The following is a 57671-nucleotide window of genomic DNA, read 5'->3' on the forward strand; positions in this document are numbered from 1 at the left end:
AACACTTTACGATGCCGGACGCTACCCGACGAGCGGGTGTCAACAACCGACCCCGACCAGGCTGAACCTGGCCGCGCCTGTGGAAGGGGTCTACAGGCCCGGCTTCACGACGTCACCCCAGCCCTCGACGTCCTCCGGGCGACGGGGGCTCGGGCCGGTGTAGATCGCGGCCGGGCGGACCAGCTTGCCGAGGCGCTTCTGCTCGAGGATGTGCGCACACCAGCCGGCGGTCCGGCCGCAGGTGAACATCGCCGGCATCATGTGCGTCGGCACCTCGGCGAAGTCGAGGATGACCGCCGCCCAGAACTCGACGTTGGTCTCGATGGCGCGGTCGGGGCGTCGTTCCCGGAGTTCGGTGAGCGCGGCCTGCTCGAGTGCGGCGGCGATCTCGAAGCGGGGGACGCCCAATTCCTGGGCGGTGCGGCGGAGCACGCGGGCACGCGGGTCCTCGGCGCGGTAGACGCGATGCCCGAAGCCCATGAGCTTCTCCTTGCGGTCGAGGATCCCCTTCACGAGTCCCCGTGCGTCGCCGGTGTTCTCGACCTCTTCGATCATCGGCAGCACGCGTGCGGGGGCGCCGCCGTGGAGGGGGCCGGACATGGCGCCGATCGCACCCGACAGCGAGGCCGCGACATCGGCTCCGGTGGAGGCGATCACCCGTGCGGTGAACGTCGACGCGTTCATGCCGTGCTCGGCGGCGCTGACCCAGTAGGCGTCGATCGCGGCGATGTGCCGGGGATCGGGGTCGCCCTTCCAGCGGGTCATGAAACGTGCGGTGACGGTGTCGCATTCGTCGATGACGTGCTGGGGGACCGCGGGCTGGTGGATGCCGCGCGCGGACTGCGCCACGTACGACAACGCCATCACCGACGCGCGGGCGAGGTTGTCGCGGGCGGTTTCGTCGTCGATGTCGAGCAGCGGCTGGTAGCCCCAGATCGGGGCGAGCATGGCGAGCGCGGCCTGGACGTCGACGCGCACGTCACCGGTGTGGATCGGCAGCGGGAACGGTTCGGCCGGCGGCAGGCCGTCGCCGAACTTGCCGTCGACCAGGAGGGCCCACACGTCGGCGAAGGTCACCTTGTTCTCGACCAGGTCCTCGATGTCGACGCCGCGGTAGCGGAGGTTGCCGCCGTTCTTGTCCGGTTCGGCGATGTCGGTCGTGAAGGCCACCACGCCCTCGAGTCCGGCGACGAAATCCTCGGGAACAGTGTTGGCCATGGCAACCCACCTCACTCGACGTCAGTGTCGTGCATCCACGAGGATGCAATCCACGACGAACTGTAGATCAGCACGACGCCCCGCGTGTACCCCGGAGTAACGAGCACGGTCGGAGTAGCGTCAGGAAAGTGCTGGACGAGTCGCGCGACCCCATCGACCTGCCGAACATGCGCGTCGGATACGGCGGCGGCATCCCACCGAACATCGGCGAGGGCGACCGCGCCGCCGGTGCCGACGGCATCCGCGAGAACCTCGACCCGAGCTGGCTGCGGGGCGACCCGCCGTGGCTCGACCTCTTCCACGTCTGGCTCCGCGAAGCCGTCGACGCTCGGATCGCCGAGCCCAACGCGATGGTCCTCGGCACCGCCGACGCCGAGGGCAGGCCGTCGACCCGCACCGTCCTGTGCAAGGGGGTCGACGCGAACGGCGTTGTCTTCTTCACCGGGTACGACTCCGACAAAGGCCGACACCTGGCCGCGAATCCGTATGCCTCGGTGACGTTTCCCTGGATCGCGCTGGAACGGCAGGTGCACTTCCGCGGACCGGTCGAACACGTCAGCGCCCTGGAGATCCAGGCGTACTGGGAGCTTCGACCCCGCGGGTCGCAGCTCTCGGCGGCCGCGTCCGAGCAATCACGGCCCATCGGCAGCCGCGTCGAACTCGAGCAGAAGGCCGCCGAACTCGCCGAGGCCTACGGCGGGTTCGACGAGGGTGCCGAGGTCCCGGTCCCGTCCGATTGGGGTGGGTACCGCATCGTCCCGGTCGAGGTCGAGTTCTGGCAGGGGCGAGCGAACCGCCTGCACAACCGGGTTCGGCTGACCCACGTCGATCACTCCTGGCGGGCCGAACGGCTGCAGCCCTGAGCGTCGACACCCGTTCTGCGGGCCGTCAGCGGTAGTCGAGGCGGTTCGGGTCGAGTCTGGCGATACCGCACTGCGCCTGGGCGAAGATCGGTGCCCGGTACACATGGTGCGCGACGCGTACGCCGTTCACCCAGATCGTGCAGCGGGCATAACCGCCCCACGACGTGATGTTCGCGGCTGTCTGCTGTCGCTGCTTGTGCGAGGTGAAAGTGGTTGTGGTCGACCACAACCGGGTCTTCGGATCGTAGTCGCGCAGGCTCATGCCCACGCGGCCCCCGCGAGGTGACATCCGGTTGTGACCGCCGACCCACCAGAAGCCGTACGCGCTCTGCTGATCCGACGCGACCTGCACCGTGATGCGATCGCCGGCCGTCGGATACCGCGGACCGGCCTGTGCCGTCCCCGGAACCGCGAGGCCGAGTACGACGGCCACCGCGACCGTCACCACCGTCATCCAGCGTCGAACACCCATGTGCATCCCCTTTTCCGAGCCCCGACCAAGGTGCAAGGTGCGCCTCGGGCGGAATGACCATAGCGGAGGGCAGCGACCACGCGACGGCACTGTCCACAGGCGGCCTTGTGGAGTGCCTGCGTGGCCGGACGTCGGCGGGCGGTCCTAGCATCATGGAAATGCCCCGCCTCCTCGCCGACACCGCGCCGCTGCGCAACCAGTACTTCCGGCGACTGTGGCTGGCGAACATCGTCACCGTCATCGGCGCGCAGTTGAGTGTGGTCGCGGTGCCGGCCCAGATCTACGAGGTCACCGGTAGCTCTGCCTACGTCGGACTGACCGGTGTCTTCGGCCTGGTGCCGCTCGTCGTGTTCGGGCTCTGGGGTGGGGCGCTGGCCGACGTCGTCGACCGCCGGACCCTGCTCATCATCACGACCGTCGGCCTCATCGTCTGCAGCGCCCTGTTCTGGGCGCAGGCCGCGGCGGGTGGGCAGAACGTGTGGATCGTGTTGGTGCTCTTCGCCGTTCAGCAGGCGTTCTTCGCCGTGAACCAGCCGACGCGGACGGCGGTGCTACCGCGGCTGCTCGACGCCAAGGACCTGCCCGCCGCGCTGTCGCTGAACATGACGGTCATGCAGGCCGGCGCCATCGCCGGGCCACTCGTCGGCGGCGCCCTGATCCCCGTCCTCGGCTATTCGCTGTTGTATTTCGTGGACACGATCTTCCTGCTGCCGACGCTCATCGCCGTCGCGATGCTGCCGTCGCTGCGGCCGGAGAGCGATGCCGCGCCCAAGGTGGCCGGCCTGCGTTCGGTCCTCGAAGGGCTGCGGTATCTCGCCGGGCACAAGATCCTCCTGGCGTCGTTCCTGGTCGACCTGATCGCCATGATCTTCGGCATGCCGCGGGCGCTCTTCCCGCAGATGGCCCACGAGAACTTCGGCGGCCCCGAGGGCGGCGGCATCGCCTTCGCCCTGCTGTTCACGGCGATCTCCGCGGGAGCCGTCGTCGGTGGGATCTTCTCGGGCTGGGTCGCCCGCGTGCAGCGCCAGGGCCTGGCGGTCATCGTGTGCATCATCATCTGGGGTCTGGCGATCACCGGAACCGGGATCGCGGTGTCGTTCGCCGACGGCACAGCCATGCCGATGCTCCTCGTCGCGGTGGTGTTGCTGATGATCGGCGGTGCGGCCGACATGGCGTCGGCGGCGTTCCGGCAGTCGATCCTGCTCACCGCCGCGACCGACGAGGTCCGCGGCCGACTCCAGGGCGTGTTCATCGTCGTGGTCGCCGGCGGGCCCCGGATCGCCGACGTCGCCCACGGCGCCGCGGCCGCCTCGATCGGGGTCGCCGCCGCGACCGCGTTCGGCGGTATCGCGGTCGTCGTCGCGACCATCATCGCGGCGTTGCTGATCCCCGCCTTCGTGCACTACCGCGCCGGTCAGCGCACCTGAGAACGGGTTCCGCCGACCAGCGCGGTCTCGCGATCGGTGCCACCATGGACGCCATGACCGCCGCCGCCACCGGATTCGACGTACCGCTCATCGACATCTCGCCGTACACGCGGAACGGTGACCCGGCCGATCGGGCCGTGGTGGCGGCCAGGTTCGACGACGCGGCGAGTTCGGTCGGCTTCATCCAGGTCGTCGGACACGAGATCCCCGCCGCCGTCATCGACGAGTTCACCGCCGCCATGGACGTCTTCTTCGCGCTGCCACTGGAGCTGAAGAAGACCTACCGCACGCCGCCGGAGATCAATCGGGGATACGCGCCCCCGAAGTCGGAATCCCTGTCGTTGTCGCTGGGGGTCGAGTCCGCGGCACGCATGAACGACTTCTTCGAGGCCTTCAACGTCGGCGTGGAGGCGACGCAGTACCCGGAACTCGATCTACCCGCCGACCACTACGCGACGAACACGTGGCCGGCCGTCGAGCATTTCCAGGCGGCGGTGTCGGCATACTTCAACGAGGCACGACGCGTCGCCCACACGCTCACCAGGATCTTCGCCGATGCCCTCGACCTACCCGCCGACTTCTTCGAGGGATTCACCGACCATTCGCTCGACGTGCTCCGGATGAACAACTATGCGCTGCCGCCCGGTGAGATCGAGCTGGACGGCGACCTCACCGGCATGGGGGAGCACACCGACTACGGCATCGTGACCGTGTTGTGGGCCGACCAGGTCAAGGGTCTGCAAGTTCTCGACCAGCACGGTGACTGGCACGACGTGAGTCCCGCCGACGGTGCGTTGCTGATCAACCTGGGCGATCTGATGGCGCGCTGGACCAACGAGCGGTGGATGTCCACCCTGCACCGGGTGAAGCCGCCCGTCGTCGACGGAACGGTGGAGCGGCGTCGTTCGGCTGCCTATTTCCACGACGGCAACCTCGACGCGATGATCTCGACCCTGCCGTCGTGCGTGGGGGCGGGCAGCCGCTATTCGCCGATCACCGTGGGCGAACACATCGGTGCGAAGCTCGCCGGCTCCCGAGCGGGCCGTCCGAACCCGCACGCCCCTCGGGAGGCCGGACGTGTCCGGCAGGCGATGCGCCGAAGCCAGGGGCAGCAGTAGTCGTTCGGGCGTATGTCAGTCCGCGGTGAGCACACCCGGGTACGACGCCCGCCGTGCCGCGGTCACCGGGCAATAGTGCATCGGGTTGCCGCGCTCGCTCTGCGGCGGGAGATTGCGCGTCGGCGTGTGCACGATCGGTGCATCCACGGCGACCTTGCCGTGCACGCGATCCCACGCATCGCGCGGTCGGGGGTGGCGCAGCGCCCGCTTGGGTAGGAGCTTGTGCATCACGAGGTTGATGCCCTGACCCACCAGACGGAATAGACGTTCGTCCTTGTCGGTCCACTCGAGCCCGAGGATCTCGCGGATCGGCTCGTCGTAGAACCCGGTGGTCAGCCACATGAACAGTTTCTGGTTCTGCGGCACCAGGTACCGGTCCCACAGCCACGTCGGGATGAAGCTCAGGAACGGCGGGGGCGGCAGCTGGGTGATGTCGAGGACCGTGCGGACCGATACGTGATCACGAAGCACGTTGCGGCACATCTGGTCCCAATACTCCAGGAAGTCCTCGTAGGTCTCCGGGACGGGACGCATCGAGACGCCGTACTGGGCGTACCAGGCTTTGGACTCCTCGAAGAGCTGCCGCTTCTGGTCCTCGGTGAGGAAGGGTCCGAAGCGTTCGCACAGTCGGACGTTGCCGTACCAGAACGTGGCGTGGGCCCAGTAGAAGACGTCGGGATCCAATGCGTGATAGCGGGACCCGTCCTCCATGGTGCCCTTGACGGCGAGGTGGTAGTCGCGCACCTCTTCCCCCGTCCGGGCACCCGGGATGACGGAATCGAAGACGACGCCGCTGATCGGATACAGGGAGCGCATCAGGCGCTGCCACCGTTCGCCGAAGAAGTCCGAATGGTCCCACACCGCCGCACCCAGCTTGGGATGCATGTTCTGGATCGACCCGGCCCACAAGCCCTGGAACATCCCCGTCCAGGTCCCCCAGATCTGCCAGGTCAGCGAATCCGGGCCAAGGGGTTCGTACCCGTGTGTCGCCGACGACGCCGCGCCGGCCGGGCAGGTGGCCTCGGCCGACGCGGCGTCGACGGGACAGGTGTCCTGGGAAGCGTGCAGAACCTCGGCCATGAGACGAAACGATAGGTTCGTCTCACTCGGGTGTCAACCGAGGTCTACCGAGAGTCACTCCGGATTCTCGTGGGTCACCGCCCGGTACCCGCGCGCTCCGGCGCGGTCGACGGCGGCGCGAACGAGACCGAACACGAGTCCTTGCAGCGCGGCGGCCACGAGAACCTCTGTGTTGCTGCGCTCGAGATCCTTGGGATCGGGCGCCGACTCGTCGTCGGAGATCCGCTTCCAGATCTGCCCGAACACCGCGCCCGCGGCGATACCGCCGAGCACGCTGGTCGCGAGGGACATCGGTTTGTACATCGCCTTCGATACGGCACTCATGACAGCTCCTTGCTCTTGGCTCGACTACAACCGCCCGACGGCGGCCTCTCAGCGACGACGGCCGGTCAGCGACGACGGCGGCGGATCACGATGAACGCGCCCAGCGCCACCACCGCGGCGACGGCCGCACCGATCAACACGGTCTGGTTCTCCTGGGCCTTCACCTGCGCGGTATGCGCGGTTTTCGACGCCGCCTCGTTCACCCGTGCCGGGACATCCAGCTTGGCCGCGAGAGCGTCGACCGTCTCGGCCAGCTCCTCCCGCTGTTGTTCGATCGGCGGCGGATCGTCGGTCGGATTCTGGTCGGGATGTGTCTCACTCATCTACAGGTGCTCCTTCACAGTCGCCACGTCACGCTGGACACTCTCGACGGTTCGCTCCGGTGCCGGGGGCACAGCGGATTTGGCGCGCTTGGCGCCGATCGCCGCGGCGGCCCCGCCGATGACCAGCAGCACGACGCCGACGATCACCGCTGCCAGCCACGCCGGCACGGCGTTCGCCAGTCCGAGCACGGCCGCCGCGACCAGCGTGCCGAGGCCGAACAACACCAGCAGTGTGCCCGCGCCGGAAATCCCCGCACCCACCCCGATGCGGGTGCCCTTACCCTTCATCTCCGCGACGGCGTGCTGCAGTTCGGTCTTCACCAGGGTCGTCGTCTGCTGTTGCAGACGTTCGACGAGTTGCACGGTCGACAAGTCGTTCACAGACGGATCACTCACGCTCGTACCTCCTATCGGGACGCTCGTATGCGTTCCCGCGGCGGTCGAAGGCGAAACATCGTGTCCGCGCGATCAGCCCCGACGAAGTCGGATCTCCGATCAGCACTGACGAAATCGGATCTCCGATCCGGGTACAAGCTGCGCGGCCAGGTCCACCGCGCCCGCGGCGAGGACCGCCACCACGGGGTAGCCGCCGGTGACCGGGTGATCGGCGAGGAAGATCACCGGACGGCCGCTGGGCGGGACCTGGACCGACCCGTGGGCGATCCCCTCCGAGCGGAGCTCGGCGGCGCCGGCGCGATGGGCGAGGAGCGGCTGCGCCGACCCCTCCGCGCGGTCGATCCGCACCCCGACCCGGTTGCTGTCGGACCCGACCAGCCACGTTCCGACGAACAGATCGGACGGCGACTCGAGATGCCCGGCCCGCGGACCCTCGTGGCACTCCAGCACGACGACACGAGGGTGGTCGCGGTCTGCGGGGGCGGACAACGCGGTGGGCCAATCGCTCGCCGCATGGCCCACGGGCAGACGGTCGTCCGTGCCGAGAGGTGGCGGTCCGAGCCCGGACAGCGTATCGGTCGCCCGGGAACCCAGTACGGGCTCGACGTCGATCCCACCCCGCACGGCGATGTAGTTGCGCAACCCCCAACCGGGGGTGTCGAGGGCCAGCTCGTCACCGGCGCGCAGCACCAGTGCCGCGGCGAGCCCCGCGGGGACCCCGTTGTGGCGCACCACGGTATCCGCCCCGGTGACCGCGACCAGGGCGTCGGCGTCGACGCGTGCCCGGAACCCGCCCAGCGTCGTCTCGACGACTGCCGCCCACTCCGCGTTGCCCACAAGGCGATTGGCCAGCGCGAGGGCCCCACGATCAGCACCGCCGGAACCGGGGACACCGAGATCGGCGTAGCCCGGTCGGCCGTGGTCCTGAACAGTCGCGAGGGGTCCCGTCGCGAGAACAGTCAGCGCGGTCATGTGCCGTCGCGTCCGGCGTCGACGAAGCGGACCACCCGGCCCGCAGCGAGCCGGGCGGGGGGATCGGCACCGGCATCCCACAGCCGAACATCGGTGCGGCCCAGCAACTGCCAACCGCCGGGACTCGACCTCGGGTACACCGCGCTGTACCCGGCGGCAATCGCGACCGACCCCTCCGGAACATTCGTGCGGGCCTCCCGGCGTCGGCCGACGGCGTCGAACGGATGCGCTGCCTCGTCGTCGGCGACGAGATACCCGAAACCCGGTGCGAAGCCCATGAACTGGACGCGCCATCGGGTGCGACAGTGCAGCCCGATCACCTCGTCGGTCGTCATCTCCAGTGCCGCAGCGACATCCGGGAGGTCGGCACCGTCGTAGACGACCGGGATGACGATCTCGTCGGTGCTGTGGATGTCGGGATCGCCCGCGCGCTTCCGACGCCGGAGCGCCCGGCGGACACCGAGTTCGTCCAGCCCGCGGCCGGGACGGGCCTGGACCAGGACGGTGTGCGCGCTGGGCACGAGGTCGGTGACCTCGGGGAGTTCACCACCCCGGATCGCTTCGCGGAGCGCCGCGACCGCGCTGAGTACCGCGGCCGACGGTGAGTCGTCGGCCGAGAAGTCGAGGACCACCGCGTCGGGGCCCGCCGGCAGCTCGTGCATCCAACGAACTTACCCCGCGCGACACGGTGTCCCACCGATTGAACTCGGGCGGAGGGGCCTGCGTCCGGTGGCAGACTCAGAGAGGACGGGCGCGGGATGGCCGACGCGGAACGTGAGGAGAGACAGTGAGAGAGATCGTCGTCTGCGGTGAGGCGCTCGTCGATGTCGTACAGCAGGGCGGTGGCCGGCACGACACGACCGCCGGCGGTCTGGCGCCGTTGCAGCCCGCCCTCGGTGGTGGCCCGTTCAATGTGGCAATCACGCTGGGACGGTTGGGGAGTGCGGTCTCACTGCTGTCCGCGGTGTCCACCGACACCTACGGCGATGCGGTCCTCGACGCACTCCGGGCCGCCGGCGTGGGAACCGCGTTGGTCCAGCGTCGTGACGAGCCCACCTCGTTGGCCCTGGCGACCATCGCCGACGACGGTTCGGCGCACTACTCCTTCTACGTGGAGGGCACGGCAGATCGTGCGATCGACGATCCCGGCGCACTGCCGCCGACCGTCGCGGCGGTGACCTTCGGGACCCTCTCGCTGGTCCTGGAACCCGGTGCCACGGTGTACGAGAACCTGATGCGCAGATGCCGGGCCGAGGGCCGAGTCGTGGTGTTGGACCCGAACATCCGGCCCGCGGTCATCGCCGACCCCGAGGCCTATCGACGGCGCTTCCGGAGCTGGATGTCGTCGGTGGACGTGGTCAAACTGTCCGACGAGGACGCGGCCTGGCTCAACAAGGGGTCCGCGGGGAGTTCGACGACAGACTGGCTGGCCGACGGCGTCGCCGCGGTGGTCACCACGGCGGGAGCCGCGGGCATCACCGTTCGCACCGCGGCCGGTGAGGTGACCGCACCGGCTCCGGCCGTCGATGTCGTCGACACGATCGGCGCCGGGGACAGCGTGCTCGGGGGCCTCGTCAATCACCTGGACCGGCGTGGTCGACTCACGCCCGGAGCAGTGCGTTCCCTGACCCTCCAGCAGTGGCGGGAAGCGGCTGAATTCGCAGCTCACGTGGCTGCGGTGACGGTCTCGAGGCCCGGCGCCGACCCTCCGTGGGCGGGCGAGCTGAGAAGCGACTAGGTTGTACCTGTGTGTCCTACCCGGTCACTGTAAAAATCTCTGATCTGAATAAGGGGTTCGTGTGTCTGCTGAAACAGTCCCAGCCGACCAGGCGTCCGACACGGCCTCAGCGACCTTCACCTACCCCGGTGGACAGCTGGAGCTCCCGATCCTGAAGGCCACCGAGGGCACCGACTCGGTCGCGCTCGGCAAATTCCTGGCCGAGACCAATCTGACCACCTTCGACGGTGGCTTCGTGAACACCGCGTCGACCAAGTCGGCCATCACCTACATCGACGGTGACGCCGGCATCCTGCGCTACCGCGGAATCCCGATCGACCAGCTGGCCGAGAAGTCGACCTTCATCGAGGTGAGCTACCTGCTCATCTACGGGGAGCTCCCGACTCCGTCGCAGCTCGAGGACTTCACCACCAAGATCCAGCGCCACACCCTCCTGCACGAGGATCTCAAGCGCTTCTTCGACGGATTCCCCCGCAACGCGCACCCGATGCCGGTGCTGTCGAGTGCGGTCAACGCGCTGTCGGCCTACTACCAGGACTCGCTCGATCCCAAGGACGACGAGCAGGTCGAGCTGTCGACGATCCGCCTCCTCGCGAAGCTGCCGACCATCGCGGCGTACGCGTACAAGAAGTCGGCGGGACAGCCGTTCCTGTATCCCGACAACTCGCTGAGCCTCGTCGAGAACTTCCTGCGGATGACCTTCGGCTTCCCCGCGGAGCCCTACGAGGTCAACCCCGAGGTCGCCAAGGCCCTCGACATGCTGTTCATCCTGCATGCCGATCACGAGCAGAACTGTTCCACCTCGACCGTCCGCCTGGTGGGCTCGTCGCAGGCCAACCTGTTCACGTCGATCTCCGGCGGCATCAACGCGCTCTGGGGCCCGCTGCACGGCGGCGCCAACCAGGCCGTGCTCGAGATGCTCGACGACATCCGGGCCGACGGTGGCGACACCAAGGACTTCATGAAGCGGGTGAAGAACAAGGAGGCCGGCGTCAAGCTGATGGGCTTCGGTCACCGCGTCTACAAGAACTACGACCCGCGCGCCGCCATCGTGAAGAAGACCGCCGACACGATCCTGGAATCGCTTGGCGTGCAGGACGACCTGCTCGACATCGCCAAGGGTCTCGAAGAGGTCGCCCTCAACGACGACTACTTCATCGAGCGCAAGCTGTACCCGAACGTGGATTTCTACACCGGTGTCATCTACCGTGCGATGGGCTTCCCGACGCGCATGTTCACCGTGCTGTTCGCGCTGGGACGCCTGCCGGGGTGGATCGCGCACTGGCGCGAGATGCACGAGGACCCGACCACCAAGATCGGCCGTCCGCGTCAGCTCTACACCGGCTACACCGAACGCGACTACGTGCAGATGGGCGATCGCTGAGCGACCGTTCCGACGCACCGCCTGACCGCCGAACACCCGACTCAAAGGAGAGTCCAGTGACCAGCACCGAGAAGCCAGTGGTCGAGTTCCAGGCGGGACCCCCGCCGGCCGACCTCACCATCTCCGACCTCATCGTCGGCGAGGGCGAGGAAGCCGCTCGCGGCGGCATCGTCGACGTCCACTACGTCGGGGTCGACTACGAGACGGGCGAAGAGTTCGATTCGTCGTGGGATCGCGGCCAGTTGGCCAACTTCCCGCTGGACCGGTTGATCCCGGGCTGGCAGGAAGGCATCCCCGGGATGAAGGTCGGCGGACGCCGCCAGCTGACGGTTCCGCCCGAGCTGGCCTACGGCTCGGCCGGTGCCGGACACCGTCTCTCGGGACGGACCCTCGTGTTCGTCATCGACCTGCTCGGAGTGGGCTGACGTCCGCCACCGAACTGGTCTGGCTCAGGCGCGATCTACGCCTGAGTGACCTCCCGCCGCTCGCCGCGGCCGCCTCGAGGACCGATTCGTCGGTCCTCGTGTGCTTCGTGGTGGACCCGCGGCTGGAGAAGTCCGCGGGCGAGCGGCGGCTCGCGTTCCTGTTCGACTCCCTGCGGGAACTGGACGACAAGCTCGACGGCAAGCTGCTCGTCGTGCGGGGCCGACCCGAGGTCGAGATCCCGAAGCTGGCCCGGGCGGTCGACGCCGAACGGGTGCACATCTCCGAGGACTTCGCCCCGTTCGGCCGCCGACGCGACGAGGCCGTCGCCGACGCGCTCGGCGACATCGAGCTCGTGGCCACCGGGTCGCCGTACCTCGTCTCACCCGGTCGTGTCACCAAAGACGACGGCGAGCCGTACAAGGTCTTCACCCCGTACTTCAAGCGGTGGCGTGACCACGGCTGGCGTGCGCCCGCCGACTCGTCGGTGCCTGCGAAGAAGATCGTCGATCCGTCCGAGCTGACGAAGACCGGGCGCATCAAGATACCGAAGTCGCCGACCGGGTTGTCGTTGCCCGCCGGTGAGGACGCGGCGCTCGAGCGGTGGGCCGAGTACGTCGACGACGGTCTCGCCGACTACGACTCCGGCCGCAACGATCCCGCGGGTGACAGCACCAGCCGGATGTCGGCGTATCTCAAGTACGGCAACATCCATCCCCGCACGATGGCCGCCGATCTCGGCAAGGGCAAGGGGCCGCAAGCGTATCTACGCGAACTCGCCTTCCGCGACTTCTACGCCGACGTGCTGTTCCACTGGCCACATAGCTTGTGGCACAACTGGAATCGACAGTTCGACGGCATCGACCTCGACACCGACAAGAAGGCCTACGAGCGTTTCGACGCATGGAAGGCAGGGCGTACCGGTTTTCCGCTCGTCGACGCCGGGATGCGTCAGCTCGCGGAGACCGGGTACATGCACAATCGGGTGCGCATGGTGACCGCGTCCTTCCTCGTCAAGGACCTGCACCTGCCGTGGTGGTGGGGAGCGGAATGGTTCCTCGAGCAGCTCATCGACGGTGACATGGCGTCGAACAACCACGGCTGGCAGTGGGCCGCCGGTACGGGAACCGATGCGGCGCCGTACTTCCGGGTGTTCAACCCCGAGGCGCAGGCCAAGAAGTTCGATCCCGACGGCGAGTACGTCCGACGCTGGGTCGGTGACGTCGAAGCCGACGACTATCCCGAGCCGATGGTCGATCACAAGGCCGAGCGTGAGGAAGCGCTCCGCCGTTTCGGCCAGATCTAGCTGATCTCAGAGGACGAGTCCGTCAGAATGGTGGCGGGTTCTCGAGGAAGTCGCGACGGTCGGCTTCGAGTTCGGCCTCGCGTCGTTTCTTGTTGCGGGCGCGTTCTTGTCGCCGGCGGGCCAGTTTGGCGTCCAGTCGGCTGTGTGTGCGCTCTGGGTTGTCGGTGGTGATCACCCGCGGGGTGGGTGGGGCTTGGGCGGGTTGGTCGAACCGGATACGCCGCAGGTTCGGGAAGGTGTCTTCGAGGGTTTCGGCGTCGCCGGGCAGGGTGACCCCTTCGGGGGTCTCGTATTCGGTGACCAGGCGTCCGTCGTCGTCGCGGTATTGCACATCGACCCAGTCCCCGTGGGTTTTGAACAGGTGACTAGGTCGGCATTTGGCGTTGAGGTTCTCACTCGACGTCGCTCCACCCCGGGCGGGGTCGGTGTGGTCGTATTCGGTGACGTGGTCGAGATCGCAGGCGAATACTGAACGGGTGCAGCCGGGTTCGGTGCAGTATCCGTCCCGCACGCGTACGAAGTCGGCGCACGCCGTGGTGGGCCGGTACCCGTTGCCGGGGTGCGTAGCCGGATACACCACCGCGACACTCGCGGTGGTCTCGACGGGTCGATCGGGTTCGGCTGCGTCCGTTCCGTTTTCGCCGTGTGCGCCGGTCGTGGCGGCGTCGGCTCGGGTGTCCTCGGCTGGTGCCGGGCGCTGGGCGGTCCGCCGCTGGTCGGCGTCGTTGGTGCTGGGGGCGACGTAGGTGGGTTGGGTGCGGGCGGGGGTGACCGGGGTGAGGGTGGCGTCGGGGCGGGCGGCGAGGTCACGGACATGCTCATCGCTGATGATGCCGTGCTCGTCGAGGAACCCCACCCCGGGTGCCCCGGCCAGGGTCGTGGCATCGGTCACCACATGGATCACGACCTCGGCGCGGACCGCGTCGAGGACGCTCTGTGGGTCGGGGATGTCGGCGGTGCACGGCTGTTCATCGTCGCACTGGCAGTCGAATGCCGTGCGGGTCAACAGGGCGAACATCGCATCGGATCGTCGTATCCCCTGGGTGCGGCCGTCTCGCTTGCAGACGGAGTCGGCGAGGATGGCGACGGCTTTGGCCGAGATCCGCACGTTTTCCGCCGACATCACGGCGGTGAGTTCGGCGGTGCCGTCGGGCAGTTCGTGAGTCCACACCCCACGCTGATCCATCGCGTCTTTGCGGCGTTGACGTACCGCATCCGGATCGTGGCGGAACACCAGGCGGTCGACCATGTCCCGCAACCGCGCCCGATCCCACACACCTGTACGGCGACGCACCGTGTCGGCGATCTCGGCATCCAACGCGGGGGTGATCGGGTCATCGGCAGGGATCAGCTCGGTGCGGGAGATGACCAACCGGATCTGCCACTGCGCCAAGACCCCGTCACGCAGGGTGTCAGCTACCTCGGGGAGCCGGTCGCGTAGTGCGATGGCCTCGTCGATCAGGGTTTCGGCGTGGCGGCGGGACACCCCGGCTTGGCGGGCGATGCGGGCGGCGCAGTCAGCGTGACCGTCCATCACGAACCCGGACGCGCTGGTGGTGATCAGGCGGTCGGTCATCGCTGCGATCGTCTGATAGCGGTGCCAGGCAAGGTAGGACTCGCCGCGCCGGGTGGCGTCGAGGCCGGCCATCAACATGACCATGTCGGTCTCGGCGGCGTGGGCAGGATCGACCCCGGCGGTGTACTCGCCCGGTAGATCGGTCCACACCCGCACAACGCCCCCCCGACGCCGGTTTCGTCACCCGCCCCGAGCTGGGTGAGCTGTTACCAACCAATCTAAACCCGACCACCGACAAAACCTGGATGAGTCTCCACAGCAGATGACATCGTCGTAGACGAAATGTGCGCTGGGCGTTGCGGTATGGTGCCGTCCGGGTCGGTGGTGGCTGAGATCGTCGGGTCGCCAGGTGGTTTCGACACGGCGACTCGCCTAGCGGCTCGTTGCCGGCTCAACCAGCGGGGGTGGGCGACTCGCCTGGCGGCTCGTTGCCGGCTCAACCAGCGGAGGGCGCGGCGAAGGGTCCTGCCACGCATCGCAACAGGACCCTTCGTGACGCTCGCAAGCTCGCTCCTCAGGGATCGGAGGGTGACGCTCGCAAGCTCGCTCCTCAGGGATCGGAGGGTGACGCTCGCAAGCTCGCTCCTCAGGCTCAGCGGGCGAGCTTGAGCACCTCGCCCCAGCCGATCCGCGAGCCGGTGCGCAGGATGGACCGCTGGTAGATCCGCGCGGCGATCCAGGTGGCGGCCGCGCACGCGGCGCCCATCAGGCCGAAGGTGACGATGATCTGGACGGCATCGGTGTCACCGGTCGCGATGCGCATCGGCATGAGCGCCGCGCTGAACGGCGGTATCCAGCTGAGCACCTCGATCAACGTCGAATCCATCGCCTGCACACCGAAGATGCCGGAGTACAGCACCGCCACCGCGAGGAATGTCAGCGGCGCGGACGACGAGTTCAGCTCCTCCTGCCGGGAGACGATGGCCCCGGTTGCCGCGTAGAGCGAGGAGAAGAACAGGAAGCCGAGGATGAACCAGGCGATCACCGCCGCGAACATCCCGATGGCGGCGCCCGGAAGGGTGAGGATTCCGGTCGCGGTTCCCGCGATCAGCGCGGTGGCACCGAGCAGTACCACCTGCCCGAGGGCGACCACACCGATGCCGATGATCTTGCCCCACAACAGATGCAGCGGCTTGATGGTCGCCAGGAGCAGTTCTACGACGCGCGACGTCTTCTCCTCGACGACGCCGACGGCGACCATCGTGCCGCCCATCATGATCGCGGTGACGAGCAGCACCACGCCGACCATCGCGATGAGCAGGCGCTGTCCCTCGTCTGGGTTGTCCGGTTCGGTCTGCGAGACCGAGATGTCCACGGTCGGCAGGGCGGCGGCGTCGACACCGCGTTCGGCCAGTGCCGCAGAGAGATTCGCCTGCGACACCGCGGTGCGGATCGGGCCCTCCACAGCCGGTTCGAGGCTGTCCTTGGTGATGATCACATACGATCCCGGCGTCTCTCCGGGCACCAGCGCGGCCTTCACGTCGCCGCTGTTGACCCGATCGCGTGCCTGTTCGACGGTGTCGGCCGGCTCGGTGGCGATCGTCGTGCCGGAGGCCTCACCGACGGAGACGATGGATTCGGTGACGGCGGCCGGCTGACCCACGACGGCGACCTTCTCGACGTCGTCGCCGCCGGAGAACAGGTTGATGATGATGGACCCGGCGACGATCACGATCATCAGCAGCGCGGTACTGACGACGAAGGACTTGGTCTTGGCGCGCGTGGTGATCTCGCGGCCGGCGACGAGTCGGATCGCCTGTGCGGCAGATGCTCTCGGATCGGAACCGGTGGTGGACACCGGGGTGTCGGGTAGCGTGGTCATGCGGAAACCACCTCTCGGAACAGGTCGGTCAGGGACGGGGTCGAGGTCGCGAACCGGTGCACCGGCCCGTTCTGGAGGGCGGTCGCCAGGATCAGCTGATCGTCGGCGATCTCAGGGTCGATCAGCAGGCGGGTCGTCTCGCGGTAGTCGACGCCGCGGACACCGGGCAGGGAGTCGGCCCACGCGACATCGGCACGCGGCCCGGTGATCTCGAGCGTGATGCCCTCGCGTGCACGCAGGTCGTCGACCGTGCCGAGGGCGCGCATCTCACCGCGCGCGATGATGCCCACCCGGTTGCAGAGTCGCTGCACGAGGTCGAGTTGGTGCGAGGAGAAGATCACCGGGATGCCCTCGGCAGCCTTCTCTTTGAGCACGTCGCTCATCACGTCGACGGCGACGGGGTCCAGGCCCGAGAACGGCTCGTCGAGCACCAGGACGCTGGGATCGTGGACCAGGGCGGCGGCGAGCTGGACCCGCTGCTGGTTGCCGAGGCTCAGGTCGGCGACGTTGTCGTCGTAGCGGGCGCCCACGCCGAGGCGATCGGTCCACCGCTGGACGGAATCCTGCGCCTCGGCCGCCGACATCCCGTGCAGCCGTGCGAGAAAGGTCAGCTGTTCGCCGACCTTCATCTTGGGGTACAGGCCTCGCTCCTCGGGCATGTACCCGATTCGTCGACGCAGATCGAGGTCGATCGGCTGGGTGCCGAGGCGAACCTCTCCGGCGTCGGCGGCCAGCACGCCGAGGATGATGCGCATCGTGGTGGACTTGCCGGCGCCGTTGCTGCCGACGAACCCGAAGATCTCACCGGGGTCGACGGAGAAGGTCATGTCGCGCAGGGCGATGAGGTCTCCATAGCGTTTGTGGAGCCCGTCGACGATCAGTGGTGCGGTCATTGCGCACTCTCCTCACTGGGGATGGTGGTCGGGTCGGATGTCGATGACGCGAAGTCCTCGGGATCGGGATCGGCCATCCACCACGCGGTGAGCATGGTGGGCACGCAGATCGCGGCGAGGACGAGCGTGATGAGCAGGATGGCCGATCCGTAGACCGCCTGGCCGGACACCTGGTCGTCGAAGCTGAGGACGACCAGCACCGCGTACGGGATGAACATCAGGCTGTACAGGACGGTGAAACCGATGGAACGCGCCGAATTGCGTTGCGCCACCTGGATCTCGTCGAGAGCGGTGACCGGCGTGTCGGCGATCGACCCGGTGACGATCCGCGTCAGGTACAGGGTCGTGATGATGCCGGCGAGTCCGACCAGGAAGGGCACCAGGAAGATTCCGGTGTCGAAGAACGCGAGAGTCGAGCTGAGGATCAGCAGGATGGCGAAGAACGCCTGCACGAGGACGAGTCGTCGATAGGTTCGCCGGGTGCGCCACGAGGTGAGGCGGTGGGCGTTCTTGTCGTTGAACTCCTGGTGCCGGCGGCCCCGCCACTCCTCGTAGCGGCGCCAGAGGGCGGGTGTGGCCTCCTCGGGGATGGCCGAATTGGGGTCGTTCATCGTTCACCTCCGGACTCGTCGGTGTGGGTGGCTGGATGCAGGTCTTGACGTGGCGACGATTGGCGCCGGTACAGCGCCGACGACATCGCCCCGAATTCGTGCCGGCTGAACACCGCCTCCACCGGTAGGTCGAAGACGTCGCAGATGCGGAACGCCAGGTCGAGGCTGGGGTAGTTGTCGCCGCGCTCGAGTGCGCCCACCGATTGGACGTTGATGCCGACGACTGCGGCGAGTTCGGCCCGCGACATCCGACGCTCCGCCCGCAGCACGCCGATGCGGTTGTAGATGGGGAGCTTTTCCCCACGGCGTATTGGACTCACCTGACTCAGTGTTGTGAAAACACAACAACTTGTCAAGTGGTGGCAACTACGCCGTGTTCCCAGAAGAGCGTGAGGGCACCCCGAGCAGCTCGGCCGCGACCCGTGCCGCCTCCCGCCCGGCGCGATTGGCCCCGATCGTCGAGGCCGACGGGCCGTAGCCGAGCAGTTGGATCCGGGGATCGGCGTCGACGACCGTCGCGAGGCGGCCGGACATCGTGATGCCGCCCCCCGGCGCGCGCAGGCGTAACGGGGCGAGATGGTCGATGGCGCTGCGAAAACCGGTGTTCCAGAAGATGACGTCGACATCCAGGTGCTCCGGGACGTCCGGGTGATCGGGGGAGTCGCCGGATGGTCCGTCGCAGTCCCAGCACACCCCGGTCTCGGTGATGCGGGTGAACATCGGACGCCACGCGAGGATTCCGTCGCGCTGCGCGGCCGCGATCGCGGGGGTGAGTGCCAGCCCGGTCACCGACACCACCGAGGTGGGCGGGAGCCCGGCGCGCACCCGCCGTTCGACGCGGGCGACGGCCTCGCGCCCCTGCTCGGGGGTGAACGGTTCCGGGTTGAAGACGGGCTCGCGCCGGGAACACCAGAACGTCTCGCTGCCGGGCGCCTCCCGGGCGATCTCGATCAGCAATTGGACGGCGGAGATGCCCGCGCCGACGACCAGGACCCGCTTGCCCTCGAACTCCGCGGGCGATGTGTAGTCGTGCGTGTGCAGCTGCCGGCCGCGGAAATCGGCGGCTCCAGGGATATGTGGGATGAACGGACGGTCCCAGGTGCCGGTGGCGTTGACGATGAGTTTCGAGGTGACCGACCCGCCGACGCCCAGCTCGGCGCGGAAACCGTCGTCCTCGCGGCGTACGGCGCGCACGTGCACGGGTCGATGCACGGTCAGGCCGAACTTCTCCTCGTACCGCCCGAAGTACTCGGGGACGGCGGTGGCCGCCGGGAGCTCGTCACAGTCCAGGCCGAGAGCCTCGACGAGGCCCCACCCCGGCAGGTCGTGGACGCGGTTGGCGGTGGCGAGGGTGAGCGTCGGCCACCGGAACTGCCAGGCCCCGCCGGGCCCGGGGGCGTGGTCGAGGATCTGGTAGCGAGCGCCGAGGCCGAACCGCCCGAGAAAATAGGCCGCCGACAGTGCGGCCTGTCCGCCGCCGATGATCAACACATCCGAGTGCGGTGCGGGCGCTGCGCCGGCCGGGGAAATCTGCACGTCCCCACCTTGTCACGACGTGTCGAATGGGTGCGGTGGGTAGGTTGGGGCCCATGATTCACTCCACCACCGACGGGGCGGTCGTCACGATCGAGCTGGACCGGGCCGACAAGCGCAACGCCCTGAACGACGAGATGCTCGCGGGCCTGTCCGATGCGTTCGACGCCGCACTCGGGTCCGGCGCACGCGCCATCGTGGTGACCGGGCGGGGGCCGGTGTTCAGTGCCGGCGCCGACCTGTCCGGTCCCGTGTACGAGAAGGGCTTCCTCGACACCCTCGTCGGGACGCTGAAGAAGATCGAGTCATCCCCGGTGCCCGTGCTCGCGGCGCTGAACGGCTCTGCGATCGGCGCAGGATTGCAGCTGGCGATGGCCGCCGACCTCCGGGTGATGGCGCCGGATGCGATCGCGGGCATACCGGCGGCGAAACTCGGTGTCGCCGTTGACGAATGGACCATCCGACGCCTGGTGTCGCTGGTGGGGGCGGGGCAGGCCCGGGGGATGTTGATCGGGTGCGATCCGCTGACCGCCGACCGTGCGCACGCACTCGGGTTCGCCAACCGCATCGGCGACCTCGCCGACGCGCAGCACTGGGCGGAGACGATCGCCGGCCTCGCCCCGTTGACGCTGCAGCATTACAAGCTCGTCCTGAACGGCGACGGTGCGCGCGACGCCGCGCCCGAGGATCGGGCGGCGGCGATGATGCGTGCGTGGGAGAGCGACGACCTGCGGGAGGGCCGCGCGGCCCGGGCCGAGAAGCGTCCGCCGCGGTTCACCGGGTCCTGACCCGGAGGCCGACGCTACCGGCGGTGGATCGGTCCGTCGCCGGCGTGCAGCGGTGCGCCGGTGGCGCCGTGCCGCTCGGCGATGAGTTGCGCCGCGATGGCGACTGCGACCTCGCCCGGGGTGTGCCCGCCGAGATCGAGGCCCAGGGGTGAGCGCAGCCGGTCGAGTCGGACGTCGTCGACGCCCGCCTCGCGGAGGCGTTGGTCGCGATCGGCGACCGTCCGCCGCGACCCGAGTGCACCGACGAAGCCGAGTTGCCGGCAGCCGAGTGCCACCTGCAGGGTCGGTACGTCGAATTTCGGGTCGTGCGTCATCACGCAGACCGCCGTCGACGGACCCGCCCGGCCGTCCTGGATCTGTTCCGCCAGATAGCGATCCGGCCAGGAGACGACGACCTCGTCGGCGTCGGGGAAGCGTTCGGGGGTGGCGAACACCGGTCGTGCGTCGACGACCGTCACCCGCATGCCGAGACCGGCCCCGATCGAACTGAGTGCACGCACGAAGTCGTTGGCGCCGACCAGGATCAACCGGGCCGGCGGCCCGAAGGTCTGCACGAAGGTCCGGGGACGTTCGTCGGACGGGGCATCGCAGTCGTCGATGCCGATGAGGCCGCTCCGGCCGGTGGCGAGGAGGTCGGCGACGTCGCGGTCGAGGCGGCGCCACGGCTGCTGTGAGGCGGCGGTGGCGAAGTACCAGTCGGTCTCGTCGGTGAGGGTCGTGGCCCACGAGACGGGTTCGCCGGCATCGATCGCCGCCGCGAGTCGGTCGAGCTGGCCGCGCCGACCGCTGCTCGGTGCGACACGTTCGACGAGAACTTCGATCTGCCCGCCGCAGGTCAGACCCGGCGCGGGACTGTCGGGGTCGTCGATGCCGTACTGTTCGACGATCGCGACCCCGTCGGCGAGGACGTCGCGAGCGGTGTGCACGAGAGCTGATTCGACGCAGCCACCGGAGACCGAACCGATCACGGTGTCGTCCTCGGTCACGATCATGGCCGCGCCGAGCTCGCGGGGTGCCGATCCCGACGCGCCGACGACCCGGCAGAGTGCGACCGGACGCGCGTCGTCGCCGTCGAGAAGTTCGGTCAGGGACCGCAGGACGTCGCGCATGTTCTCCAGTGGACCAGATCTCCCCGACTGCGGCCACGTGGGCGGCGGCCGGCCGACGTCACGACTTCTCGATGATCCCGGGGGCGCTGGCCGAACCCGCCGCACGGTAGCCGAACATGCGGCTGAGATCGGCGGCCGCAGAGACGACGGTCGCGGTCAGCTCCTCCGTGTCGTCCGGGTCGAGCCGATAGCGCGGGCCGGAGACGCTCAGGGCCCACACGATGGTGCCCGTGTGATCGCGTACCGGTGCGGCAATCGCCACCAGGCCGACCTCGAGTTCCTCCACCGCCATCGCCCAACCCCGGCGCTCGACCTCGCGCAGGTCGGCGACGAGGTCGTCGATGTCGACGACCGTGTGGTCGGTGAACCTGGTCAACCCGCCCGCGAAGGTCTCGCGCACCTCGTCTTCGGACAGACCTGCGAGCAGGACCTTCCCCGAGGACGTCGCGTGAGCGGGGGAGGCCTGGCCCACCCAGGTGCGGAGGGCGACCGCGGACGGCCCTTTGGCCTCGACGACGTTGATGGCCTGCGACTCGGCGAGGACGGCGAGATTGGTGGTCTCACCGGTCTGCGCGGCCAGCGCGTCACAGGTGTCCTGCCCACATCTGGTCATGTCGAGGGTTGCCATCGTCGACCCGGCGAGGCGGACCACCGTGAGGCCGATCCGGTACTTGCGACCGTCCGGTACCTGCTCGACGAAACCGCGTGCCTCGAGTGACGAGACGATTCGGGAGACGGTGGATTTGTGGACGCCGAGCTCGACGGCGAGTTCGGTGATGCCGGCCGACCCGGCGGACCCGATGAGCTCCAACACCTGCAGTGCCCGATCGACCGCGCCCCCCGGACGTTCGGTCTCCGCACTCTGCTCAGTCATCGCAGCGCCCAGGGTACCGGTCGGGGCGGGTGGGACCGGAACCGCGTCGCGAACCGCGGCAAGCCGTCCCGGGCGGGTCACGGGCGTCGGTGGGTACCCGGAACCGCTCATCTCCGGATCCGGGTCATCTGAGGATCGACCACCGGGTCGGCGATGACGACGGCCGTGTGATGGGTGGTCTGGTAGGCGACGTCGACCGAGGTGTCGTCGGGGAGGTCGGCGGGCAACCAGGCGTAGGCCAGGCACGCGCCGACCGTCGCCGACCACCCGGCGCTGGTGACGTAGCCGACGACCCGGCCGCCCACCGATACCGGCTCCTTGCCCAGGACGACCGCCGCCGGATCGACGAAACGCAGGGTGCGCAGCGTGTTCGGCGCATCACGCTCGGCCAGGGCGGCGCGGCCGAGGAAGTCGTCCGCGGTCTTGCGGATGGCGAAACCGAGCCCGGCAGCAGCGGGCGTGTGCTCGGTGGTCATGTCGGAACCGGCCGCCCGATAACCCTTCTCGATCCGCAGGCTGTTGAAGGCGATCCGGCCGGCCGCGATGATGCCGTGGGGATCGCCCGCCGCTGCCACCGCGTCCCACAGCGCCGGTCCGTCGGCCGCGGAAGTGTAGATCTCCCAACCGAGTTCGCCCACGTACGAGACCCGCATCAGGGTCACCGGGATTCCGGCCACGGTGGTGGTGAGCGCACGGAAGTAGCGGAGGCCGTCGTTGGTGAGGTCGGCCGGCGTGAGCGGTGCCAGCACGTCGCGCGCCAGCGGGCCCCAGAGACCGAGACAGCAGGTGGCCGTGGTGATGTCGCGCAGGACGACCGAGCCGTCCGCCGGGAGGTGCCGGTTGATCCAGTCGAAGTCCAGCGGACCGTTGGCGCCCACCTGGAACACGTCGTCGGCGAGCCGGGCGACGGTCAGATCCGAACGGATGCCGCCCTTCTCGTCGAGCATCAGCGTGTAGGTCACCGAACCGACGGACTTGTCCATCTTGTTGGTGGTGAGGTGTTGAAGAAGGGCGAGCGCACCCGGACCCGACAGCTCGAACCGGGTCAGCGGGGTCATGTCGTACATCGCGACGTGGCTGCGGGTATGCGCCGCCTCGGCGACGGAGACAGGCGACCAGTGCCGGGCCGACCAGCTGTCGCGCTCCGGTACGACGAGCCCGTCGGCGAGCTTCTGATCGAGCAGCGGACGGTTGGCCTCGTACCAGGCGGGCCGCTCCCAGAGTCCGCTCTCCCAGAATTCCGCTCCGAGTTCGGCCTCGCGATCTTGGAAGGGGCTGAGACGCACGTTGCGCGGGGCCTTGCGCTGATCGTGCGGGTGGATGATGTCGTAGACCTCCACGAAGGCCTGCGAACTCGTGGTCAGGATGAAGTCGTCGGTGAGTGCGTCGTCTTCGAAGCGGTACAGGTCGGTCTCGTGGACGTCGACACCGGGAATGCCGTCGATCATCCACTCCGCCATCGTCTTCGCGACGCCCGCCGAGTGGGTCACCCACACGGCCTCGGCGACCCAGAAACCGGCCAGGTCGCGATGTTCGCCCATGACCGAATGGCCGTCGGGGGTGAACGAGAAGATCCCGTTGAAGCCCTCCTCGACCTTGCCGTTGCCGAGTTCGGGTAGAAGGGCCACCGAGTGCTGCCACGCGTCGTCGAAGTCCTCCGGGGTGAACATGAGCTTGGAGGGCATGTCCGCCAACGTGATCGCGGTGTCGTGGTCCAGATCGCCCACGTCCGAGGGCATCGGCCGGTGACCGTAATAGCCGATGCCGATCCGGTCGCCGTGTTCGCGGTAGTACAGGTCGCGGTCCTGGTGGCGCAGGATCGGCAACGTCGCCTCGGCCAAAGCGGAGTTGACGCCCCTGCGAGAGGCGACGGGGGTGGTGATCGCGTATTGATGGGCCATCGGTACCAACGGGATGGTCAGTCCCACCCGGCGGCCGAATTCGCGGCCCCAGAAACCGGTGCAGCACACCACGATGTCGGCGTCGACGACTCCGGTCGAGGTGCGCACCCCGCGCACCTCGCCGTTGGCCTCGACCACGTCGATGACCTCTTGTCCGCCACGGAACTCGGCGCCGCGCGCCATCGCGCGGCGGGCCTGGGCCTCGACCGCGCGCAGCGCTTTCGCGAGGCCGTCGTTCGGCGTGTGCAAGCCGCCGAGGACGGCATCGCGTTCGAGGAGCGGATGCATCGCAGCGCATTCCGCGGGGTCGACGAGTCGGTGTTCGATGCCACGAGCGGCCGCCCACCCGGCCTTGCGATGCAGGTCCTCCCACCGTTCCGGGGTGGTGGCCACTTCCAGTCCGCCCACCGGGTTGAAGCACCAGCCGTCGGGATGAGTGAGCGCGGAGAACTTCTCGATCGTGTAGGAGGCGAGCGCGGTCATCGTCTTGGACGGATTCGTCGCGAAGACGAGGCCCGGCGCATGCGAGGTCGACCCGCCTGTGGCGAAGAGCGGGCCGCGGTCGAGGACGGTGACGTCGGTCCAACCGCGCTCGGTGAGCTCGTCGGCGAGTGAGGTACCGACGATGCCGGCGCCGACGATCACGACTTTCGGTGCAGCCATGGGGAACAATCCTTTTCGGGCAGGTGTGGGGTCTGTAGGAGCCGGGTCCGGGGCCGGTCAGGTGAAGACGACGGTGCTGGTCCCGTTCATCAACACCCGGTACTCGCTGTGCCACCGCACGGCGCGCGACAGGGCCAGCGCCTCGGCGTCGCTGCCGACAGTGGCGAGTCGGCGCGGATCGTGGGTGTGGTCGATGCGGATGACCTCCTGCTCGATGATCGGGCCCTCGTCGAGATCGGGGGTCACGTAGTGCGCGGTGGCGCCGACGTACTTGACTCCGCGCTGGTGCGCCTGGTGATAGGGCTTGGCGCCCTTGAACCCCGGCAGGAACGAGTGATGGATGTTGATCGCCCGGCCACGCAGGGCCGAACAGGTCTCGTCGGAGATGATCTGCATGTACCGGGCGAGGACGACCAGATCGACGTCGTAGGACGACACCAGGTCGAGCATCGCGTTCTCGGCCGCCGGCTTGGTCTCCGGGGAGACCGGTAGATGGTGAAACGGAAGGCCGGCCGATTCGGTCATCGGGGCCAGATCGGCGTGGTTGGAGGCGACGGCGACCAGCTCACCGCCGAGGGTGCCCGAACGCCAGCGGAAGATCAGGTCGTTGAGGCAGTGCCCCAGTCGAGAGACCATCACCAGGATCCGCTGCGGTGTCTGGTCGTTGATCGAGTATTCGGCGCCCAGACCGGTGGCGAGATGATCGAAAGCCGCCGACAGCTGCTGCGAGCCGGACTCGTGGGCGGACGCGAATTCGGTACGTACGAAGAGGGTGTGGGTCATCGGGTCGTCGTACTGCTGATGGTCGAGCACCTCGCAACCGTGGCTGTAGAGGAACGAGCTGATCGCGTGCGTGACGCCGCTGCGCGACGGGCATCGCAGGGTGAGGGTGAATCGATGAGACATGTGGTTCCTCTACGGCAGCGGGGAAGGAGCGGGCACGATGGCGTACTCGGTGGCGGCGTCGACGAGCCACGCGGCGAGGTAGTCGGCGTAGGAGTTGCGGACGAGGAGGGCGAATCCGTCGGGAACGCGATGCACGATCACCGCGGCCTGGGCCAGCAGTGTCTGGGCCACGTCGTCGGGCCCGAAGCTCCTCGGCGACAGCTCGATCGCGCAACCGTGGGCGAGGATCGTCTCGGCGTGCGGGCCGCCGACGACGAGGCGGGTGCGCTGGCCGGAGGCATCGGCGACATACGCGCCGCCGTGCGCACGGTCGGCCATCGCCGCGGCGAACTCGTGCGGTGCAATGCCGGCCGCGTAGGCGAGATACTCGTCGGGACCCAGCCAGACGACCGTGGTGTCCCCGTCGCGCGTCATCCGGCAGGCACCGGGCAGGTCGAGCTGCTCCGCCGCGGCGGGTTCGGTCGGTCGGATCACCGTCTGTGCCACCGATGTCGGGCGCAGCAGTACGGCCGGGGCCAGTTCGGCGAACCTCGCCGACCAGTGCTGCAACGGCGAAACCGGTTCGAGGGCGCCGTTGTCCGGCAGAGAATGCACGGTGGTGTCAGCCATCGCGTCGGGCTCCTTCCGCGTCGACGAAAACGGTTGTGGTGATCTCGACTTCGCACAGCGTGTCGCCGATGGGGACATCGAGCCGGCTGCCGATGAGGTCGCGACCGCCCTTCACCAGCGCAAGGGCGAACGGGCGGTCCAGCTCGGCGCTGCGGTAACTCGACGTCACGTGCCCGAGCATCGGCACCGGCGGCGGTGGCAGGGTGCGGTCGACGCGGTGGGAGATGATCTGCGAACCCTCGGGGAGCCGGGTGCTGCCGTCGACCGGCAGCAGTCCGACGAGGTGCTTGCGGTCGGGCGCCGTCGCGGATTCACGCGCGAATGATCGCTTGCCGATGAAGTCCGGCTTCTTCTTCGAGACCGCCCAGCTCATCCCGAGGTCGTGGGGCGTGACGGTGCCGTCGGTGTCCTGGCCGATGATGGGATAGCCCTTCTCGGCGCGCAGGACGTGCATCGTCTCGGTCCCGTAGGGGGTGATGGCGTGCGGTTCACCGGCGTCGATGAGTGCCTGCCACACCGCTTGGGCATAACCGGCCCCGACGTTCACCTCGTAGGCGAGTTCCCCGGAGAAGCTGATCCGCCCGATCCGCACGGGCACGCCGCGAAAGGTGGTGTCCCGCCACGTCATGAACCCGAACGCATCGTTCGAGACGTCCAGATCGGGGAACACGGTGCCCACCACGTCGCGCGAGCGTGGGCCGACCACCGGGAACGTGGCCACCTGGTCGGTCAGCGAGGTCATCCACACCCGGAGGTCCGGCCACTCGGTCTGATGCCATTCCTCCATCCAGTCGAGGACGGCCGCGGCGTTGCCGGTCGTGGTGTACACGGTGTAGCGGTCGTCGGCGATCCGCATCACGGTGCCGTCGTCGAACACCATGCCGTCCGCGCCGCACATGACGCCGTAGCGGACCTTGCCGACCGCGAGGGTGCTCATCATGTTGGTGTAGAGCAGGTCGAGGAAGGCCGGGGCGTCGGGACCGGCGACATCGATCACGCCGAGGGTGGAGCCGTCGAGGATGCCCACTCCCGTTCGCACGGAGGCGCATTCGCGGAGGGCCGCGTCGTGCATGTCCTCGCCGCCACGCGGGTAGTACCGCGGCCGTTTCCACTGGCCGACGTCCTCGAAGACGGCGCCGCGCTCGACGTGCCAGTCGTGGATCGGGGTCCGCCGCACCGGGTCGTACCGGTCGCCGCGATCACGTCCGGCGAGCGCGGCGAAGGTCACCGGGGTGTACGGAGGACGGAAGGTGGTGGTGCCGGCGTCGTTCACGGGGATGCCGAGCATCTCCGCGACGATGCCGGAGGTGACGATGCCCGAGGTCTTGCCCTGGTCGTGCCCGGTGCCGATGGTGGTGTAGCGCTTGACGTGTTCCACCGATCGCATCCCGGCACCCAGCGCCCGGGCGATGTCGGCGACGGTCGCGTCGCGCTGGAGGTCGACGAACGAGAGGGTGTCGTCGTCGGGACTGCCGGGCACGTACCAGCAGACGGCCGGCGCGGCCGGAATCCGCTCGGTGACGCGCGGGATGGCGCGCAACTCCGGTGGCGCCATACCGAGTCCGGCGAGGGTCGCCACCGCGCCGCGTCGACCGTCGGCCAGGCTGTCGCCCAAGGTGGTCGAACCCGCTGCGGCACCGACGATCTCGGTCTTGGACACGGTTCCCGTGGGCAGGAAGGTCGCGGCTCGGTCGTCGAAGGCGATGGTTCCGCGCAGTTGACTCCAGAGGTGCACCGCCGGATTCCAACCGCCACTGACCAGGACGGTGTCGCAGACCAGGGACGAGCCGTCGCTGAGGTCGATCCCGGTGACCGCATCGGTGCCGTGCGCTCGGATCACGGTCGTACCCGCGAGGATCGGGATGCCGCGCCGGCGGGCGTTCTCGCCCAGGTCCGCGCTGACGGCCGGGCGGACGTCGACGACGGCGGGAACCGAGACCCCGGCGTCGACGAGCGCGAAGGCCGCGGTGTAGGCGGAATCGCATGCGGTGAAGACCACGGCCGTCCGGCCGACCCGGACGCCGTAGCGGCTGAGGTAGTCACCGCCGGCGCCGGCCAGCATGACCCCGGGCACGTCGTTGCCGGCGAAGACGATCGGTCGCTCGTGGGCGCCGGTGGCGAGAACGAGACGACGAGCCCGGATACGGTGCACCCGTTGCCGGGAGAGGTGTGCGGGGGCGTCGCTGCCGAGGTGGTCGGTGCGGTGCTGGACGGCCAGGACGAAACCGTCGTCGTAGGCACCGAACGCAGTCGTACGGGTCAGGTGCGTGACGTGCGGGTGCGAATCGAGTTCGGCGACGGCTTCGGCCACCCAGGCGACGCCGGGAGTTCGGCCACCAGGTTCGCTGCGCTCGTCGACCAGGAGAACGTGGGCTCCGGCACGGGCGCAATGGAGGGCCGCCATCAGGCCCGCGGCGCCCGCACCGACGACGAGCACGTCCGGATGGTGGTGCAGCGAGTCGTATCGGGCGTCGTCGACGGTGCTGCTCAGCTTTCCCCAGCCCGGTACCCCGTGGGCGACGAGGCCGGGACACAGGGCGACGGTGGTGGCCGGCACCATCGGTTCCACGAACGGGGCGTCGATGCCGACCTGCGCGGTGGCGTCCTCGGCCCAGGCTCCGGTGACGCCGCGCGGGCGCCCGAGGTTGACGCTGGTGGTGACCACCCGCACCCCGTTGGCGAGCAGGGCCGACGCGAGGGTGTCGCCCGCGTAGCCACGGTAGGTGACCCCGTCGAAGACGAAGTCGATCGGCGTGCTCCGGTCGATACGCCCGCCCGATCCGGTCCGGAAGGGTTGGGCGAGCGGCGTGTCGGGGGCGGAGGTGCTCATCGGGTTGCTCCGGGTTCGGCGGGCGCGGACGGCGTGCCGGCGCGGGATCGCGAGGGCGCCGATTCGCCGGTGAAGGCGTAGGTGAGGGTGTCGCGCTCGACGGTGAACCACTGGCGGCACCCGGTGGTGTGGCACCACCGTTCGGTCATCGCCCCCTTGGGATTGGGCCGGAAGAACAAGTAGTGTGCCCACGCGGTGTCGTCGAGGTCGGCGGGTCGCTCGGGATAGGCGACACCGGCCGCGGCACCGTAGTGGAACTCGGTTTCCTCACGGGGCCCGCAGTGCGGGCAGCGGATCATCTGCATCGTGGTGTCCTCGGCGGTGGCTGGTTCAGTGGGCGACGGCGGCCGCGCCGTGCTCGTCGATGAGGCGGCCGGTGACGAACCGGTCGAGGGTGAACGGTGCGTTGACGGCGTGCGGGCTGCCGGTGGCGATCGTGTGCGCCAGCGCCCAACCGACGCCCGGGGTCGCCTTGAATCCGCCGGTGCCCCAACCACAGTTGAGGTAGAGGTTCTCGTACGGGGTGGCACCGACGATGGGTGAGGCGTCGGGGGTGACGTCGACGATCCCGCCCCAGGTCCGCAGGAGGCGGGCCCGCCCGAACACCGGGAACAGCTCCACCGCGGCAGCCATCTGACGCTCGATGATGTGGAAGGCGCCGCGCTGCCCGTATCCGTTGTAGGAGTCGACCCCGGCGCCCATCACCAGCTCACCCTTGTGGGCCTGGGACACGTAGACATGCACCGCGTTCGACATCACCACGGTCGGGTGGATGGGCTCGAGGAGTTCGGACACCAGGGCCTGCAGCGGATGACTCTGGATCGGAACCCGGAAACCGAGCTGGTCGGTGAGCGTCGAGGTGTGTCCGGCGGCGCACAGCGCGACGGTGCCCGCAGCGATGCGGCCGCGGGTGGTCTCGACGCCGACCACCCGGTCGCCGTCGGTGACGAACCCGGTGACCTCGCAGTTCTGGATGATGTCGACGCCCGCATCGCTGGCGCTGCGAGCGAAACCCCAGGCGACGTAGTCGTGTTTGGCGATGCCGCCACGGGGTTGAAAGGTCGCGCCCAGCACCGGATAACGGATGTCGGAGGAGGTGTTGACGATCGGGCACACCTCCGCGACCTGCTTGGGATCCAGCCATTCGGCATCGATGCCGTTCAGCCGATTGGCCTCCACCCGCCGGATGCTGTCGCGCACATCCTGTTCGGTGTGGGCGAGGTTGAGTACGCCGCGCTGACTGAAGAGGATGGGGTATCCGAGCTCGTCCTCGAGACCCTCCCACAGCTTCAGCGAGTGCTCGTAGATCCCGGCGCTCTCGTCCCAGAGATAGTTGGATCGGATCAGGGTGGTGTTGCGCGCCATGTTGCCGCCGGCCAGCCAACCCCGTTCCAGGACGGCGACATCGGTGATGCCGTGGACGCGGGCGAGGTAGTGGGCCGTGGCGAGACCGTGGCCGCCGCCTCCCACGATGACGACATCGTAGGAGGACTTGGGTTCTGGTGCGCGCCAAAGGAACTCGGGGTGGTGGGGGAGGTGGGCGCCCGGGGGCGCCAGGCCCGCGGGACGCGGTGTCTTCTGGCTTGTCATCGTCGAGTCTCCCTCAGAAATCGATCACGACCGGGGACAGGGGTTCGGCGCAGCAGAGCAGGATCTTGCCCTGCGCGATCTCTCGTGGGCGGATACCGCCCTGGTGGTTCATGACCACGTCGCCGGAGACCTTGCGGACCTTGCAGGAACCGCACAGGCCCACACCACACGTCGATGGCAGGGTGACGCCCGCTTTGGCGGCGGCGGCGAGGATCGTGGTGCCGGGACCCACGGTGACCCGCCGGGCGCGTCGGGAGAAAGCGACGACCACGCCGGTGTCGGACTCCGACTCGTCATCGGTGGGCAGGCTGAACCCGAAGCTCTCCTCGTGGATCCGAGCGAGAGCCGAGCCGGCCGACACCAGTGCGCCGCGCACCTCGCTGCGAAAACGCCCGGGGCCGCAGAGAAACACCTCGCGGTCACCGAGGTCGGGGCAGACCCGTTCGAGCATCGCGCGGTCGATGCGCCCGCGGTGTCCGGTCCAGTCGGGGAAGTCGCCGGCGGCCATGCGCGTCGCCGCGAACGCCAGTGTCACGTTCGGATGCCGACGGGCGAGTTCCTCGAGTTCGTCCCGGAATGGGATGTCGTCGACATTGCGCGCACTGTGCACGAAGGCGATGTCGAGCGGGGACTCGCTGTCGGTGACCGATCGGAGCATGGACATCACCGGCGTGATGCCACTCCCGGCCGAGACGAACAGGTACTTCTCGGCCGGACGGGCGGTGTAGGTGAATCGACCCAGCGGTCCGGAGGCGGCGATCACCATGCCTTCGACCATGTTGTCGTGCAACCAGTTCGAGACATGGCCCCCGGTCACGCGCTTCACCGAGATCGACAGGCCCCCCGGCCGGGTCGGGGGTGAGGAGATGCTGTAACAGCGCTGGACGGGCCGGCCGTCGATCTCCACGGTCATCGCCAGGAACTGACCGGGGGCGAAGACGAAGGTCCGGTGGCCGTCCGGGTCGCCGCCCGGATCCCCGGCAGCGGAGCGCGACGGCGACCCGCCCGCGACCCGGAAGGTGAACGTCGCCATGTCCCGGGTGGTGTCGGTGCGGGACACGCACTGCAGGAAGATGTTGTCGGCCATGGTCGCTCTCAGGCTCCCGCCGCGCCGGAAGGACCGTCGGCGGCCGGGATGTCGAGTCGGTGGCGCAGCATCGTGACATACCAGTTGACGAAGGCCTCGACCTGGATCTCCGACGTACTGTAAGGGCCGGGAACGTAAGCGGGATCGCTGATGCCGCTGTGCGCGAGCGCAACGAGGTCGGCGTCCTGCTGATTCGTCTTCTCCCAGACCCCGGTGAGCTGGTCGAGGTCATAGTCGACGCCCTCCACGGCGTCACGATGGACGAGCCAGGTGGTGCGCACCAGGGTCTGATCGGCGGAGACCGGGATGACCGCGAAGAGCACGGCGTGGTCGCTCGTCACGTGCAGCCACATGTTGGGCTGCAGGTGCATCGACAGCCGGCCGAGTCGCGCGTCGGGGATGTCGGTGAGGAGGCGGCCGCAGGCCGCGGAGCCGTCGAGGGTGAACGACTCGCCGGCGAGGTCGAGTGCGTCGCGCTCGATGTGGAACCCTGTTGCGCGCGTGTCGAGTTCTACGACCCGGGTGTGGGGTAGGCCATGCCGGTCCCAGATCTCGGTCTGTTCCGCGGTGGCGCGGTGGAACCGGTCGAACGCCGGCGCCAACCGGCTGGGGATGGCGTCGGTGTCGCTGTATCCCCAGGTCGGGAAGAACACGTTGAGGAGTTCCGGATGGCCACCGCAGTGGTAGCACTCGCGGTTGTTCTCCATCGTCAGTTTCCAGTTGCCGTCTTCGACGATGTCGACCTGTTTGGCCACCTTGGCCTCGGCGAGACGGTGCGGCGTCAGATAGGGCTCGACGACGGCGGCGACCTCGTCGATGTCGGCCGGCGGGTCGTCGGCCAGGCAGATGAACACCAGGCCGCCGATCGTGCGGACATGTACCGAGCGCAGCGAGTAACAGGACTTGTCGAAGCCGGGCGCCTGGTCATCGGCGAACTCGAGGCGCCCGTCCATCCCGTAGGTCCACGAGTGGTAGGTGCACACCAGGGTCCCGGTCGATCCGCTGGGCTCGGTGAGCAGGCGGGCCCCTCGATGCCGACACACGTTGTGGTGGGCCCGGACCCGGCCGTCGTCGTCTCGGACGACGATGACCGACCGGGTCGAGAAGGTGATGGTGACATAGTCACCGGGATCGGTGATCTCGGCTTCGGTGGCCACGAAAATCCATGACCGAGAGAAGATCTCGTCGACATCGAGGTCGAAGAACTCCCGGCTCACATAGAACTCCGCCGGCAGGCTCTCGCCTGCGCGGCGGTCGGCGATCAGAGCGCGGGTGCCGGTTTCCGGTGCCCTGGTGGCGGCATGCGCGACGAATGGTGCAGTCATCAGCAGTGCGGGCCTCTCTGCACGGTCGGTGACGGATCTGTCGGGATGGCGGTTACATCGAGATCAACTGCATTGCAGTCGATCTCGAGACAGTCGGACGGCACGTGGATTCGGCCGGGCCAAGCTGGGGGACTGTTGACTTGTTGCGTCATACGCAACGACGCGCATGCTATGCAACAAGTGTGCGTCTCGGGTCTTGCGGTGTCAAGCGGGACGTGCGACCGTTTCTCCACGAGCCACACAGGCGTCGAGGGACCGTCGCGAGCCAGGCTCGGCCGCTCTACCCGACAGGGGTCGCATCATGACCGTGCGCGAACGACATCGGTTGCCATCCGCGGGTCATCCGTCCGCGGCACCCGAACGCGATGGAACTGCGGGCATCCACCCGGGGCGGTGCGCGACTGCCTGCTGAACGGTATTACTCGGTCGGCGGCGGTTTCGTCGTGACCGACGACGAGTCCGACAATCCGTCGGTCGGTACGGACGTACCATTCGGCTACGGCTCCCGACGACGTGACCGTCCGGTTCCTGTTGGCCGCGGGTGCGATCGGCGGGCTCATCAAATCGGGGGCGTCGATCTCGGGTGCCGACGTGGGTTGCCAGGGCGAGGTGGGTTCCGCGGCGGCGATGGCCGCCGGTGCACTGGCCGAGATCCGCTCAGCGTGGTGGAGTGCTGAAGCCGGGCGCTAGTCGCCCAGCACCCGCCGCAGGTAGTCGTTGGCGAACACGCGGGACGGGTCGTATCGATCCCGGACGGAACGGAATTCGTCGAACCGTGGATAGACGCCGCGTAGATACTCGGCGTCGCGGGTGTGCATCTTGCCCCAGTGGGGCCGGCCGCCGAGACCGGTGAGGATGGCTTCGACGTCGGCGAAGTAGGCATCGGAGTCGGCGGGATCGTCGCGGTGATAACGGTGTACGGCGATGTAGCCGCTGGTGCGTCCGGAGGCGGTGGAGAGCATGAGGTCATCGGCCGCGGCGGCGCGGACCTCGATGGGGAAGCTGACGAGGTGGTCGCGCCGGTCGAGGAGGGCGCGGACCTCGCGCAGCGCCTCCGGCACGGCCTCGAGGTCGACGGCGTACTCCATCTCGCGGAACCGGACGTCGCGGTCGGAGACGAAGACCCCGGTGGAGGAGTCGGTGAACTCTCGTGCGGAGAGCGCGCGACCGGTGACCCCGTTGATCGTCGGCACCAATCGCGGCGCGCGCGCACCGATCTCGCACAGCAAACGAAGGGCCTTGTTGCTCAACAGTTCGTCGTCGATGTAGCGCTTGACGCGCGACGGCCCGGTGACCGGGGCGTCGGGACCGACCCGCGTGTTCGTCTTCACCAGAGCGCAATTGGTGTGCGGGAACAGGTAGAACTCGTGGTGGTCGGTGGTCGCGACGCGCTCCTGGAAGGCGGCGATCGCCGCATCGGCCGTCTCGGGACCCTCGACCGCGTGCAGCCGGAACTCGTCGACACAGTCGATGGTCAGTTCCACAACGACTCCGAGCGCGCCGAGGCCGAGTGCGACGGCCTGCATGTCGGCGTCGTCGGCGGTCACGGTGACGATCTCGCCGGAGCCGGTGACGATGGTCGCGCCGACGATCTGGGTGCTGATGCCGCCGAAGGCGAGCCCGGTGCCGTGGGTTCCGGTCGAGGTGGCGCCGGCGATCGTCTGACGATCGACGTCGCCGAGATTGGTCATCGCGAGTCCGAAAGGTGCCAGGATCCCCGGGATCTCGTGCAGGTGTGTGCCGGCGCGCACGGTCACTCGGTGGCCGTCGACCGCGACCAGACCACGCAGGCGCGACAGGTCGAGTTGCACGTCGTCGGCCACGGCTATGGGGGAGAAGCTGTGTCCCGCGCCGACGGTCTTCACCGTGCCGCCGCGAGCGGCCGTCTCCCGGACGATGGCGGCGATCTCGGCGGCACTCGCCGGGTGCAGCACCTGGTTCGGCGTGCAGGCCGCGGTGCCGCCCCAGTTGCGCCAGCCGGGCGCCGAACGCGCAACGGTCCTGCTCACAGGAAGCACCTGCCCTCTCCTCGGTAGGTCGGTACGACCTCATCGACCACCGCGTGCCCGGCGTCGTCGCGGCCGACGATCGCGACCTCGCGCGCTCGTTCGCACACCTCGCCGGACTTGGTGTGCCGGAACCACACCCGACTCCCGACGGCGATCTCGTCCGCGACCGCACCTCGCAGTGGGGTCTGCACCTCGCCGGCGGCCTCGGTACCGACGTAGGTGAGTCCGTGCGGCCACACGGGTGTGGGCAACCGGTCGGCAGCGGGCGGGCCGGACGCGATCCAACCGCCGCCCGCGCAGGTCACGACGCCGGGCGCCGGGCGGCGGACGACGTCGAGACCGAAGGACAGCGCCGGGGCGGGACGGAACCGCGCGTACCCGTCGAACAGATGGCCGCCGAACAGACCGCTGCCCGCGGCGATGTCGGTGACCGAGCGGTCGCGCGCGGTCTCCTCCAGGGAACCGGTGCCGCCTCCGTTGACGAACTCCAGGTCGGCGATCCGGCGCACGTCGTCGATCACCTTGCCGCGGCGACGGCGCAATTCGGCCATCGAACGTCGCTGCATCGCGCGAATCGCCCGGTTGGCCAACGCCTTACCGGGCGCCGCATCGGCCACCCCGGCCACCTGCGCCTCGTAGGACATGACCCCGACGAGATCGAAGCCGGGCCGTGCCACGATGATCCGTGCCAGCTCGAGTGCGTCACGACGGGAGTGCACCGGCGAGCGGCGAACCCCGATGTGCACCCGCCCGCCCAGTAGACGGTATGACGCGTCGAGGTCGATCGCGACGCGGATCGGCGGCCGGGCGGACGGAGGCACGACGGCGTCGATGAGGTCGAGTTGGTCGACGGAATCGACGAGCACACTCACCCGACGGGTCGCGACCTCGTCGGCGGCCAAGGCCGCCAGCGCATCCCGCCGCACACTGGGGTATCCCATCAGCACGTCGTCGATCCCCGAGGTCGTGGCGAGCCAGTGTGCCTCGGCCACGTCGTAGGCGAGCACCCCCGCGAAACCGGCGCGCGCGGTGATGTCGTCGATGACCGAGCGGACACGGACGGATTTCGTGGCCAGGCGGATCGGGACACCCGCCGACCGACGGGTGAGATCGGCGACGTTGTGCTCCAGGGCGGCCCGGTCGAGTGCGAGGACCGGTGCGTCGAGTCCCGCATCGGCGACCGCTTGATCAATTGCCGCCCAATAGGATTCGGGATCACTCAGCCACGGCGCGGGCGTCGGCGTCACCGGTGCCGCGTCGGGCGCCTCACCCGAAGCTGACATGGGTCATGAGCTGATCGGTGATCGAGCGGATGATCGCGTCGACGACCTTGTCGTCGGCGGTGCTGAGGTAGACGAGGGTGATCGAGTTCGTCGCCGCGATGATCAGCGGACCGAGGTCCTCGACCGGCGTGGTCCACTCCATGGGCGTCAGGTCGGCCATCGACCGCAGCCCGGCCGAGGCCACCCGGTAGAGCTGCTCGTACATGTGCTTGCCGACCTGCTGCAGCTCCGGGTGATTGTGCGCATAGATGCCGAGCGCGATGGTCGCCTGCATCCGGCCGGGATCGGCTTTGAGCAGGTCGTAGAACGCGTGGAACTGGCTCACCATGCTCGACCGCATCGTCTCCACGCCCGGCTCGGGTCCGTAGTCGGCGGCGGGCAGCACCGCGTGCAGCATGCGCTCGATGTCGGTGGGGACCGCCGTCTCCATGACCGCGCACAACAGTGCGGTGCGACTCTCGAAGGCATAGTGGAAACTTGCGAGCGGCATGCCGGCGTGGGCGCAGATGCGACGCGTGGTCGCGCCCTCGACCCCATGGTCGGCGATCACACGGTACGCCGATTCGAGAAGCGCGCTTCGACGTTGGTCGACGGACATCCGTGCCACTGCGGTATCTTCCTGACCACATGCGCCGGCGCATGCTCGGGTGGACAATGTCGCCGCAGCCTATCAGTGCCGGTGAGGCGCACAATGCCGTTCACCCGGAAGAAATCGCAGATCACACCGGGGACGGTCGGGAGGCGTGCACCGCACGGCGCGACCGCCGTCTGCCCAAGGTGACGCCACCGAACCCACTACTGTGTGAACGTGACCTCCACGACCGGTAGAAAAGGCACCAACGACCTGCGCCGCGACGTCCTCGCGCGTGCGGGTTCGGCGGGAGTGGCGGTGGCCGACGCCGTCGTGGCGCGGCTCGCCGCCGAGGGACTCGGTCCCGCCCGCGCGCTGGGCGCCTCCCGCGACCAGATAGCGCCGCACGTGCGGCGGAGCCCGCATCTGCGGAACGGCGCCTTCGTCAACCCGGAACCCCCGTCGATCGCCGATCCGAGCCTGCAGGTCCTCACCGACATGGCCCGGCGGCCCGGCCGGCCGCGCCGACCGGTCATGGTGACGGTCCCACGCTTCGAGGCCCCCGGCGACCTCGCCGTCACCTGGCTCGGCCACGCCACCGCCGTCGTCGACATCGACGGCGCGCGGGTCATCACCGATCCGGTCCTCAGCCGCCGCTGCTCGCCCAGTCAACTCGTCGGGCCCGGACGCATGCACTCCGCCCCATTGGCGCCGTCACAGTTGCCGCCACTCGACGTCGTCCTGATCAGTCACGACCACTACGACCATCTCGACATGGACACCGTCGTCACGATCGCCGACACCCAGCCAGATGCGGTGTTCGTCACGACGATCGGGGTCGGCGCGCACCTGGCCTCCTGGGGGATCGCGGAAGATCGCATCCGGCAGGCGGATTGGTGGGATGAGGTGGTGGTGCCGACCGGCGCGGGCGAGCTGCGGTTCACCTGCGGTCCGGCGCGGCACTTCTCGGGCCGGTGGCTGGAGCGGAATCTCACCCAGTGGGGCAGCTGGGCGATCACCGGACGGGAGCACAAGGTCTTCTTCTCCGGGGACACCGGCCACAGCGAGCGCTTCGCCGATGTCGGCGACCGACTCGGCCCGTTCGACCTCACCCTCATCGCCGTCGGAGCCTACGACGTGATGTGGCCGGACATCCACGTGAACCCCGAGGAGGCCCTGTCGATCCACCGGATGGTCTCGCCCGGTACGGGATCCGACTCGGTCTTCATCCCGATCCACTGGGGCACGTTCAACCTCGCGCGCCATCCCTGGGGGGAGCCCATCGCGCGGCTACAGGCGGACGCCGGGCCGGACAAGCCGACGATCCTGGTGCCGCAACCGGGCGGTTCGATCGACCTGATGACGCGGACCGGCAGCGGTGTGACACAACCCAATTGGTGGGAGGCTTCGGCGTGAGCTCGCCGACGGAGGTCGCGGACGCCGGCCTGACCGCGGCCGAGGTGGCGCAGCGGGTCGCGGCCGGCCAGGTCAACGCGCTGCCCGACCGGTCCGGCCGCAGTGTGGCCGACATCGTCCGCGCGAATGTCTTCACCCGGATCAACGCGATCCTCGGGGTGCTGTTCGCGATCGTCGTGTTCACCGGATCGCTCATCAACGGCCTGTTCGGACTGCTGATCATCGCCAATTCCGGGATCGGCATCATCCAGGAGGTCCGGGCCAAGCGGACACTCGACAAGCTCGCGATCGTCGGCCAGACCCGTCCCCGGGTCCGGCGCGATGGCGAGGTCACCGAGGTACCGCCGGACGAGGTGGTGCTCGACGACATCATCGAGATCGGTGCCGGCGATCAGATCGTCGTCGACGGCGAGGTCGTCGAGGCCATCGCACTCGACGTCGACGAGTCACTGCTCACCGGCGAGGCCGACCCGATCGACAAGGACCCGGGAGACGCGGTGCTGTCGGGCAGCTTCGTGGTCGCCGGCGGTGGCGCGTACCGCGCCACCAAGGTCGGCGCCGATGCCTACGCGGCCCAGCTCGCGGCCGAGGCGTCGAAGTTCACGCTGGTCTCCTCCGAGTTGCGCTCCGGCATCGATCAGATCCTGCGGGTGATCACCTGGTTGCTGATCCCGGCCGGTGTCCTGACCATCGTCAACCAACTCTTCGTCAGCGACAACGGGTTGCGGCGGTCCCTGCTCGGCATGGTCGCCGCGCTGGTGCCGATGGTGCCCGAGGGGCTCGTCCTGATGACCTCGATCGCCTTCGCGGTGGGTGTGGTGCGGCTCGGTCAGCGGCAGTGTCTGGTGAACGAACTCCCGGCCATCGAAGGGCTCGCGCGCGTCAATGTGGTCTGTGCGGACAAGACCGGCACCCTGACGGAGAACGGGATGCGGCTGGCCGAGGTGCGTTCCCTCGGGACGGTGCCCGCCGAGACCGCGGGACAGGTGCTGGCCGCGCTCGCCGCCCACGATCCGCGGCCCAACGCCAGCATGATCGCGATCGCCGAGGCACATCCGATCCCACCCGACTGGTCGGTGGCGGCCATCAAACCGTTCACCTCGGCCACCAAGTGGAGCGGGATGTCGTTCCGCGGGAGCGGGTCCGGCCCGACCGCCGGCACCGACGACGGGCACTGGCTCATCGGTGCGCCCGACGTCCTGCTGGACCCGGAGGGCGAGACGGCCCGCCTCGCCTCCGACATCGGCGCCGCCGGACTCCGCGTGCTGCTGCTGGCCTGCACCGACGTGGCCGTGGACACCGAACCCGCGCCGGGTCAGGTCGCTCCGGGAACCGTCTCGCCGGTGGCCCTCGTGGTCCTCGAACAGCGGGTCCGGCCCGATGCGCGCGACACGATCGACTACTTCGGACAGCAGCACGTCGCGGTGAAGGTCATCTCCGGAGACAACGCCCGGTCGGTGGGGGCGGTCGCCGCGTCGCTGGGCCTCGGATCGGCCGAGTCCTCGGTCGACGCGCGCGAGTTGCCCTCGGAGACGGGCGAACTCGCCGACGTCGTCGAACGGGGCGTCACGTTCGGGCGGGTCCGGCCGGATCAGAAGCGGGCCATGGTGAAGGCGCTGCAATCGCGGGACAACACCGTCGCGATGACCGGCGACGGAGTCAACGACGTCCTCGCGCTCAAGGACGCCGACATCGGCGTGGCGATGGGCTCGGGCAGCTCGGCCGCCCGGTCGGTGGCGCAGATCGTGTTGCTGGACAACAAGTTCGCGACCCTGCCGTATGTGGTGGGCGAAGGTCGGCGTGTGATCGGCAACATCGAGCGCGTCTCCAATCTGTTCCTGACCAAGACCGTGTACGCGGTGTTGCTCGCACTGTTCGTCGGCGTCGGCGGACTTCTCGGCGCACTGTTCGGGTCCGACCCGCTCAGTTATCCGTTCCAGCCGATCCACGTGACGATCTCGGCCTGGTTCACCATCGGCATCCCGGCGTTCGTCTTGTCGCTGGCCCCCAACAACGAGCGGGCCCGGCGTGGTTTCGTACGGCGGGTGCTGCTCAGCGCCGTGCCCAACGGCATCATCGTCGGCCTGTGCACCTTCGTGACCTACGTGATCGTCAACCCCGGCGGCGCCGGCGTCGAGGTGGGTGGTGACGCCGTCGAACTCTCGCAGCCTCAGACGCAGGCCGCCACCGCGGCGCTGATGACGCTGATCGCGATCGCGGTCTACGTCCTCGCCGTGGTCGCCCGTCCGTACAACTGGTGGAAGGCGGTGCTCCTCGCGGTCTCCGCCGCCGCATACGTGCTGATCTTCGCGTGGCCGTTCACCCAGGACCTGTTCCGGCTCGACTCGTCGAACTGGGGGATGAACACGGTGGCCCTGCTCTCGGCGGCGGTCGGCATCGCGTGTGTCGAGGTCGTCTCGCGGGTGGCGCCCCGATGGGTCGCCACGCATGACAACGATCAGCACGGGGACGAAGCGCAGGTCAGCGGGGTGCTCACGTCCGACCGATAGAATCTGCGGCAAGTGGCCGGAAGGTGTCCGGCACGTCGATCAGAGGAGACGTCATGGATCTCAAGGGACTCGTCAACAAGGCCAGGGCCACGCTGCAGAAGAATCCGAGCCTGATCGAGAAGGGCGGCGACGCCATCGACAAGGTCACCAAGAACAAGTACTCGGGTCAGGTGGACAAGGCGCAGGACGCCGTGCGCAAGGCCGTCGGCGCGCCGGGACAGGGAAACCCGGGACAGACTCCGCCGACCAATCCCACCAACCCCGGGGAGCCGCTACCGGGTCAGCAGAGCCCGCAGCCCCAGAATCCCCGGCCGCAGAACCCCCAGCAGCCGCAGCACCCGCAGCGGTAGTCCGAGTAGTTTTCAGAGCTGCGCCCGCGGATGTCGGCGATACGCCGACACCGTGGGATCGGCGTCGATCCAGAACCGCCACGCCAGGTCGGCAGCGCGGCGGACCCCGACCCGAGGCCCCGCGACGACGCGTTCCCCCGGACGCGGTGCCCCGGGGTCGAGGGTGACCGGGGTCGACGGGTCGGCGAGATCGGTGTCGAGGTCGGCCATCGTGAGCCCGAGGGCACGGCACAGGTTGCCCGGCCCGCTGGCGAGCTTGGCGTCGGGGACCGGCCCCGAGCGCGTCGCACCGCGCCGGGCGCGTGCGAGGTCGACGCCGTCGACCACCGCGCCCGCGCGCAGCAACACCGCAGCAGCGGGTCCCGGCCCGGCGACGACGACGTTCGCGCAATGGTGGCCGTGGATGCGATAGACGTACAACCGTCCCGGGGGCCCGTACATGATCTCCGAGCGGGCGGTTCGGGTGTAGGCATGCGACGCCGGGTCGTCGGGACCGGCGTACGCCTCGACCTCGGTCAGCCGGATCGTCACCCCGTGCCCGGTCACCTGCGAGCCCAGCAGCGAACGTGCCTGTTCGGCGGCGGAGGCGGGGGCACTACTCTCTTGGGTCATGGCGAAGACGAGTGACTCCATCGGCGTTGATCTGTCACCGGAAGATACCTGGGCCGCGGCATCGGATCTCTCGCGGTACAGCGAATGGCTGGTGATCCACGAGACGTGGCGCAGCCCGATCCCAGCGTCCGCCGACCTTCGCAAGGGCACCGAGGTCTCCTCGATCGTGCGGGTCAAAGGCACCCGCGTCCGCTTCGACTGGGTGGTCGAGAAGTTCGAGCCGGTCTCGCACGTCCGCCTCAAGGGCAACGGCAAAGGCGGGGTCAAGGCGAAGCTGGATCTGGGCATCGCTCCCACTTCCAGCGGATCGGAAGTAACCTTCACTGTTGATCTGGGTGGGCTGCCGCTGATCGGGCCCGTGGGTAAGACCGCGGCCATGGCGGTGTCGGGGGATCTGCGTAAGTCGCTGCTGAAATTCCGCGAGGTGTTCGGCTGAGCCACGCGTGAACACGCGGGCCGCGACCGCCGATGCGTCGATGCGTCGTGCGGCGACCACGCGAGAGGCGGGTCTGCAGACCGCCGCCGTACGAGGGGAACGGGAAAAGAACAATGGGGCGTCACAGCTCCGGCGCCGATCGCGCCGGAAACGAGTGGAACGGGAACGACCGGTCGGGTGGGGCGGTTCCGCCACGCGCCCAGACTTCATCGGACAGAGGCAGGTCGAACGATGCCCGGTCGGGAAGCGATGACGACTTCGGCTTCGAGCACCGCAACACCGATGGGGGCCGCCGCGGGGGATGGCTGTGGGCGGGTGCGGTCCTGCTGGTCGTCGTAGCCCTGGTCACCGGCGTCATCATCTGGCAGACGGGTGCGGGTGGCTGCGGGGACCGGACCCGGGTCGCCGTCGCGTCGGACTCGGCGATGACCGGTCCGCTGCGCGAGGTGGCGCGGCAGGCGTCCGCGGACTCGTGTTTCGACTACGACGTGCAGACGGCCGCGGGTGCGGATGTGCCCGGCCTGCTCACCCAGGGTGCAGCGGCTCCGGACCTCTGGGTCGCGGACTCGCAGGTGCAGGCCCGCCGGGTGACGACCCAGGTGCGTCGTGACCTCGATATGGTGTCGCCGTCGATCGCGTCGACCCCGACCGTCGTCGCCGGCACCGACGTACCCGAGCTGGGCACCTGGGTCGAGGTCATGAAGTTGCCTGATCTGCGAACCGGCAGCCCGGTGGACACCAGCACGGGCGACGCCCCGATCATCGGCGCTCTCGCCGCGGTCGACTCCGGCGAGCTCGCCGACGAGGACTTCACCGAGGCGATGACCATCCTCGCCATCCAGCAGAACAATGCGCGCCTGGCCAACGACAACGAGGGCACACGTCTGAACCTCGCCAACACCTCGGGCGTCCCGGTGGTCACCACCGAGCAACAGTTCGATCTGTTCATGCGCACGCACCAGGGTTCGCAGTTGACGTCGACGATCCCCGCGGCGGGCACGGTCATGCTCGACTATCCGCTGGTCAACACGGCTCCTGCGGCGCGCCAGCAGGCGGCCGCCGACGCCGGGGCGGCCCTCGTCACCGCGCTGAACACCGATGCCGGGCGCGCAGCGCTGGCCGACTCGGGATACCGCGACGCCGACGGAAACGGCGTCGGTCAGCCGGTCAAGGAACTGGAGCTGCGCGACCCGTCGTCCGTCGACAAGGCATTGCGGCAGTGGCAGGTACTGGGTGTGCCGATCCGCTCGCTGATCGTCCAGGACACCTCCGGCTCGATGGAGACACCGGCCGGCGGCACCACCCGGGCGGGCCTGCTCATCGACGCCTCTCAGACCGGACTCAAGCTCTTCCCGAACAACACGATGATCGGCGGCTGGGCGTTCAGCGTGAACAAAGGCGGGCCCGGACAGGACTGGGAGGAGCTCGCCCCGATCCGCCGCCTCGATGCCCGTTCGGGGAGCGGTACGCATCGGGACGCGCTCGGTCGGGCCGTCGAAGAGGGGTTGTCGGACCTCGGGGGCGGGACGGGTCTCTACGACACGACCCTCGCCGCATTCAAGAAGGTGCAGGACACCTACGACCCGAACTACTCCAACAGTGTCATCATCATGACCGACGGACAGAACGAGGACCCCGACAGCATCACGCTCGACAATCTGCTCGCCGAACTGAAGCGCCTGGAGGATCCGGCACGACCGGTGCTGGTGCTGACGATCGGTATCTCCGACGACGCCGACTCCGATGCGCTGAAGCAGATCGCCGAGGCCACGGGTGGCACCACCTACGTCGCGGAGAACGCGGCCGACATCCGCACCGTCTTCGTCGACGCCATCCAGGCGAGGGTCGCAGCCGCGGGACGCTGAGACAGTTCGGAACGCCCCGCGGCCGTCGCCGGGACCAATGGCCGCGCAATCGGCACAATTGGTGCATGACGCACACCCCAGAGCCCACCGAGACCCTCGACCCGAGCACGATCGCCGAACCCGGCCCCCGTTCTTCGCGCCCGTCCCGCAGCCCGCGGGGATCGTCCGTCCTCGCCCGCACCGGCGGGGTGGTCGCGGCGATGGCGGTGGTCGGACTCGTGGCGGGCGCATGCTCGTCCGAGGACTCCGGGTCGGACGACTCGGCCACCGGCACGACGACCGGCGCCGCGACGGGCAGCTCCGCTGCCACCGAGGCCGCCGACGCGGGCTCCGGCGAGTACGAGGACGGCGAGTACACGGCGCGCGGTGAGTACATCTCGCCGGGTGGTCCGCAGAGCGTCGGGGTCACCGTCACGTTGTCGAACTCGGTCATCACCGCCGTGTCGGTGGACACCAGCCAGACCAAGGGCCCGTCGCTCGAGTACCAGGGCAAGTTCGCCGGCGGCATCTCCGACGTCGTGGTGGGCAAGAACATCGACGAGATCGAGGTCGACAAGGTGTCCGGCTCGTCGCTCACCTCCGGCGGTTTCAACGAGGCGATCGAACAGATCAAACAGGAGGCGCAGGCCTGACCTCCGTCGGCACCGGGCACCACTGGGCGTTCGAGGCGATCGGCACCCGGTGGACGATCAGCACCCCGGAACCACTCCCCGCCGATGTCGTCGACGCGGTGAACACCGAGATCGACCGGATCGACCGGGCCTGGTCACGGTTCCGGGACGATTCGACGGTCGCGCAGATGGCCAGGGAGGCGGGGCGATACCCGATCGCCGACTCCGACCAGGCGCTGGTCGACTGGTACCGCCGTCTGTACGGCCTCACCGGCGGCGCGGTGTCGCCGTTGGTGGGGCGCACGCTCGCCGAGGCCGGTTACGACGCGGCGTACACGCTCCGCGCGTCGGCGCCGGTGCCGACGGCGCCGGCCTGGGAGGCGGTGATCGGTGAGCATGTCGGTGCGCTGGAGATTCGCGAACCGGCTCTGCTCGACGTGGGTGCGGCCGGAAAGGGATTCGCGGTCGACCGGGTGGCGGAGATCGTCGGCGGCCACGTCGACGACTTCGTGGTCGACGCAGGTGGGGACATGGTGATATCGCCGCGTTCCCGCGGACTGCGGGTGGCGCTGGAGCATCCGCTGGACACGACGAAGGCGATCGGCGTCGTGTCCGTTGCCGGCGGCGCGATCTGCGCCTCGGCGAGCAATCGGCGGGTGTGGGCCGACTGGCACCACATCGTCGATCCGCGTACCGCCTCGCCCGCGCGGGAGGTGCTGGCGACCTGGGTGATCGCGCCGTCGGCGATGGAGGCCGACGGCTTGGCGACGGCGCTGTTCTTCACGCCCGCGGCGTTCCTGCGCGGCGATTTCGACCATCACCGTGAGGGCTTTCATCACGTGACCATCCGACGCAACGGGAGTGTCGAACACACCGCCATCCCCGGATTGGAGTTGTTCCTGTGACAACGCTTCTGCCGCAGCTGCTCTCGCCGATCGACGCGGCCCGGCGGCACCTGACCCCGTATCGGGCGGTGCTCTGCGGGCTGGTGGTGCTGGCCGCAGTCGCTTTCGTCGTCTCGGCGACCGATGCCGACTTCGGTTACGGTCCGGACGAATTGGCGGTGTGGCTGGTCGTCGCGGTCGGGGTCAGCGGGGTCGTGAGCTACGTCTGCGCCGGCGTGCTGCGGGTGCCGCCGAACTCGGATTCGTGGCTGATCACGGGACTGATCCTGTTCTTCGTCCTGCCCGGCGGCTCGGAGGACACCGCCGTCGCCACCGTCGCGGTGGGCGCCGCCATCGCCGCGGCGTCGAAATATGTTCTCGCATGGCGTCGTCGGCTGATCGTCAATCCCGCGGTCGCGGGTGCGGTCGGTTGTTACGCGCTGGCATACGCCGGTCTCGAGGGCATCAGCTTCCCGTTCTGGTGGGTGGCCGCCGATCCGCTGTTCGTCCCGATGGTCGTGATCGGTGCGGTGGTCGTGACGTTGATCCGCGAGTGGCGACTGGCCCTGGTGTTCATCGGCGCCTCCCTTGTCACGATCGGGGTCGTCGAACTGGTACGCGGCGGCCAGGATCTGTCCACATGGGTGGTGTCGAGTCCGATGCTGTTCGTGGCGGCGATCATGCTGCCCGAGCCGCTGACGTCGCCGGCCACCGAGCTGCACCGACTGTTGTACGCGGCGTTGGTCGGTGTGCTCATGCACTGCCAGTACACGATTGCGATCACCGACGCGTACACGTTGGCGTTCGTGCCCGAGGTGGCGTTGCTCGTCGGATGCCTGTACGCGTTCCTCGTCCGACTGGTGTCGGGCACTGCGCGCCGGGTGCCGCTCGACGTCGTCACCGTCCCGGTTGCCGACCGAACCTACGCGGTGCGCGGTGAACCGGTCGGTGGCGCAGCGGTGTTCCGGGCGGGGCAGTGGTCGAGTGTCAGTGTGCCGCGGTGGTCGGCGCCGCTGTGGTCGGGTTCGCGGCGGGTCTTCTCGTTCGTGTCCGCGCCCGGGCAGCAACCGGTGGAGTTCGGCTTCACCGTCGCCGCGGCGCCGTCGACCTACAAGGCAGCGCTGGTCGACGGCAGCGTACGCCGGGTCTACGTCGACGAGATCGGTGGGGACTTCGTGCTGCCGCGGTCGTTTCCGGCGACCGGATCGGTGGTGTTGATCGCCTCCGGGATCGGGATCACTCCGTTCGTCTCGATGGTGCGGGAGCTGGTGCAGTCGGGCCACGATCTCTCCGGCCTGACCATCGCGCACGTGCTGCGGGATCAGCGGCGTGCCGTACACGCCGATGACCTGGAGAGCGCCCGGGCCGCGAACGCGCGCATTGCGACTGTCGAGGCGCCGGAACTAGCCGACGGGATCGACGATCCCGCCCGGCTCGCCGAACTCATCGGTCCCAGCGCTGCCGGCGCCCACTACTACGTGTCGGGTACGCCTGCGTTCGTCGAACGGACGTCGGCGGCGGTCCGCCGCCTCGACGGTACGGCGCGATCCCGGCCGTGGCGTGTCCACACCGACTCGTTCTCCGGATACTGAACGCGTCTGATGGAGTTCGAATACCACTGCGAGATAGTCACCTTCGTCGTCTCGCCGAAGCATGCCTACTTCGGCAGACCGAAGGACGGCCCGGCCGACGAGGTCGAGACCCGTACCCCCGAATCGGTGGAGATCGTCGCCGACAAGGGGATTCGTGGTGATCGCTTCTACGGAATCCGGGCCCACACCGAGGCGGCCGTGACGTTTCTGGCGCTCGAAGCATGGATGGCGGCGGCGGCTGACGCCGATCCTGTTCTGGCCCGCCGCAACGTCGTCGTGCGCGGTGTCGAGCTCGATCCCTTGCGGGGACGGGAGTTCGAGCTGGACACCGGGTCGGGTCCGATCCGGTTCCGCGGCGGACGCCCTGCTCATCCGTGTTCGTGGATGGACACCGTTGCCGGGGACGGGGTGCGCAAAGCCCTGATCGGACGTGGTGGACTTCGGACGCAACCGCTGACGTCGGGGACGCTGAGCGTCGGTCCCGCGGTCTTGCGCACCGACGTCGAACTCGACGCCGCCCGCGCCGCCGACCAGGTGCGGCGGGCGCAGCCGATGTAGCTAGGGGCGACGATGGTCTGCCCCGCGGACTCCGTTCCCCTCTACATGTTGAGGGGAACGGAGCCGACTGCTATGTCTCTGTGGAGTTGTCAAGGGAAGGATGCGGTCCCGGGGTGTGGCCCGGGTTCGGAAGGTGCTACGCGAAAGTGTGTGTCGGACGGCCGGTCAGGCGGCGTCGTCGAGTCGCATGGTGCGGCGGTTGTAGGCCGGTAGCGGTCGGCGGTGCGGGTCGATATTGGCGGGCGGGACGAGCCACGGGTGGCGGTCGAAACCCATGACAATGTCCCAGCCGTGATGGTGGACCTGGGTGTGGCAGCGTTGGCAGAGCAGGCAGCCGTTGTCGAGGTCGGTGGGTCCACCCTCGGCCCACGACTTGATGTGATGCACCTGCGTATGGGACGGCGGTGCACCACATTTGACGCAGCACGCGTCGCGGACGATGATCGCTTTGCGTAGGTGTGACGGATACAACCGGCGGGTGTGACCCATCTGTAGTGGTACGCCCTCACTATCGAGGATGATCTCCGTGAGCGAGCCGTCGCACGAGACCTGTTTCGCGGTGGCATGGCTGACCGATCCGGTCCACGGCAGCGTTGCGAGGTCTCCGGTCGCGGGGATGGTCAGCATCAATTGAGTGCGCGGGGAACCAACGGTATCGAGGGTAGCGCCGATCGCGGCTTGGTCGAGGATCAACTCGAAGGCGTCGGCGCGGCGTTGCTCGGCGGTGCGTCGATCTTCGGCGCCGTCGGGTTCGGGCCTGGGGCACGAGCGCTCATCGATCATCGTCAGGAACTTCTCGCCGACCACCTGGGTGAGCTCGGCGCGGACTTCGACGCGGCCGTCGTCGGTGGTGTGTGCGTTCACCGAGTTCAAGCTTGCATCGTCCGACGCTCGGATTCCTGCGCCACAAGCATCGGCGAGAGCGTTGCCGATGACGTGAGCATGCTTGAGCACCTCAGTCGGTGTTGCACCGGATAGTGCTTGGGCGATGAGTTCGATCTCAAACCGCGAGCGCTCGTCGCCGGAAAGCGCCTCACCACAACGTCTATCGAGCTCGTTCATGCCGCGGACGATGGCATCGACGATCTCGCCGGACAGTCGCCCATCGGCGGCGTGACGCGCCGCAGCGGGCAGGTTGGGCAGCGCGTCGACACTCCGCATGGTGCGGAGGGCGGAGGCCGGCGCATGTCCAGACTCGATCAGCAGCTTCTTGGTGGTGCTACCGGTATTCTGTGCGACTCCGAGGGCGTCGAGTTGCGCTGCGTGCGTGGCGATCTGGTGGTCCGCGAGGTTGCGGATCAGGCGCCACGTGTCGAGGGCGTCGAATGTTGCTCTGCCCGTTGGGTCGTCGGTGGGTGGGGTGGTTCCGATGAGTTGATCGAGGAGAGTGGCTAGCTCTGGCATGACTCCAAGGTACCGGAACATTCGTTCGATTTCGAGGGTTTTCCACAGGCGCGAGACGCGCGAATTCGTCCGCTGTGCAGTGTTTTTGGTTGACAGTGCGTCGATTCGCGTTGACTGTCGGGACTGTCTCGCGTATCTGCCCGAATTGTGACCGGCAGACTTCAACTCGACTGCCAGACCTCGATCGAAGTCTGCCGGTCGAGTTGAAGTCTGGCGGTCGCCGGCCCACCGCCCTCTGGTAGTTGCTGTGCTCGACCCCGCGGGCGGCTTTCCGCGCTCCGGCAACCGCAGATCCAGCGTTTCGGATCAGGAAGCAGTGGCCCAGTGCCGCACATTCAACGAAAACCGACGCACAGTCGACTGGTCGGGGGGCCTCACCCGGCCAGTGCGCGCAGAAAGAACCCCAGGTTCGCCGGACGTTCGGCCAGGCGTCGGACCAGGTACCCGTACCACTGCTCGCCGTAGGGGATGTAGACCCGGACGCGTGCGCCGGCGGCTGCCAACCGGCGCTGCTCGTCGGCCCGTATTCCGTACAGCATCTGGTGTTCCCAGCTGTCCGGCGCGCGACCGAATTCGTCGGCGAGGATTCTCGCGGCGTCGATCATCGTGGGGTCGTGGCTGGCGACCATCGGATAATCGGAGCCCTTCATCAGTACCCGGAGGCACCGCAGATAGCTGTCGTCGACCTGGCGGCGGTCGGTGAACGCGACCGCGGGCGGTTCGGCATAAGCGCCTTTACACAACCGGATTCGGGCGCCCGACGCCGCGAATTCGGCGCAGTCGTCCTCGGTGCGGCGCAAGCAGGCCTGCAGCACGGTCCCGGTCTCCGGGAACTCGGAGCGCAACGACCGCACGATCGCCAGCCGCCGGTCGACGGTGGTGTGATCCTCGGCGTCCACGGTGACCACGACGTCCAGGCCATCGGCCGTTTCGACGATCGTGCGCGCGTTCTCCTCGGCGATCTTCGCGCCGTGCTCCGGCAGTGCGAGACCGAGCGCGGTCAGCTTCAGCGACACCTCCAACGACCCGGCAGGTGCCGGACGGCGTCCCGACAGAGACTTGAGCAGAGCCAGATACGCGGTCACCGTGGCGTCCGCCTGGGATTCGTCGAGGGTGTCCTCGCCCAGGAAGTCGACCGAGACGGAGAGTCCGTCGGCGAGTTCGGCCCCGACGGCGGCCATGGCGGCGTCGAGCGACTCGCCCGGCACGAATCGGCGGACCACTCGTCCGGTGACCGGCCACCGCTGGGACGCGTCCTTGATCCGCTCGCTGCGCGATGCCGCGACGATCGCGGGCCGCAGCACGGTGTCCAAGACGGACCCCATCACAGCGCCGTCCAGTCGGCGACCATGTGCGGGTACGACGAGGTGGTGGGAGGTGAGAAGGTCTCCTTGATCGTGCGGGTCGAGGTCCAGCGCATCAGGTTCTGCTTCGACCCGGCTTTGTCGTTGGTTCCCGACGCCCGGCCGCCGCCGAAGGGTTGCTGCCCGACCACCGCGCCGGTGGGCTTGTCATTGACGTAGAAGTTGCCCGCCGCGTTCCGCAGCCGGTCGGAGGCGAGCGCGACCGCGGCGACATCGGTCGCCATGACCGACCCCGTGAGTGCGTACTGCGCCGTCGAATCGACCAGGCCGAGAATGTTCTCGTAGTCGGCGTCGTCGTAGACGTGAACCGCGAGGATCGGACCGAAGTACTCTGTGGCGAACGCCTCGTCGGTCGGGTCGTCGGACACCAAGACCGTGGGTCGGACGAAGTACCCCTCGGTGTCATCGCAGACGCCGCCGACCGCGACGGTCAGCGACGCCGACGACTTGGCCCGGTCGATGGCCGCGACCTGCCTGTCGAACGCGCGCCGATCGATCACCGCGCCACCGAAGTTCGTCAGATCTCGGACGTCGCCATAGGCGAGTTCGTCGGCCTCGCCGAGGAACTCGTCACCCATCCGCTCCCACACCGACCTGGCGACATACGCGCGTGACGCCGCCGAACACTTCTGGCCCTGATACTCGAAAGCGCCGCGCGTCAAGGCCGTTCGCAACGCATGAGGTTCGGCCGAGGCGTGCGCGACGATGAAGTCCTTGCCACCGGTCTCGCCGACGAGGCGCGGGTAGTTCCGGTAGTGCTCGATGTTGGCACCGACCTCACGCCACAGATGACGGAACGTCCTCGTCGACCCGGTGAAATGGATTCCGGCCAGATTCTCATCGGCGAGAACGACATCCGAGACCGCGGCACCGTCGCCGTGGACGAGATTGATCACCCCGGGCGGCAATCCGGCGGCCTCGAGCAGCGCCATCGTCAACTGCGCCGAGTATGCCTGGGTGGGGGAGGGCTTCCAGACGACGGTGTTGCCCATCAACACGGGGGCGGTGGGCAGATTGGCGGCGATGGCGGTGAAGTTGAACGGGGTCACGGCGTAGACGAACCCGTCCAGTGGACGGTGGTCGAGCCGGTTCCACACCCCGGGCGACGACTCCGGTTGCTCGGCGAGGATCTCACGCGCGAAGGCCACGTTGAACCGCCAGAAGTCGACGAGCTCGCATGGGGCGTCGATCTCGGCCTGCTGCACCGACTTCGACTGGCCGAGCATCGTCGCCGCCGCGATCCGCTCGCGCCACGGCCCGGCCAGCAGCTCGGCGGCGCGCAGGATCACGGCCGCGCGGTCGTCGAAGCTCGTGTGAGCCCAGTCGGCGGCGGCGCGGGCGGCGTCCACCGCGGCGCGGGCGTCGTCGTGGGTGGCATTGGTGATGAAGCCGAGTACCTCGCGGTGTGCGTGGGGCTGGACGACGTCGATCTCCTCACCCGCCCCGAGGCTCAGGTGGCCGCCGATGATGTGCGGGAACTCGCGGCGGCCGGCATGCGACTGTAGCGCCAGCTCGTCGACGATGCGCGCACGCTCGGGCGAACCGGGGGCATAGCTGTGGACGGGTTCGTTCGACGGTCGAGGGGGAGTGGTGATGGCATCCATGACCTCAGTCCACCGTCCCTTTCGACGTCGCGATATGGCCGATCAGCCGAGGTGGGGCTCGTAGTCTTGTCCGTATGGACAAGAATGCCGGTATCGCGCTCGGGCGGTTGGTCCTCGCCCTTGACCAGACCGTCGCGACCCTGGTCTCGTCGCCCCGCGGTCTCGACGCGCCGGTGTCGACGATGGCGATGGTCGACGCCGACGACGTGCACTACGGGCTCGGGCATGCCGCCCGATCGGCCGACGTGTTCCTCCTGGTCGGACTCACCGATGACGTCGTCGTGGAGTGGCTCGGCGGCCTCGGCGCGCACCGCCCGGTCGCCGTACTGGCCAAGAACCCCGCACAGACCCTGGTCGGCCTCGCCGATCGACTGGGCATCGCGGTCATCGCCATCGATCCGCACGCCCGCTGGGAACGCATCTACAACCTCGTCACCCGGGTGCTCGACGCGGCACGCGGCGCGGTCGGGAGCGGCGAGTCCATGGAGTCGGGAAGCACCGGCGACCTGTTCGAGCTCGCCGCGGAGGTCGCCCGCCGGACCGGTGGTCTGGTCAGCATCGAGGACGAGCACGCGCACGTCCTCGCCTACAGCTCGGCCGGTGAGGAGGCCGACGAGTTGCGCAGACTGTCGATCCTGGGCCGCGAGGGGCCGCCGGAGATGCTGGCCTGGTTGCGGGAGTGGGGCGTGATGGACGCGGTCCGGAAGTCGTCCGGAGTCGTGATGGTCGACGCACGCACCGATCTCGGACTTCGGCCGCGTCGCGCGGTCGCCATCCGTCCGGCGTCGGGCCCACCCGGCGATCGCTCCGACGTCCTGATGGGGGTTGTCTGGCTGCAGGAGGGGTCGCGCCCGCCGGCCCGCGACACCGACGAGGTACTCGTCGGCGCCGCAGCTGTTGCGGCCCGGGTGATCTCGCGACGGCGTTCGGCAGGCTCCGACCACGATCAGCGGGTCCGGCGACTCCTCGGTGTCGGCGGAGTCCCGGTCGACACAGACCACCTCGCCGCCCAGCTCGGCATCGCGCCGACCGCCACGGTGACGGTCGTGGGGTTCACGGCCCCCGACGGCATCCGCGCCGGGCAGGTCTCGGCGCTCATGCTGCACGCCAGCGCTTTCAGTCCGCTGTCGGTCACGGTCACGATCGGTGACCGCGCGTACGTCGTGCTCCCCGGCGTCCCGCTCGACGACGCCGTCACGTGGGCGCGGATCTCCGTCGACGCCGCCGACCGCCAGTTCGCCGTATCGGCACGCGCGGTCGTCGCCGGCCCCGACACCATCGCCGCCGCAACCGATCTGCGTTCTGCGATCGATCGTGTCCTCGACGCCGCCGGTCGCGACGCCGACCTGATCGACGACGTCACCACCGTCGAGCGATCCCGCACCGGGGTGCTGCTCGCCGAGATCATCGGATTGCTCTCGGAGAACCCCGATCTCGTCGACAGCCGGGTCGCCGGGCTCGCGGATCTCGACACTCGCAGCGGCAGCGAGTTCACCGCGTCGTTGCGCGCCTACCTCGACCATTTCGGTGACGTCCGCGCGGCAGCGGCGGCGCTGCACGTCCATCCGAACACCTTGCGCTACCGCATCCGTCGCGTGCAGACCCTGACCGGGATGGATCTCGACGACCCGGCGACGCGTCTCGTCGTGGCACTGTCCCTGCGCGTTCGGTGAGAGTCGCTGCGCCCCCGAGTCCCACCGCCGGCCGAGTGCCACCCCGCCCGGTCATCCGGTGGGTACCGTGGCGCCCATGCCCTCATCGTCGAAGGCCCTGTCCGACCTGACCGGCACGCGGGTCGTCGTCACCGGTGCGACGAACGGTATCGGGATGGCCACCGCCCGCGCGCTCGCCCGGGCCGGTGCGCAGGTGGTCCTGGCCGTCCGCGACACCGATCTCGGCGCCCGGCGCGCACGGGAATTCGGCGGTGAGTGCGAGGTGATCCGGCTGGATCTCGCCGACCTCGCCTCGGTGCGGACCTTCGTCGAGGAACTCGACGGTCCGGTCGATGTGCTGGTCAACAACGCCGGCATGTTCCCGCATCAGCATCGGACTACGCGGGACGGTTTCGAACTCGGCATGGGCACCAATTTCCTCGGGCCGTTCGCCCTGACCAATCTGCTCCTGCCGCGCATCAGGCGGCAGATCGTGTCCGTGGGTTCGGAGGGGCATCGCCGCGCCCGCATCGACCCCGCCGACCTGGACCTCCGACGCACACGGTGGTCGCCGCCGCGGGCCTACACCGGGTCGAAACTCGCGGTGATGCTGTGGGGCCTCGAACTCGACCGACGGTTGCGCGACGTCGGGTCGCCGGTGACCTCGATGCTCACCGATCCCGGCTGGGCCGCGTCGAACATCTCGAACAAGCCGGGCCTGGGCGTTCTGCACCGCGCGGCGCAGGGCCTGGCGGGTGTCGTCGGCAACGATCTCGACGCCGGCGCGGCACCCACCCTGCACTGTCTGACCGAGCCGATCCCGCCGGGCAGCTACGTGGGGGTCGACGGACCGTGGGGACTGCGCGGCCGACCGGTGCTGTCGGGCCGATCGCTCACGGCGTGCGACTACGAGCTGGCCGGTCGACTGTGGACCGAGGCCGAGGCCCGCACCGGCACCCGGTGGCCGCTGGGGTAGGGCCCACGTGCCCGGCCGTATCACGCCGGATCTGTCAGTCGATCCGACAGCTGAGCGGTGAGTTCGTGCGCATACTCCAGTTGCCGCTCGAGCTTCTCGCACGCCAGTCGTGCGCGCTGCCGGAACTCCGCGACCGCCTCGAGCGCCGCCCGCCGGTCCGCCGGCGCCGCGTCGGAGTCGTCGAGGACACTCTCGGCGTGCAGGAGTGCGCGCATGTCGTCGAGGGTGAAACCGAGAGGCTTCATCCGCCGGATCACGAACAGCCGATCGATGTCGGCCCGGGTGTACAGCCGGAAGCCCCCGGCCGAGCGAGCGGACGGGACGACCAGACCGACCTCGTCGTAGTGGCGGATCGTCTTGATGGACAACCCGGTTTCCGTTGCCACCGCGCCGATCTGCAGGTGCTCGGCGGTGTCGGTCCCGTCGTCGGTCACAACCTGTCCTCTCTGCCCGGTCAGCCCTCGCCGCCGAGCTGCCCGCTGAGACGTCGATGACGTTCGGCGCTGTGGTCGTCGAGGCCGACGATGGTGGCCGTCTTGCCCTTGGCTGCGTACTTGGTGGTGACGGCATCGAGCGTAGCGACCGTCGACGCGTCCCAGATGTGTGCGCCGCTCATGTCGATGACGACGTCGTCCGGGTCGCCGACATAGTCGAACTGGTACACGAGGTCGTTGCTGGACGCGAAGAACAACTCGCCCCGCACCGCATAGACGCGGGTTCCGGGTTCGGGATCGGCGACATCGACCACCTCCGTGAAGTGGGCGACCCGGCGCGCGAACAGGACCATCGCCGTCAGGACGCCCACGATCACCCCGTACGCGAGATTGTGGGTGGCCACGGTGACGACGACGGTCGCGACCATCACCGCGGTCTCGCTCTTCGGCATGCGCCGCAACGTCTTCGGGTTGACGCTGTGCCAATCCAGGGTGCCGACCGACACCATGATCATGACGGCGACGAGCGCGGCCATCGGGATCAGCGCGACGATGTCACCCAGCCCGACGACCAGGATGAGCAGGAAGAGTCCGGCCAGAAACGTCGAGATGCGGGTGCGGGCCCGGGACTCCTTGACGTTGATCATGGTCTGGCCGATCATCGCGCACCCGCCCATGCCGCCGAAGAGACCGGTCACGATGTTGGCGATGCCCTGACCGGCGGCCTCACGCGTCTTGTCGGAATGGGTGTCCGTGAGGTCGTCGACGAACTTCGCCGTCATCAAGGACTCGAGCAGTCCGACGAGCGCCATGGTGAACGCGTAGGGGGCGATGACCGACAGCGTCTCCCAGTTCAGCGGGACGTCGGGAAAGAACAACGTGGGCAGACTGTCCGGCAGGTCGCCCTCGTCGCCGACGTCGGGAACGGAGAACCCGACCGCGAGCGTGACCGCAGTGAGTACCACGATCGCCACCAGGGGCGACGGGATGACAGTCGTGAGTTTCGGCAGCAGGACGATCATCGCTATCCCGGCTGCGACGAGGGGATACACCAGCCACGGGACCCCCAGCAGGTGGGGGAGTTGAGCCGTGAAGATGAGGATGGCCAGCGCGTTGACGAATCCGACCATCACGCTGCGCGGGATGAACCGCATCAGACGGGCGACACCCAATGCGCCGAGGACGATCTGGATGACCCCGGCGAGGAGCACCGCGGCGATCAGGTGATCCAGGCCGTGACTGGCGACCAGGGGCGCCACCACCAGCGCCACCGCCCCGGTGGCGGCGGAGATCATCGCCGGACGGCCGCCGACGATGGCGATCGTCACCGCCATCGTGAACGAGGCGAACAGGCCCACTCGCGGATCGACTCCGGCGATGATCGAGAACGAGATGGCCTCGGGGATGAGCGCGAGCGCGACCACGAGACCGGCGAGGACCTCGGTACGCAGGCGCCGCGGGGAGCGCAGGGTCGCCAGCACCGACTGTTGTCGGGCAGGAGTCAGCACCTCGGCCGTCATCGGCGTCTCGACTTTCGTGAGGTAACGGAAACGTCTGTCGCGGAAGGGGTCACCCACCCTCGCGGGCGTCGGGCGATTCCGACGGCCGACGCCGCCCCGCAGGACGGGCCAACTCTACCCTCACGGGAGGGTAGAGATGCAAATGCGGGTGCGCGGATGGGCGTCACGCCACACAACTCCAGGCGCGCAACAACACGCCCCCTGCGCGATGCGCAGGGGGCGTGCCGACGATGCGGGATCAGAGAATCGTGAGCATCTCGTTGTAGGTCGGCAGCGGCCACAGATCGTCGGCGACGATGGACTCGAGGGTGTCGGCGACCTCGCGGACCGCGGCCATGGCCGGGACCAGTTTCTCCAGCGCGTACTTCGACTCCTCGAAGGTGGACTCGCCGTGCATGCCGGCGATACCGGCATCGAGGGCCGTCAACCCGTCGTGCAACGTGCTGATCAGTCCGGTCAGTTCCTCGAGCAGCGGTGTGGGAGCCTCGATTCCGGCCATCTTGAGCGACGCCGCGGTCCCGGCGAGCTCACCCTGGTACCGGATCGCGGCCGGCATGATCATCGTCTTGGCGATCTCCGCGGTCTCCTTGGCCTCGACGAGGAGGGTGAGCGCGTAGTACTCGAAGATGACGTCCTCGCGGGCCTCGAGCTCGCGGGCCGACAGCACGCCGTACTTCTCGAAGATCTCGACGACCTCCGGCGAGGTGTACTCCGTCACCGCGTCGACCGTCGTCCGTAGGTTCTTCAGTCCGCGGGCGGCGGCCTCTTCCTGCCATTCGTCGGAGTAGCCGTTGCCGTTGAAGATGACCGAGCCGTGGGCATTGACGATCTCCTGCAACACCTTCTGGACGGCGTCCGC

53 protein-coding genes and 1 pseudogene (1 of these 54 only partly in view) are annotated in these 57671 nt (G+C 68.7%); 20 read left to right on the top strand and 34 right to left on the bottom strand.

Going from position 1 to position 57671, the window contains the following annotated elements:
- Positions 1-90: 90 nt before the first annotated feature.
- Entirely contained in the window at positions 91-1218 is a 1128-nt protein-coding gene (locus GR168_RS05960; protein WP_065630762.1) for a citrate synthase 2, read from the bottom strand.
- A 128-nt stretch (positions 1219-1346) separates the two neighbouring features.
- On the opposite strand from GR168_RS05960, the gene pdxH reads away from it, so the two are divergent.
- A complete protein-coding gene (pdxH, locus tag GR168_RS05965) occupies positions 1347-2081 on the top strand; it encodes a pyridoxamine 5'-phosphate oxidase (protein ID WP_065630763.1) in 735 nt (244 codons plus the stop codon).
- Between the two features lie 25 nt (positions 2082-2106).
- Here the strand turns inward: pdxH and GR168_RS05970 are convergent, their stop codons facing one another.
- Positions 2107-2553: a hypothetical protein gene (locus GR168_RS05970; RefSeq protein ID WP_159370290.1), complete on the bottom strand. Its 447-nt coding sequence runs from the start codon at positions 2551-2553 to the stop codon at positions 2107-2109.
- A gap of 158 nt (positions 2554-2711) precedes the next feature.
- Here GR168_RS05970 and GR168_RS05975 point away from each other — a divergent pair, with 158 nt between their 5' ends.
- Both GR168_RS05975 and GR168_RS05980 read left to right on the top strand, forming a co-directional pair.
- A complete protein-coding gene (locus GR168_RS05975; protein ID WP_065630765.1) occupies positions 2712-3980 on the top strand; it encodes an MFS transporter in 1269 nt (422 codons plus the stop codon).
- Positions 3981-4024: 44 nt separating this feature from the next.
- Positions 4025-5098 (top strand): 2-oxoglutarate and iron-dependent oxygenase domain-containing protein, encoded by a 1074-nt coding sequence (locus GR168_RS05980; RefSeq protein WP_137810791.1) that lies wholly within the window; start codon positions 4025-4027, stop codon positions 5096-5098.
- Positions 5099-5113: 15 nt separating this feature from the next.
- On the opposite strand, the gene GR168_RS05985 is transcribed toward GR168_RS05980, so the two are convergent.
- The 6 genes from GR168_RS05985 to GR168_RS06010 form a co-directional block, all read right to left on the bottom strand.
- Positions 5114-6178 carry an oxygenase MpaB family protein gene (locus GR168_RS05985; RefSeq protein WP_159370291.1) on the bottom strand — a complete coding sequence of 355 codons (1065 nt, stop codon included), beginning with the start codon at positions 6176-6178 and terminating at the stop codon, positions 5114-5116.
- Between the two features lie 54 nt (positions 6179-6232).
- Positions 6233-6502 carry a DUF4235 domain-containing protein gene (locus GR168_RS05990; protein ID WP_058251595.1) on the bottom strand — a complete coding sequence of 90 codons (270 nt, stop codon included), beginning with the start codon at positions 6500-6502 and terminating at the stop codon, positions 6233-6235.
- A 65-nt stretch (positions 6503-6567) separates the two neighbouring features.
- Entirely contained in the window at positions 6568-6825 is a 258-nt protein-coding gene (locus GR168_RS05995; RefSeq protein ID WP_065630768.1) for a DUF3618 domain-containing protein, read from the bottom strand.
- Positions 6826-7221, bottom strand: a complete 396-nt coding sequence (locus GR168_RS06000) for a phage holin family protein (protein WP_035718303.1) — start codon at positions 7219-7221, stop codon at positions 6826-6828.
- Positions 7222-7320: 99 nt separating this feature from the next.
- Complete coding sequence (locus GR168_RS06005) at positions 7321-8193, bottom strand: biotin-dependent carboxyltransferase family protein (RefSeq protein WP_137810793.1); 873 nt, start codon at positions 8191-8193, stop codon at positions 7321-7323.
- Positions 8190-8855: a carboxyltransferase domain-containing protein gene (locus GR168_RS06010; protein WP_068970281.1), complete on the bottom strand. Its 666-nt coding sequence runs from the start codon at positions 8853-8855 to the stop codon at positions 8190-8192. The genes GR168_RS06005 and GR168_RS06010 overlap by 4 nt, the downstream gene beginning before the upstream one ends.
- A 125-nt stretch (positions 8856-8980) precedes the next feature.
- Here GR168_RS06010 and GR168_RS06015 point away from each other — a divergent pair, with 125 nt between their 5' ends.
- The 4 genes from GR168_RS06015 to GR168_RS06030 all read left to right on the top strand — a co-directional run bounded on the left by GR168_RS06015 (position 8981) and on the right by GR168_RS06030 (position 13044).
- Positions 8981-9931 carry a carbohydrate kinase gene (locus tag GR168_RS06015; protein ID WP_159370292.1) on the top strand — a complete coding sequence of 317 codons (951 nt, stop codon included), beginning with the start codon at positions 8981-8983 and terminating at the stop codon, positions 9929-9931.
- Positions 9932-9992: 61 nt separating this feature from the next.
- Positions 9993-11315 carry a citrate synthase gene (locus GR168_RS06020; protein ID WP_078113443.1) on the top strand — a complete coding sequence of 441 codons (1323 nt, stop codon included), beginning with the start codon at positions 9993-9995 and terminating at the stop codon, positions 11313-11315.
- Positions 11316-11371: 56 nt separating this feature from the next.
- Positions 11372-11740, top strand: a complete 369-nt coding sequence (locus GR168_RS06025; protein WP_159370293.1) for an FKBP-type peptidyl-prolyl cis-trans isomerase — start codon at positions 11372-11374, stop codon at positions 11738-11740.
- A gap of 14 nt (positions 11741-11754) precedes the next feature.
- Positions 11755-13044: a deoxyribodipyrimidine photo-lyase gene (locus GR168_RS06030; RefSeq protein WP_159371843.1), complete on the top strand. Its 1290-nt coding sequence runs from the start codon at positions 11755-11757 to the stop codon at positions 13042-13044.
- Positions 13045-13066: 22 nt separating this feature from the next.
- Here GR168_RS06030 and GR168_RS06035 read toward each other — a convergent pair whose 3' ends face one another.
- From GR168_RS06035 to GR168_RS06060, 6 genes are all read right to left on the bottom strand, one after another.
- The gene (locus tag GR168_RS06035; RefSeq protein WP_159371844.1) at positions 13067-14770 is read right to left on the bottom strand and encodes an HNH endonuclease signature motif containing protein; all 1704 of its coding nucleotides are present in this window, start codon (positions 14768-14770) and stop codon (positions 13067-13069) included.
- A 442-nt stretch (positions 14771-15212) separates the two neighbouring features.
- Positions 15213-16442: an ABC transporter permease gene (locus GR168_RS06040; RefSeq protein ID WP_065630772.1), complete on the bottom strand. Its 1230-nt coding sequence runs from the start codon at positions 16440-16442 to the stop codon at positions 15213-15215.
- Entirely contained in the window at positions 16439-17335 is an 897-nt protein-coding gene (locus tag GR168_RS06045) for an ATP-binding cassette domain-containing protein (RefSeq protein WP_159370294.1), read from the bottom strand. Before GR168_RS06045 ends, GR168_RS06040 begins: the two co-directional genes overlap by 4 nt.
- Positions 17332-17946: a hypothetical protein gene (locus GR168_RS06050; RefSeq protein ID WP_159370295.1), complete on the bottom strand. Its 615-nt coding sequence runs from the start codon at positions 17944-17946 to the stop codon at positions 17332-17334. The genes GR168_RS06045 and GR168_RS06050 overlap by 4 nt, the downstream gene beginning before the upstream one ends.
- Positions 17943-18266, bottom strand: a complete 324-nt coding sequence (locus tag GR168_RS06055; protein WP_159370296.1) for a helix-turn-helix transcriptional regulator — start codon at positions 18264-18266, stop codon at positions 17943-17945. The genes GR168_RS06050 and GR168_RS06055 overlap by 4 nt, the downstream gene beginning before the upstream one ends.
- Positions 18267-18312: 46 nt before the next feature.
- Positions 18313-19482 (bottom strand): NAD(P)-binding domain-containing protein, encoded by a 1170-nt coding sequence (locus GR168_RS06060; protein WP_159370297.1) that lies wholly within the window; start codon positions 19480-19482, stop codon positions 18313-18315.
- A gap of 53 nt (positions 19483-19535) precedes the next feature.
- Between GR168_RS06060 and GR168_RS06065 the strand changes: the two genes are divergently transcribed.
- On the top strand, positions 19536-20267 hold the full coding sequence (locus tag GR168_RS06065; RefSeq protein WP_137810982.1) for an enoyl-CoA hydratase: 732 nt from the start codon (positions 19536-19538) through the stop codon (positions 20265-20267).
- Positions 20268-20281: 14 nt separating this feature from the next.
- Here GR168_RS06065 and GR168_RS06070 read toward each other — a convergent pair whose 3' ends face one another.
- From GR168_RS06070 to GR168_RS06115, 10 genes are all read right to left on the bottom strand, one after another.
- A complete protein-coding gene (locus GR168_RS06070) occupies positions 20282-21376 on the bottom strand; it encodes an XdhC/CoxI family protein (RefSeq protein ID WP_159370298.1) in 1095 nt (364 codons plus the stop codon).
- Positions 21377-21434: 58 nt separating this feature from the next.
- Positions 21435-22250 carry an IclR family transcriptional regulator gene (locus GR168_RS06075; protein WP_068972052.1) on the bottom strand — a complete coding sequence of 272 codons (816 nt, stop codon included), beginning with the start codon at positions 22248-22250 and terminating at the stop codon, positions 21435-21437.
- A gap of 107 nt (positions 22251-22357) precedes the next feature.
- Positions 22358-24814 (bottom strand): FAD-dependent oxidoreductase, encoded by a 2457-nt coding sequence (locus tag GR168_RS06080; protein WP_159370299.1) that lies wholly within the window; start codon positions 24812-24814, stop codon positions 22358-22360.
- A 57-nt stretch (positions 24815-24871) separates the two neighbouring features.
- Positions 24872-25720 carry a formyltetrahydrofolate deformylase gene (purU, locus tag GR168_RS06085; RefSeq protein WP_068972041.1) on the bottom strand — a complete coding sequence of 283 codons (849 nt, stop codon included), beginning with the start codon at positions 25718-25720 and terminating at the stop codon, positions 24872-24874.
- 9 nt (positions 25721-25729) lie between these two features.
- On the bottom strand, positions 25730-26329 hold the full coding sequence (locus GR168_RS06090; RefSeq protein WP_068972040.1) for a sarcosine oxidase subunit gamma family protein: 600 nt from the start codon (positions 26327-26329) through the stop codon (positions 25730-25732).
- The gene (locus GR168_RS06095; RefSeq protein ID WP_159370300.1) at positions 26322-29159 is read right to left on the bottom strand and encodes a 2Fe-2S iron-sulfur cluster-binding protein; all 2838 of its coding nucleotides are present in this window, start codon (positions 29157-29159) and stop codon (positions 26322-26324) included. Before GR168_RS06095 ends, GR168_RS06090 begins: the two co-directional genes overlap by 8 nt.
- Positions 29156-29464 carry a sarcosine oxidase subunit delta gene (locus GR168_RS06100; RefSeq protein ID WP_159370301.1) on the bottom strand — a complete coding sequence of 103 codons (309 nt, stop codon included), beginning with the start codon at positions 29462-29464 and terminating at the stop codon, positions 29156-29158. The genes GR168_RS06095 and GR168_RS06100 overlap by 4 nt, the downstream gene beginning before the upstream one ends.
- 25 nt (positions 29465-29489) lie before the next feature.
- Complete coding sequence (locus GR168_RS06105; protein WP_065630784.1) at positions 29490-30749, bottom strand: sarcosine oxidase subunit beta family protein; 1260 nt, start codon at positions 30747-30749, stop codon at positions 29490-29492.
- A gap of 13 nt (positions 30750-30762) precedes the next feature.
- Complete coding sequence (locus GR168_RS06110; protein WP_068972038.1) at positions 30763-31836, bottom strand: hybrid-cluster NAD(P)-dependent oxidoreductase; 1074 nt, start codon at positions 31834-31836, stop codon at positions 30763-30765.
- Positions 31837-31844: 8 nt separating this feature from the next.
- The gene (locus tag GR168_RS06115; RefSeq protein ID WP_068972037.1) at positions 31845-33161 is read right to left on the bottom strand and encodes an aromatic ring-hydroxylating dioxygenase subunit alpha; all 1317 of its coding nucleotides are present in this window, start codon (positions 33159-33161) and stop codon (positions 31845-31847) included.
- A gap of 486 nt (positions 33162-33647) precedes the next feature.
- Between GR168_RS06115 and GR168_RS06125 the strand changes: the two are divergent.
- Positions 33648-33815, top strand: a pseudogene (locus GR168_RS06125) (L-serine ammonia-lyase, iron-sulfur-dependent, subunit alpha); the annotation flags it as partial.
- Between the two features lie 32 nt (positions 33816-33847).
- Here GR168_RS06125 and GR168_RS06130 read toward each other — a convergent pair.
- The 3 genes from GR168_RS06130 to GR168_RS06140 are packed head-to-tail and all read right to left on the bottom strand — an operon-like array spanning position 33848 to position 37060.
- Positions 33848-35179 (bottom strand): D-arabinono-1,4-lactone oxidase, encoded by a 1332-nt coding sequence (locus tag GR168_RS06130; protein ID WP_159370302.1) that lies wholly within the window; start codon positions 35177-35179, stop codon positions 33848-33850.
- Positions 35167-36453, bottom strand: a complete 1287-nt coding sequence (locus GR168_RS06135) for an alanine racemase (RefSeq protein WP_159370303.1) — start codon at positions 36451-36453, stop codon at positions 35167-35169. Before GR168_RS06135 ends, GR168_RS06130 begins: the two co-directional genes overlap by 13 nt.
- Positions 36437-37060 (bottom strand): TetR/AcrR family transcriptional regulator, encoded by a 624-nt coding sequence (locus GR168_RS06140; RefSeq protein ID WP_065630789.1) that lies wholly within the window; start codon positions 37058-37060, stop codon positions 36437-36439. The genes GR168_RS06135 and GR168_RS06140 overlap by 17 nt, the downstream gene beginning before the upstream one ends.
- Before the next feature lie 195 nt (positions 37061-37255).
- Between GR168_RS06140 and GR168_RS06145 the strand changes: the two genes are divergently transcribed.
- Genes GR168_RS06145 through GR168_RS06155 form a run of 3 tightly spaced genes read left to right on the top strand, consistent with a single transcriptional unit; the run spans position 37256 to position 41300 of the window.
- Entirely contained in the window at positions 37256-38440 is a 1185-nt protein-coding gene (locus tag GR168_RS06145; protein WP_159370304.1) for an MBL fold metallo-hydrolase, read from the top strand.
- Positions 38437-40950: an HAD-IC family P-type ATPase gene (locus tag GR168_RS06150; RefSeq protein ID WP_159370305.1), complete on the top strand. Its 2514-nt coding sequence runs from the start codon at positions 38437-38439 to the stop codon at positions 40948-40950. Before GR168_RS06145 ends, GR168_RS06150 begins: the two co-directional genes overlap by 4 nt.
- A gap of 53 nt (positions 40951-41003) precedes the next feature.
- Positions 41004-41300: an antitoxin gene (locus GR168_RS06155; RefSeq protein WP_058251574.1), complete on the top strand. Its 297-nt coding sequence runs from the start codon at positions 41004-41006 to the stop codon at positions 41298-41300.
- Positions 41301-41312: 12 nt separating this feature from the next.
- Here GR168_RS06155 and GR168_RS06160 read toward each other — a convergent pair whose 3' ends face one another.
- Positions 41313-41933, bottom strand: a complete 621-nt coding sequence (locus GR168_RS06160) for a DNA-3-methyladenine glycosylase (RefSeq protein ID WP_137810898.1) — start codon at positions 41931-41933, stop codon at positions 41313-41315.
- On the opposite strand from GR168_RS06160, the gene GR168_RS06165 reads away from it, so the two are divergent.
- The 6 genes from GR168_RS06165 (at position 41911) to GR168_RS06190 (ending at position 47858) form a co-directional block, all read left to right on the top strand.
- Positions 41911-42348, top strand: coding sequence for an SRPBCC family protein (locus tag GR168_RS06165; RefSeq protein ID WP_058251681.1), 438 nt, complete (start codon positions 41911-41913; stop codon positions 42346-42348). The genes GR168_RS06160 and GR168_RS06165 overlap by 23 nt on opposite strands.
- A 113-nt stretch (positions 42349-42461) precedes the next feature.
- Positions 42462-44213, top strand: coding sequence for a substrate-binding domain-containing protein (locus GR168_RS06170; protein ID WP_159370306.1), 1752 nt, complete (start codon positions 42462-42464; stop codon positions 44211-44213).
- A gap of 65 nt (positions 44214-44278) precedes the next feature.
- Positions 44279-44845: an FMN-binding protein gene (locus GR168_RS06175; RefSeq protein ID WP_137810899.1), complete on the top strand. Its 567-nt coding sequence runs from the start codon at positions 44279-44281 to the stop codon at positions 44843-44845.
- A 38-nt stretch (positions 44846-44883) separates the two neighbouring features.
- On the top strand, positions 44884-45729 hold the full coding sequence (locus GR168_RS06180; protein ID WP_159371845.1) for an FAD:protein FMN transferase: 846 nt from the start codon (positions 44884-44886) through the stop codon (positions 45727-45729).
- Positions 45726-47300, top strand: coding sequence for an oxidoreductase (locus GR168_RS06185; protein WP_068972032.1), 1575 nt, complete (start codon positions 45726-45728; stop codon positions 47298-47300). Before GR168_RS06180 ends, GR168_RS06185 begins: the two co-directional genes overlap by 4 nt.
- 9 nt (positions 47301-47309) lie before the next feature.
- Positions 47310-47858: a molybdenum cofactor biosysynthesis protein gene (locus tag GR168_RS06190; protein ID WP_137810901.1), complete on the top strand. Its 549-nt coding sequence runs from the start codon at positions 47310-47312 to the stop codon at positions 47856-47858.
- Positions 47859-48023: 165 nt separating this feature from the next.
- Here the strand turns inward: GR168_RS06190 and GR168_RS06195 are convergent, their stop codons facing one another.
- The 3 genes from GR168_RS06195 to pruA all read right to left on the bottom strand — a co-directional run bounded on the left by GR168_RS06195 (position 48024) and on the right by pruA (position 52230).
- On the bottom strand, positions 48024-49283 hold the full coding sequence (locus GR168_RS06195; RefSeq protein WP_159370307.1) for an HNH endonuclease signature motif containing protein: 1260 nt from the start codon (positions 49281-49283) through the stop codon (positions 48024-48026).
- Between the two features lie 353 nt (positions 49284-49636).
- Entirely contained in the window at positions 49637-50587 is a 951-nt protein-coding gene (locus tag GR168_RS06200; protein ID WP_159370308.1) for a proline dehydrogenase family protein, read from the bottom strand.
- Complete coding sequence (gene pruA, locus GR168_RS06205; protein WP_159370309.1) at positions 50587-52230, bottom strand: L-glutamate gamma-semialdehyde dehydrogenase; 1644 nt, start codon at positions 52228-52230, stop codon at positions 50587-50589. The genes GR168_RS06200 and pruA overlap by 1 nt, the downstream gene beginning before the upstream one ends.
- A gap of 74 nt (positions 52231-52304) precedes the next feature.
- Here pruA and GR168_RS06210 point away from each other — a divergent pair, with 74 nt between their 5' ends.
- Entirely contained in the window at positions 52305-53903 is a 1599-nt protein-coding gene (locus tag GR168_RS06210) for a helix-turn-helix domain-containing protein (protein ID WP_159370310.1), read from the top strand.
- Between the two features lie 76 nt (positions 53904-53979).
- Positions 53980-54858, top strand: a complete 879-nt coding sequence (locus tag GR168_RS06215) for an SDR family NAD(P)-dependent oxidoreductase (protein WP_203235900.1) — start codon at positions 53980-53982, stop codon at positions 54856-54858.
- Between the two features lie 20 nt (positions 54859-54878).
- On the opposite strand, the gene GR168_RS06220 is transcribed toward GR168_RS06215, so the two are convergent.
- The 3 genes from GR168_RS06220 to GR168_RS06230 form a co-directional block, all read right to left on the bottom strand.
- Positions 54879-55292 carry a MerR family transcriptional regulator gene (locus GR168_RS06220; RefSeq protein ID WP_159370312.1) on the bottom strand — a complete coding sequence of 138 codons (414 nt, stop codon included), beginning with the start codon at positions 55290-55292 and terminating at the stop codon, positions 54879-54881.
- Positions 55293-55312: 20 nt separating this feature from the next.
- On the bottom strand, positions 55313-56812 hold the full coding sequence (locus tag GR168_RS06225; RefSeq protein WP_159371846.1) for a SulP family inorganic anion transporter: 1500 nt from the start codon (positions 56810-56812) through the stop codon (positions 55313-55315).
- Between the two features lie 238 nt (positions 56813-57050).
- Positions 57051-57671, bottom strand: the 3' end of a protein-coding gene (locus GR168_RS06230) for a glutamine synthetase III (RefSeq protein ID WP_058251564.1). 1551 nt of this gene lie beyond the right edge of the window; 621 of the gene's 2172 nt are visible here — the last part of the coding sequence; its start codon lies off the right edge, out of view — the gene reads right to left on this strand; it ends in the stop codon at positions 57051-57053.

The sequence above is a fragment of the Gordonia sp. JH63 genome (assembly GCF_009856645.1).
Taxonomy (GTDB): Bacteria; Actinomycetota; Actinomycetes; order Mycobacteriales; family Mycobacteriaceae; genus Gordonia; species Gordonia hongkongensis.

Bases quoted from the DNA above. Each gene is read 5' to 3' on its own strand.
- GR168_RS05985 (WP_159370291.1), bottom strand. From the start codon at position 6,178: ATGGCCGAGGTTCTGCACGCTTCCCAGGACACCTGTCCCGTCGACGCC.
- GR168_RS05960 (WP_065630762.1), bottom strand. From the start codon at position 1,218: ATGGCCAACACTGTTCCCGAGGATTTCGTCGCCGGACTCGAGGGCGTG.
- pruA (WP_159370309.1), bottom strand. From the start codon at position 52,230: ATGGATGCCATCACCACTCCCCCTCGACCGTCGAACGAACCCGTCCAC.
- GR168_RS06135 (WP_159370303.1), bottom strand. From the start codon at position 36,453: ATGTCAGCTTCGGGTGAGGCGCCCGACGCGGCACCGGTGACGCCGACG.
- GR168_RS06195 (WP_159370307.1), bottom strand. From the start codon at position 49,283: ATGTTCCGGTACCTTGGAGTCATGCCAGAGCTAGCCACTCTCCTCGAT.
- GR168_RS06080 (WP_159370299.1), bottom strand. From the start codon at position 24,814: ATGGCTGCACCGAAAGTCGTGATCGTCGGCGCCGGCATCGTCGGTACC.
- GR168_RS06050 (WP_159370295.1), bottom strand. From the start codon at position 17,946: ATGAACGACCCCAATTCGGCCATCCCCGAGGAGGCCACACCCGCCCTC.
- GR168_RS06110 (WP_068972038.1), bottom strand. From the start codon at position 31,836: ATGGCCGACAACATCTTCCTGCAGTGCGTGTCCCGCACCGACACCACC.
- GR168_RS06175 (WP_137810899.1), top strand. From the start codon at position 44,279: ATGACGCACACCCCAGAGCCCACCGAGACCCTCGACCCGAGCACGATC.
- GR168_RS06225 (WP_159371846.1), bottom strand. From the start codon at position 56,812: ATGACGGCCGAGGTGCTGACTCCTGCCCGACAACAGTCGGTGCTGGCG.
- GR168_RS06105 (WP_065630784.1), bottom strand. From the start codon at position 30,749: ATGACAAGCCAGAAGACACCGCGTCCCGCGGGCCTGGCGCCCCCGGGC.
- GR168_RS06100 (WP_159370301.1), bottom strand. From the start codon at position 29,464: ATGCAGATGATCCGCTGCCCGCACTGCGGGCCCCGTGAGGAAACCGAG.
- GR168_RS06155 (WP_058251574.1), top strand. From the start codon at position 41,004: ATGGATCTCAAGGGACTCGTCAACAAGGCCAGGGCCACGCTGCAGAAG.
- GR168_RS06200 (WP_159370308.1), bottom strand. From the start codon at position 50,587: ATGGGGTCCGTCTTGGACACCGTGCTGCGGCCCGCGATCGTCGCGGCA.
- GR168_RS06005 (WP_137810793.1), bottom strand. From the start codon at position 8,193: ATGACCGCGCTGACTGTTCTCGCGACGGGACCCCTCGCGACTGTTCAG.
- GR168_RS06095 (WP_159370300.1), bottom strand. From the start codon at position 29,159: ATGAGCACCTCCGCCCCCGACACGCCGCTCGCCCAACCCTTCCGGACC.
- GR168_RS06065 (WP_137810982.1), top strand. From the start codon at position 19,536: ATGATTCACTCCACCACCGACGGGGCGGTCGTCACGATCGAGCTGGAC.
- GR168_RS06090 (WP_068972040.1), bottom strand. From the start codon at position 26,329: ATGGCTGACACCACCGTGCATTCTCTGCCGGACAACGGCGCCCTCGAA.
- GR168_RS05980 (WP_137810791.1), top strand. From the start codon at position 4,025: ATGGACGCCATGACCGCCGCCGCCACCGGATTCGACGTACCGCTCATC.
- GR168_RS06010 (WP_068970281.1), bottom strand. From the start codon at position 8,855: ATGCACGAGCTGCCGGCGGGCCCCGACGCGGTGGTCCTCGACTTCTCG.
- GR168_RS06190 (WP_137810901.1), top strand. From the start codon at position 47,310: ATGGAGTTCGAATACCACTGCGAGATAGTCACCTTCGTCGTCTCGCCG.
- GR168_RS06045 (WP_159370294.1), bottom strand. From the start codon at position 17,335: ATGACCGCACCACTGATCGTCGACGGGCTCCACAAACGCTATGGAGAC.
- GR168_RS06160 (WP_137810898.1), bottom strand. From the start codon at position 41,933: ATGGAGTCACTCGTCTTCGCCATGACCCAAGAGAGTAGTGCCCCCGCC.
- GR168_RS06215 (WP_203235900.1), top strand. From the start codon at position 53,980: ATGCCCTCATCGTCGAAGGCCCTGTCCGACCTGACCGGCACGCGGGTC.
- GR168_RS06040 (WP_065630772.1), bottom strand. From the start codon at position 16,442: ATGACCACGCTACCCGACACCCCGGTGTCCACCACCGGTTCCGATCCG.
- GR168_RS06075 (WP_068972052.1), bottom strand. From the start codon at position 22,250: ATGACTGAGCAGAGTGCGGAGACCGAACGTCCGGGGGGCGCGGTCGAT.
- GR168_RS05970 (WP_159370290.1), bottom strand. From the start codon at position 2,553: ATGGGTGTTCGACGCTGGATGACGGTGGTGACGGTCGCGGTGGCCGTC.
- GR168_RS06165 (WP_058251681.1), top strand. From the start codon at position 41,911: ATGGCGAAGACGAGTGACTCCATCGGCGTTGATCTGTCACCGGAAGAT.
- GR168_RS06210 (WP_159370310.1), top strand. From the start codon at position 52,305: ATGGACAAGAATGCCGGTATCGCGCTCGGGCGGTTGGTCCTCGCCCTT.
- GR168_RS05990 (WP_058251595.1), bottom strand. From the start codon at position 6,502: ATGAGTGCCGTATCGAAGGCGATGTACAAACCGATGTCCCTCGCGACC.
- GR168_RS06115 (WP_068972037.1), bottom strand. From the start codon at position 33,161: ATGACTGCACCATTCGTCGCGCATGCCGCCACCAGGGCACCGGAAACC.
- GR168_RS05975 (WP_065630765.1), top strand. From the start codon at position 2,712: ATGCCCCGCCTCCTCGCCGACACCGCGCCGCTGCGCAACCAGTACTTC.
- GR168_RS06170 (WP_159370306.1), top strand. From the start codon at position 42,462: ATGGGGCGTCACAGCTCCGGCGCCGATCGCGCCGGAAACGAGTGGAAC.
- GR168_RS06070 (WP_159370298.1), bottom strand. From the start codon at position 21,376: ATGCGCGACGTCCTGCGGTCCCTGACCGAACTTCTCGACGGCGACGAC.
- GR168_RS05995 (WP_065630768.1), bottom strand. From the start codon at position 6,825: ATGAGTGAGACACATCCCGACCAGAATCCGACCGACGATCCGCCGCCG.
- purU (WP_068972041.1), bottom strand. From the start codon at position 25,720: ATGTCTCATCGATTCACCCTCACCCTGCGATGCCCGTCGCGCAGCGGC.